This is a genomic window from Maritalea porphyrae (genome assembly GCF_027213965.1).
In the GTDB taxonomy this organism is placed as follows: domain Bacteria; phylum Pseudomonadota; class Alphaproteobacteria; order Rhizobiales; family Devosiaceae; genus Maritalea; species Maritalea porphyrae_A.
On record NZ_JAPWGX010000004.1, the window covers coordinates 112299 to 169969 of the forward strand.

The 57671-nt window shown below is 48.5% G+C and carries 55 protein-coding genes (2 of these 55 cut by a window edge); 14 read left to right on the forward strand and 41 right to left on the reverse strand.

Features of this window, described 5'->3' with window-relative positions; translation table 11 throughout:
• The 6 genes from O4H47_RS13435 to O4H47_RS13460 form a co-directional block, all read right to left on the reverse strand.
• A protein-coding gene (locus O4H47_RS13435) for a DsbA family protein (RefSeq protein WP_269394512.1) crosses the window boundary here: on the reverse strand, nt 1-16 show its start. The gene continues 728 nt to the left of window position 1, outside the view; only the first 16 of its 744 coding nucleotides appear in the window; the start codon lies at nt 14-16; its stop codon lies off the left edge, out of view.
• 11 nt (nt 17-27) lie between these two features.
• Entirely contained in the window at nt 28-504 is a 477-nt protein-coding gene (locus O4H47_RS13440; protein ID WP_269394513.1) for a c-type cytochrome, read from the reverse strand.
• A 7-nt stretch (nt 505-511) separates the two neighbouring features.
• Complete coding sequence (locus O4H47_RS13445; protein WP_269394514.1) at nt 512-1189, reverse strand: L,D-transpeptidase family protein; 678 nt, start codon at nt 1187-1189, stop codon at nt 512-514.
• Nucleotides 1190-1265: 76 nt separating this feature from the next.
• The gene (locus O4H47_RS13450) at nt 1266-1586 is read right to left on the reverse strand and encodes a hypothetical protein (RefSeq protein ID WP_269394515.1); all 321 of its coding nucleotides are present in this window, start codon (nt 1584-1586) and stop codon (nt 1266-1268) included.
• A 186-nt stretch (nt 1587-1772) separates the two neighbouring features.
• The gene (locus O4H47_RS13455) at nt 1773-3974 is read right to left on the reverse strand and encodes a heavy metal translocating P-type ATPase (protein WP_269394516.1); all 2202 of its coding nucleotides are present in this window, start codon (nt 3972-3974) and stop codon (nt 1773-1775) included.
• A 250-nt stretch (nt 3975-4224) separates the two neighbouring features.
• Nucleotides 4225-5112, reverse strand: coding sequence for a cation diffusion facilitator family transporter (locus tag O4H47_RS13460; RefSeq protein ID WP_269394517.1), 888 nt, complete (start codon nt 5110-5112; stop codon nt 4225-4227).
• Between the two features lie 257 nt (nt 5113-5369).
• Here O4H47_RS13460 and O4H47_RS13465 point away from each other — a divergent pair, with 257 nt between their 5' ends.
• On the forward strand, nt 5370-6296 hold the full coding sequence (locus O4H47_RS13465; RefSeq protein ID WP_269394518.1) for a cation diffusion facilitator family transporter: 927 nt from the start codon (nt 5370-5372) through the stop codon (nt 6294-6296).
• 93 nt (nt 6297-6389) lie between these two features.
• The gene (locus O4H47_RS13470; protein WP_269394519.1) at nt 6390-7946 is read left to right on the forward strand and encodes a GH3 family domain-containing protein; all 1557 of its coding nucleotides are present in this window, start codon (nt 6390-6392) and stop codon (nt 7944-7946) included.
• Nucleotides 7947-7974: 28 nt separating this feature from the next.
• On the opposite strand, the gene O4H47_RS13475 is transcribed toward O4H47_RS13470, so the two are convergent.
• Complete coding sequence (locus O4H47_RS13475) at nt 7975-8721, reverse strand: transglutaminase-like domain-containing protein (RefSeq protein WP_269394520.1); 747 nt, start codon at nt 8719-8721, stop codon at nt 7975-7977.
• A 222-nt stretch (nt 8722-8943) separates the two neighbouring features.
• On the opposite strand from O4H47_RS13475, the gene O4H47_RS13480 reads away from it, so the two are divergent.
• The 5 genes from O4H47_RS13480 (at nt 8944) to O4H47_RS13500 (ending at nt 16973) form a co-directional block, all read left to right on the forward strand.
• On the forward strand, nt 8944-10335 hold the full coding sequence (locus tag O4H47_RS13480) for an IS1182 family transposase (RefSeq protein ID WP_269394521.1): 1392 nt from the start codon (nt 8944-8946) through the stop codon (nt 10333-10335).
• Between the two features lie 1073 nt (nt 10336-11408).
• Complete coding sequence (locus O4H47_RS13485) at nt 11409-11774, forward strand: helix-turn-helix domain-containing protein (RefSeq protein ID WP_269394522.1); 366 nt, start codon at nt 11409-11411, stop codon at nt 11772-11774.
• Nucleotides 11771-13078, forward strand: a complete 1308-nt coding sequence (locus O4H47_RS13490) for a type II toxin-antitoxin system HipA family toxin (RefSeq protein WP_269394523.1) — start codon at nt 11771-11773, stop codon at nt 13076-13078. The genes O4H47_RS13485 and O4H47_RS13490 overlap by 4 nt, the downstream gene beginning before the upstream one ends.
• 1673 nt (nt 13079-14751) lie before the next feature.
• Complete coding sequence (locus O4H47_RS13495; protein ID WP_269394524.1) at nt 14752-15690, forward strand: tyrosine-type recombinase/integrase; 939 nt, start codon at nt 14752-14754, stop codon at nt 15688-15690.
• Nucleotides 15691-16100: 410 nt separating this feature from the next.
• Nucleotides 16101-16973 (forward strand): hypothetical protein, encoded by an 873-nt coding sequence (locus O4H47_RS13500; RefSeq protein WP_269394525.1) that lies wholly within the window; start codon nt 16101-16103, stop codon nt 16971-16973.
• Here O4H47_RS13500 and O4H47_RS13505 read toward each other — a convergent pair.
• The 4 genes from O4H47_RS13505 to O4H47_RS13520 form a co-directional block, all read right to left on the reverse strand.
• Nucleotides 16970-18370 (reverse strand): DNA cytosine methyltransferase, encoded by a 1401-nt coding sequence (locus tag O4H47_RS13505; protein WP_269394526.1) that lies wholly within the window; start codon nt 18368-18370, stop codon nt 16970-16972. The genes O4H47_RS13500 and O4H47_RS13505 overlap by 4 nt on opposite strands.
• A 238-nt stretch (nt 18371-18608) precedes the next feature.
• On the reverse strand, nt 18609-19190 hold the full coding sequence (locus O4H47_RS13510) for a hypothetical protein (protein ID WP_269394527.1): 582 nt from the start codon (nt 19188-19190) through the stop codon (nt 18609-18611).
• A 215-nt stretch (nt 19191-19405) separates the two neighbouring features.
• Nucleotides 19406-19618, reverse strand: coding sequence for a hypothetical protein (locus tag O4H47_RS13515; RefSeq protein WP_269394528.1), 213 nt, complete (start codon nt 19616-19618; stop codon nt 19406-19408).
• 65 nt (nt 19619-19683) lie between these two features.
• Nucleotides 19684-19935 (reverse strand): helix-turn-helix domain-containing protein, encoded by a 252-nt coding sequence (locus tag O4H47_RS13520; RefSeq protein ID WP_269394529.1) that lies wholly within the window; start codon nt 19933-19935, stop codon nt 19684-19686.
• Between the two features lie 90 nt (nt 19936-20025).
• On the opposite strand from O4H47_RS13520, the gene O4H47_RS13525 reads away from it, so the two are divergent.
• Nucleotides 20026-20289 carry a hypothetical protein gene (locus O4H47_RS13525; protein ID WP_269394530.1) on the forward strand — a complete coding sequence of 88 codons (264 nt, stop codon included), beginning with the start codon at nt 20026-20028 and terminating at the stop codon, nt 20287-20289.
• 502 nt (nt 20290-20791) lie between these two features.
• Here O4H47_RS13525 and O4H47_RS13530 read toward each other — a convergent pair.
• From O4H47_RS13530 to O4H47_RS13555, 6 genes are all read right to left on the reverse strand, one after another.
• Nucleotides 20792-21772, reverse strand: a complete 981-nt coding sequence (locus O4H47_RS13530; protein ID WP_269394531.1) for an AAA family ATPase — start codon at nt 21770-21772, stop codon at nt 20792-20794.
• Nucleotides 21769-22719 carry a DNA-primase RepB domain-containing protein gene (locus tag O4H47_RS13535; protein WP_269394532.1) on the reverse strand — a complete coding sequence of 317 codons (951 nt, stop codon included), beginning with the start codon at nt 22717-22719 and terminating at the stop codon, nt 21769-21771. Before O4H47_RS13535 ends, O4H47_RS13530 begins: the two co-directional genes overlap by 4 nt.
• 63 nt (nt 22720-22782) lie before the next feature.
• Entirely contained in the window at nt 22783-22989 is a 207-nt protein-coding gene (locus O4H47_RS13540; protein WP_269394533.1) for a hypothetical protein, read from the reverse strand.
• A 7-nt stretch (nt 22990-22996) separates the two neighbouring features.
• Nucleotides 22997-23224, reverse strand: coding sequence for a helix-turn-helix transcriptional regulator (locus tag O4H47_RS13545; RefSeq protein WP_269394534.1), 228 nt, complete (start codon nt 23222-23224; stop codon nt 22997-22999).
• A gap of 135 nt (nt 23225-23359) precedes the next feature.
• Entirely contained in the window at nt 23360-23791 is a 432-nt protein-coding gene (locus tag O4H47_RS13550; RefSeq protein ID WP_269394535.1) for a hypothetical protein, read from the reverse strand.
• Nucleotides 23792-23919: 128 nt separating this feature from the next.
• A complete protein-coding gene (locus tag O4H47_RS13555; RefSeq protein ID WP_269394536.1) occupies nt 23920-25128 on the reverse strand; it encodes a tyrosine-type recombinase/integrase in 1209 nt (402 codons plus the stop codon).
• Nucleotides 25129-25207: 79 nt separating this feature from the next.
• On the opposite strand from O4H47_RS13555, the gene O4H47_RS13560 reads away from it, so the two are divergent.
• On the forward strand, nt 25208-27367 hold the full coding sequence (locus O4H47_RS13560; RefSeq protein ID WP_269394537.1) for a KAP family P-loop NTPase fold protein: 2160 nt from the start codon (nt 25208-25210) through the stop codon (nt 27365-27367).
• A gap of 1146 nt (nt 27368-28513) precedes the next feature.
• Here the strand turns inward: O4H47_RS13560 and O4H47_RS13565 are convergent.
• Entirely contained in the window at nt 28514-29707 is a 1194-nt protein-coding gene (locus O4H47_RS13565; RefSeq protein ID WP_269394538.1) for an alpha-D-ribose 1-methylphosphonate 5-triphosphate diphosphatase, read from the reverse strand.
• Between O4H47_RS13565 and O4H47_RS13570 the strand changes: the two genes are divergently transcribed.
• Nucleotides 29706-30392, forward strand: coding sequence for a DUF1045 domain-containing protein (locus O4H47_RS13570; protein WP_269394539.1), 687 nt, complete (start codon nt 29706-29708; stop codon nt 30390-30392). The two genes, O4H47_RS13565 and O4H47_RS13570, sit on opposite strands and share 2 nt — an antisense overlap.
• On the opposite strand, the gene phnN is transcribed toward O4H47_RS13570, so the two are convergent.
• Genes phnN through phnG form a run of 7 tightly spaced genes read right to left on the reverse strand, consistent with a single transcriptional unit; the run spans nt 30374 to nt 35329 of the window.
• Nucleotides 30374-30916 carry a phosphonate metabolism protein/1,5-bisphosphokinase (PRPP-forming) PhnN gene (phnN, locus tag O4H47_RS13575; RefSeq protein ID WP_269394540.1) on the reverse strand — a complete coding sequence of 181 codons (543 nt, stop codon included), beginning with the start codon at nt 30914-30916 and terminating at the stop codon, nt 30374-30376. The genes O4H47_RS13570 and phnN overlap by 19 nt on opposite strands.
• A complete protein-coding gene (phnL, locus tag O4H47_RS13580; RefSeq protein WP_269394541.1) occupies nt 30913-31599 on the reverse strand; it encodes a phosphonate C-P lyase system protein PhnL in 687 nt (228 codons plus the stop codon). The genes phnN and phnL overlap by 4 nt, the downstream gene beginning before the upstream one ends.
• 1 nt (nt 31600) lies before the next feature.
• Nucleotides 31601-32371 carry a phosphonate C-P lyase system protein PhnK gene (gene phnK, locus O4H47_RS13585; RefSeq protein ID WP_269394542.1) on the reverse strand — a complete coding sequence of 257 codons (771 nt, stop codon included), beginning with the start codon at nt 32369-32371 and terminating at the stop codon, nt 31601-31603.
• Complete coding sequence (locus tag O4H47_RS13590; protein ID WP_269394543.1) at nt 32368-33234, reverse strand: alpha-D-ribose 1-methylphosphonate 5-phosphate C-P-lyase PhnJ; 867 nt, start codon at nt 33232-33234, stop codon at nt 32368-32370. The genes phnK and O4H47_RS13590 overlap by 4 nt, the downstream gene beginning before the upstream one ends.
• Nucleotides 33231-34319, reverse strand: coding sequence for a carbon-phosphorus lyase complex subunit PhnI (locus O4H47_RS13595; RefSeq protein ID WP_269394544.1), 1089 nt, complete (start codon nt 34317-34319; stop codon nt 33231-33233). The genes O4H47_RS13590 and O4H47_RS13595 overlap by 4 nt, the downstream gene beginning before the upstream one ends.
• 3 nt (nt 34320-34322) lie before the next feature.
• Nucleotides 34323-34889 (reverse strand): phosphonate C-P lyase system protein PhnH, encoded by a 567-nt coding sequence (gene phnH / locus O4H47_RS13600; protein WP_269394545.1) that lies wholly within the window; start codon nt 34887-34889, stop codon nt 34323-34325.
• Nucleotides 34889-35329: a phosphonate C-P lyase system protein PhnG gene (gene phnG / locus O4H47_RS13605; RefSeq protein WP_269394546.1), complete on the reverse strand. Its 441-nt coding sequence runs from the start codon at nt 35327-35329 to the stop codon at nt 34889-34891. Before phnG ends, phnH begins: the two co-directional genes overlap by 1 nt.
• Before the next feature lie 123 nt (nt 35330-35452).
• Between phnG and phnF the strand changes: the two genes are divergently transcribed.
• Nucleotides 35453-36169 (forward strand): phosphonate metabolism transcriptional regulator PhnF, encoded by a 717-nt coding sequence (gene phnF / locus O4H47_RS13610; RefSeq protein ID WP_269394547.1) that lies wholly within the window; start codon nt 35453-35455, stop codon nt 36167-36169.
• A gap of 17 nt (nt 36170-36186) precedes the next feature.
• Here the strand turns inward: phnF and O4H47_RS13615 are convergent, their stop codons facing one another.
• The 16 genes from O4H47_RS13615 to O4H47_RS13690 form a co-directional block, all read right to left on the reverse strand.
• The gene (locus O4H47_RS13615) at nt 36187-36804 is read right to left on the reverse strand and encodes a chloramphenicol acetyltransferase (RefSeq protein WP_269394548.1); all 618 of its coding nucleotides are present in this window, start codon (nt 36802-36804) and stop codon (nt 36187-36189) included.
• Nucleotides 36804-38120: a phosphonate ABC transporter, permease protein PhnE gene (phnE, locus tag O4H47_RS13620; protein ID WP_269394549.1), complete on the reverse strand. Its 1317-nt coding sequence runs from the start codon at nt 38118-38120 to the stop codon at nt 36804-36806. The genes O4H47_RS13615 and phnE (O4H47_RS13620) overlap by 1 nt, the downstream gene beginning before the upstream one ends.
• Nucleotides 38117-39010 (reverse strand): phosphonate ABC transporter, permease protein PhnE, encoded by an 894-nt coding sequence (gene phnE / locus O4H47_RS13625; RefSeq protein ID WP_269394550.1) that lies wholly within the window; start codon nt 39008-39010, stop codon nt 38117-38119. The genes phnE (O4H47_RS13620) and phnE (O4H47_RS13625) overlap by 4 nt, the downstream gene beginning before the upstream one ends.
• 72 nt (nt 39011-39082) lie before the next feature.
• Nucleotides 39083-39994: a phosphonate ABC transporter substrate-binding protein gene (gene phnD / locus O4H47_RS13630; RefSeq protein ID WP_269394551.1), complete on the reverse strand. Its 912-nt coding sequence runs from the start codon at nt 39992-39994 to the stop codon at nt 39083-39085.
• A 48-nt stretch (nt 39995-40042) separates the two neighbouring features.
• Complete coding sequence (gene phnC / locus O4H47_RS13635) at nt 40043-40852, reverse strand: phosphonate ABC transporter ATP-binding protein (protein ID WP_269394552.1); 810 nt, start codon at nt 40850-40852, stop codon at nt 40043-40045.
• Nucleotides 40853-41222: 370 nt separating this feature from the next.
• Entirely contained in the window at nt 41223-42983 is a 1761-nt protein-coding gene (locus tag O4H47_RS13640; RefSeq protein ID WP_269394553.1) for an ABC transporter ATP-binding protein, read from the reverse strand.
• A 38-nt stretch (nt 42984-43021) separates the two neighbouring features.
• Complete coding sequence (locus O4H47_RS13645) at nt 43022-43966, reverse strand: acetamidase/formamidase family protein (RefSeq protein ID WP_269394554.1); 945 nt, start codon at nt 43964-43966, stop codon at nt 43022-43024.
• 16 nt (nt 43967-43982) lie between these two features.
• Entirely contained in the window at nt 43983-45596 is a 1614-nt protein-coding gene (locus tag O4H47_RS13650; protein WP_269394766.1) for an ABC transporter substrate-binding protein, read from the reverse strand.
• A gap of 40 nt (nt 45597-45636) precedes the next feature.
• Nucleotides 45637-46557: an ABC transporter permease gene (locus O4H47_RS13655; RefSeq protein ID WP_269394555.1), complete on the reverse strand. Its 921-nt coding sequence runs from the start codon at nt 46555-46557 to the stop codon at nt 45637-45639.
• Nucleotides 46557-47405 (reverse strand): ABC transporter permease, encoded by an 849-nt coding sequence (locus tag O4H47_RS13660; RefSeq protein WP_269394556.1) that lies wholly within the window; start codon nt 47403-47405, stop codon nt 46557-46559. Before O4H47_RS13660 ends, O4H47_RS13655 begins: the two co-directional genes overlap by 1 nt.
• Nucleotides 47406-48005, reverse strand: coding sequence for an ANTAR domain-containing response regulator (locus tag O4H47_RS13665; RefSeq protein WP_269394557.1), 600 nt, complete (start codon nt 48003-48005; stop codon nt 47406-47408).
• Entirely contained in the window at nt 48002-49183 is a 1182-nt protein-coding gene (locus O4H47_RS13670; RefSeq protein WP_269394558.1) for a transporter substrate-binding protein, read from the reverse strand. The genes O4H47_RS13665 and O4H47_RS13670 overlap by 4 nt, the downstream gene beginning before the upstream one ends.
• A 365-nt stretch (nt 49184-49548) precedes the next feature.
• Entirely contained in the window at nt 49549-50985 is a 1437-nt protein-coding gene (locus tag O4H47_RS13675; protein WP_269394559.1) for an FCD domain-containing protein, read from the reverse strand.
• 85 nt (nt 50986-51070) lie between these two features.
• Complete coding sequence (locus O4H47_RS13680) at nt 51071-52531, reverse strand: TRAP transporter large permease (protein ID WP_269394560.1); 1461 nt, start codon at nt 52529-52531, stop codon at nt 51071-51073.
• Nucleotides 52531-53091, reverse strand: a complete 561-nt coding sequence (locus tag O4H47_RS13685; protein ID WP_269394561.1) for a TRAP transporter small permease subunit — start codon at nt 53089-53091, stop codon at nt 52531-52533. The genes O4H47_RS13680 and O4H47_RS13685 overlap by 1 nt, the downstream gene beginning before the upstream one ends.
• Before the next feature lie 62 nt (nt 53092-53153).
• Entirely contained in the window at nt 53154-54191 is a 1038-nt protein-coding gene (locus O4H47_RS13690) for a TRAP transporter substrate-binding protein (protein WP_269394562.1), read from the reverse strand.
• A 164-nt stretch (nt 54192-54355) separates the two neighbouring features.
• Here O4H47_RS13690 and O4H47_RS13695 point away from each other — a divergent pair, with 164 nt between their 5' ends.
• From O4H47_RS13695 to O4H47_RS13705, 3 genes are all read left to right on the forward strand, one after another.
• On the forward strand, nt 54356-55474 hold the full coding sequence (locus O4H47_RS13695) for a DUF4147 domain-containing protein (protein ID WP_269394563.1): 1119 nt from the start codon (nt 54356-54358) through the stop codon (nt 55472-55474).
• Between the two features lie 263 nt (nt 55475-55737).
• Nucleotides 55738-56892 (forward strand): ABC transporter substrate-binding protein, encoded by a 1155-nt coding sequence (locus O4H47_RS13700; RefSeq protein WP_269394564.1) that lies wholly within the window; start codon nt 55738-55740, stop codon nt 56890-56892.
• A 74-nt stretch (nt 56893-56966) separates the two neighbouring features.
• Nucleotides 56967-57671: the 5' portion of an ATP-binding protein gene (locus O4H47_RS13705; RefSeq protein WP_269394565.1), read on the forward strand. 1248 nt of this gene lie beyond the right edge of the window; the window shows 705 of its 1953 coding nt (coding positions 1-705); it begins with the start codon at nt 56967-56969; its stop codon lies off the right edge, out of view.

Below are 57671 nucleotides of genomic sequence, written 5' to 3' on the forward strand. Positions count from 1 at the left end.
TGGCTTTGTGAAACATAAATATTGCCTCTATTTCGATTGACTGTTCATCTGATCATGACGGGTTTGAATTTCAGCGGGCCAGGTTGACTTTATATAAGCGAGCACGGCAATGATTTCGTCGTCTTCCAAGACGCCTTCATAAACAGGCATATCTGTTTCATAGTCTGGGTTGTTTGTGAGCTTTGCGAGACCAAACTTGGTGATCGCCATGAGTAGCTCGTCGCGGTGATGCCACGTGTGCCCGGTTTCGTCATGGGGCGGCGCGGGTAAGCGACCTGAGGCCTTGCGGGTTTGCCAATTCGCTTCGCCCTTCAAATCGTCGCCATGACAGGCGGCGCAGCTTTCTTTGTAAACCTCTTGACCTTTTGCGATTACAGTCTCGTCCATATATGGAAACAGCGACCCCTCTGGTAACTCAGTTTGCGAAATACCCGGACTTGCCCAAATGACGGCCGCCAGAGCGGCCATTGCGACTGCGCTTGAAACGATAGGTTTTGTTTTCATCTTTTCCTCACACCACGACAATCGGGGTCTTATTCGGCACCCGTTGATACAGATCGATGATGTCGTGATTAAACAAACGCACACATCCGCTGGAAACCGCTTTGCCGATGCTCCAGTACTCTGGCGTGCCGTGCAAACGATAAAGCGTATCTTTGCCGTTCTGAAAAATGTAAAGCGCGCGGGCGCCTAGCGGGTTTTTAAGACCCGGTGGCATACCGCCGTTCTTGTAGCTGTATTTTTCCAGCTCAGGCTGACGCGCAATCATTTCTGTAGGAGGTGTCCAAGTGGGCCACTTTCGTTTCCATTGGATTAAGGCTCGTCCTGACCACGCAAAGCCAGCCCGGCCCAGCCCCACACCATACCGAATGGCCCTACCTTTGGGTTGCACCAAATAGAGGTAGAACGCTTTTGTATCTACCACCACTGTGCCAGGTTGTTCGTTGGTGCGATATCGCACTTCTTGTCGGTAAAATTGTGGTTCGATTTTTTGCGGATCAATTGCTGGAATTGCAAATTGCTCACGAGGTAAAGGTCCGTACATTGAGGCGGCGGCATCGGATACTTCCACAGCACTCTTCTGTGCGCTGTCACCGGAGGCACAGGCACCAAGCAACCCTGTCAGCGTAAGAGCTGAACCGGTTCGAATGAACGTCCGCCGAGACGGAGATGGGATGTCAATAGTCATAAATATAGCCACATAGATTTGCGGTAGCGTTCACGAAAAACGCAGCCATTTGAAGAAAATTGTTGAAATCTTTTGACTAGGTGGCGGGAATAGGAGGCGGACCATCCAGCGACAATACAATCGCGCGAAGGAGATTGCTGTTGTTCGTTTCAGGTATGGGTTTATAACGGCCGGAAAACATCGCTGTGGTGCTAATCATTGCAACCGAGCAATGGTTAGCACAGTGTGATTTGGCGTGATCGAGGACTTCGGATTGGCAGCAAACTTCATTGCCCTGCATTTCAGAGACAACAAATTCGTGAGTCAGCGAAGAGTCGGATTGCGCGTCAGCCGCTGCCAACACCGTCTGTGTGGACAATAACAAACAAGATACGATTATTGCAATGGGCGTGCGCATACGGTCTCTTACGGTGTTTAGTGCCTCAAATCTACCACGCTGAGGAAAACGTGAACAAATAGTAACTTAAAACTCTCAACCATTCGTTCATGCCAGCTGGTGTGTGTTCAAGCAAATTGAAGATAGCGATGGCCGCCATCGTGGTTGGGCCTTAGGAGTGCCATCGCTTTAGTGTACAATGACCAATCAGGTCCGCTTTTTTGACGGATCATATGCCAGCAGTCTCAAAGCATTTAGTGTCACCAGGACGGTTGCACCGGTATCAGCCAAAATTGCTATCCAAAGACCAGTGAGCCCGAGCACAGTTGTCACGAGAAAAATGGCTTTCAAGCCCAGAGCGATGGTAATATTCTGTCTGATATTGTGCATGCCCGCACGAGCCAATCGGATCATTGCTGGCACGTCACTTACACGGTCCCTAAGGATTGCTGCATCTGCGGTTTCAAGAGCAACATCAGTTCCTGATCCCATTGCGACACCCACAGACGCTTGCTTGAGGGCAGGAGCATCATTGATGCCATCACCAATCATCATGACACCGCCTTGGCTGTTCATTGAGCGAATATGTTCGAGCTTATTTTCAGGCAGCAGGCTTGCTCGAAAATCCATCCCTAGGCTTCCAGCGATTGCCGCAGCAGTTCGCTCATTGTCCCCGGTTAGAATAATGGACTCGATGCCAAGGGACTTAATTTGTGCAATAGCATCAATTGCATCGCTGCGCGGTTCGTCCCGCATGGCGATCAGTCCAAGTGGCCTATTCTCTCGATAGACCACGACAACAGTTTTCCCTTGCTTTTCATAAGTAGCGGCAACTGCCACAGTTTCATTATTTATCGCATTGTTAGACTGCGCAAATATTGGACTTGTTACCCACGCAGGCATTCCGTCAACGTTTGCCTGCACACCTTGCCCCATCAGCGCTTTGGCTCCACTTGTTTTTAGTGGTGCATACCCTTCCATTTCGGCTTTTCGCAAAATTGCGACAGCAAGTGGATGGCTAGAACCTGTTTCTACCCCAGCCGCGGTCTCCAAAACTTCTTTGTTGGAAACATCGCCAAGTGCAACAATGTCCGTGACCTCCGGGCGGCCATAGGTGAGTGTTCCTGTCTTATCAAACGCTATTTGGCTGATTTTAGCGGCGGCTTCAATTACTGCGCCGCCCTTGAATAGCAATCCCTTTTTGGCGCCGGATGAAAGGGCCGAAGCTATAGACGTTGGCACCGATATAACGAGTGCACACGGACAACCAATGAGTAGCAATGCCAATCCACGGTAAATCCAAGTATTCCAGTCTTCACCAAATGCTAATGGCGGAAAGAGGATGACCAATGCAGAGGCCACCACAATAGTAGGCATATACCAACGGCTAAACCGATCAATAAATCGTTCCGTTGGCGCACGGGCAGATTCCGCCTCTTCCACAAGCTGGATAATGCGCGAGATCGTATTGTCTTGCGCTGTTTTTGTGACCTGAATTCGTAGTACAGCTTCGGTGTTGATAGATCCGGCGAAAACATCATTCCCAGGAGCTTTGGCTACAGGTATGCTTTCGCCAGTGACCGGGCTTTCGTCCAACCCGCTAAATCCTTCGATAATTTTACCATCAGCTGGCACGCGGTCACCTGGTCGCACCACCACTATCTCGCCAACTTTCAGGCTTTCAGCTGAAACTTCTCTCGTTAAACCCTCAACCTCGAGTAACGCCGTTTTGGGAACAAGCTGAACAAGTGCTCTTATACCATCCCGCGCTTTATTAGCCGCTACACTTTCAAGAAGTTCGCCAACAGCAAAGAGGAACACGACAAGCGCCGCTTCCTCGGCCGCATCAATAAACAATGCTCCGGTCGCCGCAATCGTCATGAGCATTTCTATGGTAAAAAATTGACCTGTCGTCAGGGCCGCAAATGCTCTGCGCGCAACTGGTATCAACCCGATCAAGCAAGCAGCGAGGAAACCCCACTTTCCTAGCTCCGTATTGACACTTAAATTAAAAACCCAAGCCAGAATCAGCAAAATGCCGGTTCCTATTACCAGACGGCCTTTTGCTGTTTGATGCCATGTTTTTTCTACGTCAATTGGATCCGCATGAGTATGCTTTGACGTATGGTGATTACTAGCTTGATCCGGTGCTTCGGCTTCATCAAATTTCCCAGCATCCGATCTTCGCCGTTCAATGCCATACCCTAGTTTCTTTACCACATTTTCGATTTTGTCTGAACTACCTGTATCTAGGTCGAGGTCAAGCTTTAGCTTTTCTGACATAATAGAAACGTTTATTGCGCTAACGCCAGGAAGCCGTTCCACCGCATTGGTAATCTTTGAAGCGCACGAACCGCAATCCATGCCTGAAACAGTCCATTCGCAGGCTTCTATGTTTTTCGATGCCATTGGTTCTTTCCCCGGATTATTTAAGGTAGAATCACATATACAACCTCTAGTCACTCGAGGTTCAAGCCTAAAGTTTGTTTCGGGAAGACAAACTCACAACCAGTGGCTGCAAAATTGAATACCAAGGCTACCAAGCTGCATATCGCTATCAAACTCTACGTAGCGAACCATTTAGCAAGCCAGTATTTTGAAGAATTAGTTCGTAGCACCGCCACATTCTACAAAACAGGAGGGCAATGATGAGCAATCTCTAAAATACAATGGCTTCTGCTGGTTTGGCTTTGTGTTCGGGTTCAATGTGAATATGCACTGTACTTCCAACAATCTCACGTTTTAATGAAAGTTCAATCCGATCGCAGATTTCATGGGCTTGTACCACTGTCATCTCACCGGGCACTATCAGATGAAACTCGATAAAAATGCGCCGACCTGCAAGCCGTGTGCGCACATCGTGCGCTTCAATCGCTCCTTCTGCCTGAGCAGTAATAGTGTTCTGAATAAGCGCTAATTTATCTGGTGAAACGGCTTCGTCCATCAGGCCGCCAACTGACTCTCTGATAAGTTTCCAACCTGACCAGAGAATGAATATCGCCACACTGGCGGCCATCAACGAGTCGAGAAGCTGCCAGCCGGTCAAAAAAACCAACCCAACACCAACCAGTACGCCTACCGATGTAAATACATCGCCGAATAGGTGTCTACCATCTGCGACTAAAGCGGGCGACCGCCACTCCAATCCTCTACGGATCAGAACCCAAGACCAGAATCCGTTCAACACAGACGCAGTTGCTGTTAGCGCTAAACCAGTTGCAGACATGTTCAGAGGCGTAGGATTGAATGCCCCGCCGTATGCCTCTCGCAGAATGAAAAGCGCGGCAACGACAATCAAAACCCCTTCACCGACAGCTGCGAAATATTCAACTTTCGTGTGTCCAAATGGATGGTTGTCGTCAGGAGGTGCGGCGCTAATCTTTAATGCGATCACCGCCACACCAGCCGCCGCAATATTTACGATGCTCTCAATGGCATCGGAAAACAGGGCAACACTGCCTGTCAACAGATAGGCTAGATACTTTAGTCCAAGAACTACAAAAGCAATCAGAATGCTGCAATACGCCAATTTTACGGTTTTGTGCAAATGGAAGGCTCCTAGAACCACCTAGTGAATCGAGAACACAACTATGCTTCCGAGTAACCCATAAGATGCTTTGCTGCAATGACTTGAAAGCATTAGCTCGTCGTGGAAAATGGTTGGCGCCCCAGTATTTCGGCTTAAACACTTTGCCTTTCTAATTAGCCCTCTACGACGCTGGGTGAAAATTCTGAAGGGGCTTGATCCTCTAGTGGCTAGAGGGATTATGTTACCCCAAATTTGTTGTTTAGAGGAAGTAAGTCATGTCTCACGATGCCAGTCACGCCCACATTGATCCCAAGTCCGGCGACCGCCGTGTTACTATTGCCATTTGGGCAAATGCACTTCTAACAGTCGCGCAGATTGTCGGCGGTATATTTGCTGGCAGTTTGGCTTTGATTGCTGACGCGTTGCATAACTTTTCGGACATGGCCGCGCTCCTAATCGCCTTTGCCGCGCGAAAAATCTCACGAAGGCCGGCGAACAAACACATGAGTTTCGGATATGAACGGATAGAGGTAGTTGCTGCGTTGGTAAACTACACCACGCTCATTCTGGTCGGCGTGTTTTTGATTTATGAAGGCAGTATGCGCATGGTCGACCCCCCGCAAGTTCAAGGGTGGACAGTTGTGATTTTGGCATCAATTGCGCTTGGCGTTGATACGCTGACGGCTCTGCTCACCTATTCGATGCAAAAGGGTAGCGTAAATATTCGGGCTTTGTTTTTGCACAACCTTAGCGATGCACTGGCTTCCTTGGCAGTCATTGTCGCCGGTACGCTGATCATCCTTTACGACATGTGGTGGATAGACCCCGCGATAACAATCGGCATAGCGGTGTATATTCTGTATTTGTCGATAACCGAGATTGGTGGACCAATCCGAACGCTTATGCTCGCTAGCCCAACAAACATTGACAGTGACAAAATCACGGAGGCTGTCCGCGACACCGATGGAGTAATTGACGTCCATCACGTGCATTCCTGGCAGATGCAGGAAAACACTCCTGCCTTTGATTGTCACGTAATCGTTGCGGCTAGTATTTGGGAGCAAGTTGAGGATTTGAAGGTGAGGATCAAGCAACGGCTAAAACGTGAGTTTGGCATCAACCATTCGAGTCTTGAGTTCGAACACGAAGATAGAGCTTGCGAAAACGCCGAACTCTATGGGCATGGAACCATACAAGACTAACCGGCGAAGCAGGCTCATCAAACCTTTCAATGCTCGGGGCGTCGAAGGTCCGGTGGAATGTATAAAGAAATAAACATCAGAGGAGTTTAGAACGTGTCTTACAAAATCTCTGGTTGGATCGCCAACGCATTGCTAGGATACGCAGCAAGGAAGCCGAACCCGACATTTGAAAAGTGTGTCGAAACACAAAAAGAGTTGCTTCTTTCGCTTGTTGGCAAAGCAAGTCGAACGCGGTTTGGAGTTGACCACGACTTTGCTGACATTAAAGATGTCACGCAATTTCAAGCCCTGGTTCCAATGCGCGACTATTCCGAATTTTGGGAAAAATATTGGAGCAAGACATTCCCAATTCTTGATGACGTCACATGGCCGGGTCGCATCCCATATTTTGCTAAGACGTCGGGAACAACGACGGGGAAAAGCAAATTCTTGCCATGTTCACTGGACAGGGTCAGCGCTGACAATAAGGCTGGATTACAGGTTATAATTGAACATCTCCGATCAAGACCCAAAAGCAAAGCAATGTTTGGTCGCTATTTCATGTTTGCTGGGAGCCCCAATTTGGAGAATCTCGGCGACGGTATTTATGCAGGAGAACTCAGCGGTATCTCTGCCAACGAGCGACCTTTTTGGGCAGGCTCTAGTCGCTATTATCCGCCTAATGCTTTGGCACAAATCACAGACTGGAACGAAAAGGTTCGCTTGCTATCAAAAGATTGTTTAGACAAGAACATTCGGGCCATTAGTGGGTTGCCTTCTTGGTTAAAACTATTGCTTGTGCGTGTTTTCGAAAATGCGCCTGAACGCAGGCAGCAGCTTCGAGAGTTTTTTCCTGACTTGGAATTGATTGTTCACGGCGGCATGAGTTTCGATCCGTATAGAAACTTCTTCAACCAAATTAATGAACACGAGCATGTCGACTTTCGAGAGATTTATGCGGCAAGCGAAGGCTTTTTTGGTGTCTCGGACCAAATTCCAGAAGAAGGTATGCGGCTAATCTCCGACAGTGGCGTGTTTTATGAGTTTGTGCGTCTGGACGAGTTTTACTTGCCTAACCCAAGGCGGTACTGGCTGCAAAATATTCAAAATGGTGTTGACTACGCTTTGATTGTTTCGACCTGCGCAGGGCTTTGGAGTTATGTAGTTGGCGACGTCATAAAATTTACAAACAAAGACAAACTGCGTTTTAAATTCAGTGGTCGTCTTTCTCAGACGCTTTCGACATTTGGAGAGAAAGTCCTCAACGAGGAAATAGAGCAAGCTGTTTCCACAGCTGCGTCTAGCCTTGGATACAACATCGATGATTTTTGTGTCTATTCAGCCTTCGTTGATGATAAAAAATCGATTGGCCGCTACCAATTCTTTATTGAAACAGACACCACTGATAACCAAGCAATCAAGCTTTTGGCAGAGTCTATCGACGACTATTTGAAGAAAACAAATTCTGGGTATGACACAAGACGCAAAAATAACTTGGGTATTGTTGAGCCTGTCGTGAACTTGATGCGCAAAGGGACGTTCGAATTTTGGATGTCTTCCAAAGGCAAAGCCGGCGGACAGCATAAAGTACCTAGGATAATCAACATGCAGCAGTCCGCAGAGCTCCAGTCATTGGCACAAACCCGACAAACTTCGGCGTCCGGCATCTAGCTATCAAAACTATATGCCGGAAGCTCGCCTACAACACCACCTGTTCGAAGCTTTCTTCGCTTGCTGGAATAGCAGGTACGTTGCCAGTTCTTATTTTTTCGACACGTCTATTCATCCAGTGCCGAACAATTCCATTATAAAGCAGACCACGCCAACCTGTTAGCTGCTTGTGATCTGCATAAAGATCGTCCGGCGCGTCGAACACGCCAAAATCTTGGTTTATGCCGGTTTTCTGTATGAAAGTGTCTTTACCTTTCCATTCGACATCAGGGCTTTGCAGACAGTCTGTGCCTGCGCCGTATGCGCATAAGCTGTTTTGCCCGGGGAATTCTCGCTGAAGTGCATCAAGAACCAATTGATCTAAAATGAACCCCTCTAGTTTTATCCACTTTTCTTCAAAAAGCACCTCAACCCACGAGTGCAATATGTTCTCTGGCACGATGGGGTAAAACAATTCGGGAACAACGCCTCGTTGAAGGCTCTTGTGAATGGTGAAGCCACGAAACTTGCATGGTATGTCAAGGCCACGCAGAAGGGCCATCAACAAAGTCGTCTTAGTATTACACTGACCAATCCCATCACTTAGAACATGCGAAGCAGGAATATCGTCTGACGAATTGTAGCCGAACTTTATCTCATTACGCACGAAGTCATAGGCAGCACCAATTTGATCATACGGGTCCAAGTCTCTCCATCCGCGGGCATCAATAAGGTCTTGGAGAACTCTAGAGTTGAAGTCCAATATCGGTGTTTCTGTAAGATATTTCTCAGTCATTTTCCAGTCCACATCACGTTACAAAACTTTATCAACTAGCACAGCGTAATACCTCTAGCCACTAGAGGGTCAAGACCATTTTTCGAGTGCAGGCTTGCTCAATGTTCCCTTGGTCCGGGGTTCACTATCGGCAGCTTTGGGCTTATTCTGTTGAAAAACTCTTCTTGATTATGTGGCGTCTTGCTGATTCAATTTCCTTGTTGATCATGGGGAATTTGAACGATGATGGGACCGCGTAAAGAAGCACAGTCCGCGCTGTTTTATGAGTTTTGTTTAGAAGATAATGTGCCTGACGAGCACTTGTTACGCTGCATCGAGGCTATCATTGATTTGTCGAGTTTACGTCAGCACCTTGCGCCTCATTACAGTTCAACCGGACGCCCTTCGATCGATCCTGAACTGATGATCCGTATCCTGCTGATCGGCTACTTGATGGGCATTCGTTCTGAGCGACGGCTTTGTGATGAAGTGCATTTGAACCTGGCCTATCGCTGGTTTTGTAAGTTGGATTTGACCGATGAGGTTCCAGACCATTCTACCTTTTCGAAGAACCGACATGGCCGCTTTCGTGACAGCGAGCTGTTGCTGCATGTGTTTGAGAATGTCGTTGCTCAATGCATTGAGTTTGGTTTGGCTAGCGGCGAACGTTTGGCAGCCGATGCCAGCATAATTGCTGCAGACGCAAATCGCCAAAATTCTTCTCTGCAAGAAGATTGGGACCCTGAGACCATTGATCCGACATCTGCCCCACGAGCCGTTCGGGAATATCTCGAGACGCTTGATGATGCCGCTTTTGGCGCAGCCAGCCCTGTAAAACCCAAATACACTTCGCATTCAGATCCTGCAGCTCAATGGACTGGTGCACGCGGCGGGTCAGCTTATTTTGCATATTCCGCCAATTACCTTCTTGATACAGACAATGCGATCATCCTGGACGTCGATGCTACGCGGTCCATACGGCAGGCCGAGGTCAGGTCTGTTCAGATCATGATTGATCGACTGAAACGCAAGCACGATATGAAACCGGAGCGATTGATCGCTGACACGGCCTATGGAACTGGTCCTATGTTGGAATGGTTGGTTGTTGAGCGCGGAATTGCGCCACATATCCCTGTCTTTGACAAGTCAGGTCGCAAGGATGGAACGTTTGAACGGGCTGACTTCACCTTCGATGAACAAGGTGATCGTTACATCTGTCCAGCCGACAAAGAGCACAAGCAACATCTTCGAGCCTTCACTACACCAAGATCAGGTCCAAACAAAGATGCAACCCTTCGGTATCGTGCACAAAAGTCTGACTGTGATGCCTGCGCACTAAAACCAAAATGCTGCCCCAAACAAGCAGCACGTAAAGTCACAAGAACAGTCTTTGAAAACTCACGCAATGAAGCACGCCGTTTAGCTCAAACGCATCAATATGCTATCTCGCGAAAACTGAGAAAGAAAGTCGAGATGTCGTTTGCCCATCTCAAGCGAATACACGGCCTAAGCCGGCTCCGATTACGTGGGCCATGTGGTGCAAATGATGAGTTCCTCCTCGCTGCAACCGCTCAGAACCTCAAAAAACTAGCAAAATGGGCAACAAACCCAATGCCAATACGAAGCCCCGTGTAAATCGGCAGTGAACAACACTTATCTGTATTCTGAGAATGCAAAACTGAGCGAGTTTTTCAACGGAATAGGCTCAAAGCGGCGGTTGACGGCAATAAAGAATTGAGCACATTCACCTGGGGACTAAGATAGATACCCGAAGTGAAAGCACCAAAAAAAGGAAACTACAGCGCTTCTATCATTTATGGACTAGAATCGCCGTATGCACGAGATTTTCCAAAATCACTTTGTTCTGGAAATTCTATACATTTCCGCCGTTTATGCTATGTTTTCTGAGGTTTTGCCCCATTGGCTTTGACTCTTACGGTCCAGCCAATGTCCGCCAAGTAGGTGCCCTCCTAACTGGAGTGAGACATCTCTAAATAGCCAACCCAGAGCCATTTCTATTTAGCTTTGACACGGAGTGCGGTCCGATGCGCATAGGCGGTGTTTGGAATAAATTCAACTACCTATAGTTGTTGGGCGTGTGATTGGGGCTAACGGCAACTGAGTGACTTCGCATGGCCGTGTAGCGCAAAACTTGTTCTTCTGTTTTTATCAATCGTTTGACGCGTGGGAAAGCTAAAGCAGTTATTGGATTCCATCGTTTTGCAGGGCTAGCAATCGAACTGTCTGAGCCCATCTCAGACCTCAAAATTTTGATGCTTAAGTGCCGCTATGTGCGAGAAGTGGCATAGAGGAACACATTCAAGTTCTAATCCCACGCTCGTATACTAGCTATTCTAGTGCCTTACTCGGCAATTTCAAATCGAATGCTTTGCTGAGTGGCATGATTGGAACAATTTTTGGCAATAATCGAAGACTTTCCGGTCAGATAAATGCTGGCGTTTTGCTTTTCACCCAATACGAAAATGCAGATATTGGAAGACCCATTGTCTTGGGCAAACAGATTTCGTGGACTTTGGGCACAAACCGTATGGCGAGAGTATAGTTAATGCGTTACATTCACTGTATTAACATCAGTATTTGGGGTTAATGTATGAAATTTACCGCATTAACATCAAATTATCTTGAATTGCATATAATGCGTCATATATGCTTCATTATAGAGGTTCTTAGTCGTTAGTGAGTGAAATATGACGCACAAAATAGATTTTAGTCTCGCTTCAAGCGAAATGATTGAAGATGCCCTTAGCCAGAGTATTGAGGACATGCGCCTGCGAAGGAATATCACGCAAAAAAGTCTCGCAGAAGAAGCAGGTGTGTCACGCAGCACAATCACACGGCTTGCCCAAGACGGTAAAGGAATTTCTCTTAATAGCTTCATTCGAATTCTCAAAGCCCTTCAAATCGCAGACAATCTGAAAGTCCTGTTACCGGATCCATATATAAGTCCGTTGGAAGAGCTGAAAAGAGAAAGCCAACCGGAACGCCAACGGGCAAGAACCAAAATCAAAGACCAGAAAAAGTGGACATGGGATGATGAAGGAGATTCATCATGACAACAGCCAGTGTTGAACTTTGGGGTAAGCAAATCGGGGCTGTGACTTGGGATGCCAGTCGAGGGATTGGTGTCTTTCAGTATACACCTGAATTTGAAGCAAGCCGAATTGAGGTGTCACCCATACGGATGCCATGGCGTGAAGCTCCTTACGAGTTTCAGAGTCTATCGCGGGATACGTTCAAAGGATTACCGGGAATGCTTGCCGATAGCCTTCCGGATAAATTCGGGAACGCCCTTATCAATGTCTGGCTTTCAAGTCAGGGCCGAAACGAAGGGAGCTTCAATCCAGTTGAACGTCTTTGCTATACCGGAACACGCGGGATGGGAGCACTTGAATACAAACCAGCCACCATCGGCACGCCTACGAAAGCTCGAACGGTTGAAATTCACCGCCTTGTAGACCTTTCAAACCGAATTTTGAATGAACGGGAAAACCTGGCGGGTACACTAAGCGGCGGAGAAGATGACGCCCGCTATATCGAAGATATATTACGTGTGGGAACTTCTGCAGGCGGTGCCCGCGCCAAAGCCATCTTGGCATGGAACGAAACAACCGGAGAGTTTCAATCCGGACAGGTGCAACCCGGAAAAGACTTTTCGCACTGGTTGATAAAGTTCGACGGTGTAGACAAAAACAGCGACAAGGAATTGACTGACCCACAGGGTTTTGGGCGAATCGAGTATGCTTATTACCTCATGGCGAAGGCTGCAGATATTACAATGATGCCCAGCCGCCTCCACGAAGAAGGTGGGCGTGCTCACTTCATGACCAAGCGCTTTGACCGAACTGAGCGCGGCGAAAAACTGCATTACCAATCATTAGGTGCGTTGATGCACTACGATTTCAATGTTGCTGGCGCCCATTCCTACGAACAAGCCGTTCAAACCATCAAAACTCTGAAGTTACCCGCTATAGATCGTGAGCAACAAGTACGCCGAGCGCTATTCAACATCATTGCTCGCAACCAAGACGATCACGTCAAGAACATAGGGTTCGTCATGGATAAGGAAGGAGAATGGCGTCTCTCACCAGCATTTGACGTCGCGTATAGCTACAACCCCTATGGTGACTGGACTTCTAAACACCAAATGAGCCTGAATGGAAAACGAGATAATTTCGACATGAATGACTTGGTTGCCTTCGCTCAAAGCGCAGGCATAAAGGCGCGCACCACGAAAGGAATTGTCGCAGAGATTGTCGAGGTTGTAGCGTCCTGGAGCGAGTATGCAGATGAAGCAGGTGTGCTTGATGAACATGTTGATCAGATCAAGCGTGCCGTCCGGGTCTCGGCGTTTTCATGAGAACCGAGAAACGGATGCCATTTCGGCAAAACACCCTATAATCCTTCAAAAAGACCCAAGGTTAAGCGTTTCAAAATTACAGCTTATCTCAAAATGTCAGGTACCCTTGAAGCGCTTCCTGAAGACTCTGAACAAAAAACATCCGCTGTGGGTCAGAACCAGCAATTAGATAGATATTTCGATGTCGTTACTAAGTCCACTAAGCCGCCGCTTATATCTTTGTGCTTGAGACCCACTGGTACGTTGTTATGATGTAGTTGTGACCGGCGCGGAGGACCAGGCTGCAAAGGTTATATCTAAAGCGAAAGCTGCGTAGAAGGGCGTAGGCTTCCTCCTAAACAGGCGGGATCTGCCAGACGGCCGATCTCGCCATATATTGTTGTTTGGTTGACTGGCCGTCGAACTGAGTTGTTTTGTGAGATGTTTCGCTAACATCTGCATAAACGCGCTCTAACGAGCGCTGGCGCGTTCCTAGTGTGTTTTTGTGGAAAGGTGAGTGGGAAAATTTACGCTCGCCAGTGAGCGTTTAAATTGCTTGTGGAAATTGCCGGATGAGTTGATCCTAAGAATTGAAATTCTGCCCACTTTACTTCTTCTTCCTTTCTTTCTTTAAGAATAAGAAAGAAAGGAAGAAAGTATAGAAAGTGGGCAGAAATTCAACGCGCTCCGGCGAATGCGAATTGCGTATTTGATAAAGATTTCTTCCGGCAAATAGCTGGCTAGTCCGACTTGGCTGCGACTGTGAAGTCCAAATCTCCGCCAACAGGTCATTCTCCAACTTAGGCAAAAGAACTGACACCAGTTGCGTTATTGAGCAGAGAAAAGATTGATATGGGAGCAGGGGGGCGGGAGATTTGACCAACAGTGTATAAGTTGGACGCCAACTTTCAACTATCTGTCGTGCCGCCAGCTATTAGTCCGATTTTGATGACGTCACTTTAGCATCAACATTTGGAGTTGAAATCTACTTGAAGATCCAATTGCCTGACCAAGTCGGAGTTCATTTAGTTCTGGCCTTAATGGAATATGTGCGATTGCCAATACACTATCTCTCGAAGCCTGGCCTTAGTTTGACGTTCGAATTGTTAAAATGGCTCAGCAACGCGCCCAATAGTTTTTTAGTACTATCCGCTCACATGATCGCGCCCTGGTCCGTGAGAGTGATGTAATTTGTTTCAATGCGTTCTAAATTCTCTCCCAAAAAACGCTTTTGCTGTTTTTGTCAACCTGATTGCCTTAAAGCATTGAATTTGCTTAATTCTTGTCAATCATTGTTATCCAGTTTGGTTGACAAAATGGGTCATTTGGTTGACAAAAGGGCCTGTTTTGGTTGACAAATTCGGGGTTTGTCAACCGTTTGTCAACCAGTTGTCAACCAGTTGTCAACCGCGGCGCAACCCTCCTAACGATGCCCTGTTTTTATTTGGCAGCAACTTCTCTAGCTTCGCCTTCAGCTTTATCTGAAATGTAATGCGAGTGTTTAATGTGTGTAATTCAGCATTTTAGATTACATAGTCATGAAATTATTTTCTATGACTTAGTGCCACTTTTTCAGTGGTTTAAAGGTTATTTTGTACCAATTAATCAATTTGTAGAATATCTTTTCTCCCAAAAAATGCATTCCCATCAACGGTTCGTAATATTGCAGTTATCATTAACTGCTGGAGCGACTTATGTCCGCCAAAACAATTGCAGATGCTGCCGAAATTTGGATTTCTCGATGTGAACTTGATGAGTTAGAGCAATCTACTTTGAGGTCGTATAGAGGCCAACTTAAACACCACATATTACCTTTGCTTCGCGATACTGAATTGAAACTTTTATCTCGCGGAGACGTGCGCGAGTTTTTAGACGCCATGCTGGCTAAGTCAACTAGGTCGATGACTGGTAAAGTTCTTACATCGTTGCGTTCGCTTTTGTCAGAAGCGGTCGACCGAGAATGGATTGAGTACAATGTCGCCAAAGATATCAAACTCCGGAACAACAAGCGAAATGGTTATCGACGGGTTTTTCCTGAAAAGTCAGAGTTGCGCAAAATCCTGGACGTGGTTTGTGAGAAGGACAGGCCATTTTGGACGACAGCAATTTATACAGGGATGCGTTTGTCGGAACTACGTGGCCTTAGTTGGTTAAATGTGGACTTTGACAAAGGGTTGATAAATATTACACAGCGCGCCGATGAGAATTTCAAGATTGGTCGGCCGAAAAGCAAAGCTGGCGAACGCACTATCCCGATGGCGCCAAGCGTTCGTTATCATCTTCAAGCATGGAAGCTGGTGTGTCCGAAAGGCCCTTTGGATTTGGTGTTTCCAAATGGGGTAGGGAATGTCGAAAGCTCGGCAAATATCCACACGCGAAAGTGGCGACCTTTGATGAAAAAAGCTGAGCTGCTAAATGATGCAGGTAAGCCGAAATTCAACATTCATTCGTTGAGGCATGCAGCCGCATCACTATTCTTGGAACAAGGATGGCCGCTCAAAAAAGTGCAGACCATATTGGGGCACTCCAGTATCACGATGACAATGGACGTCTATGGGCATCTGATGGACGATGTCGCGAATGATGTTTCTTTGTTCGAGAAACTAGAAAACGATTTAGTCTCGGAACTTTAGTATTCTTGGCTGCTGGCGTGTAAAAATGCCGGCGGCCAACAATTCCAGCACTTTAGAGAATTGGTTATAAACATCTGAATCTAATTGATAAAAAAATAAGTAAGTGAATCATAATCCGCGTGTCGGGGGTTCAAGTCCCTCTCCCGCTACCAAATTCTCTTATATATTGCAGGTTGTTAGGTGCGAGAGCGCCTTCGCACGTTTGCGCGTGGATTGGCTTGGGTCGCGTTTGGGTTTTTTTGAGGGTGGGATGGCGACAGCATGTGGCAAGTCAAAGTTTTCCCAATTTGCCTTTCAGCTTTGCCTGAAGCCGGAATTGTTTAATTTGCTGGCCGCTTCTCTAGTTTAGTCTAGTAAACATTTTCAGTTCTCGCTAAACCTAAACACCAAGGATTTTTTGGGTGTTGTTTATGACTGCTGAGTTTCATAGAGCTTTGGCCACTAGTTCAATCGAAAAGATTGAAACGTGGAAAAATTGTTGGCCGATTTGGGAGCAAAAAATTCGACACCTAACCAACAATTTTGAGGACGCAACAAAGGTGCACCAGCTTGGTGATAATCTGCGAGAGGTGTTTTTTGCGACGAATACTGGTTCGAGGGATCAGGGAGCACTGTCTGCTGGAGGTGCAGGTTGGGAAAGCCTAGTCACTTGGTACCTCAATCTTGTCTTTTCGGGAACAAACGCAGTTGCAATGCGACAATCGAAGGCGACTGTACCTCCAACGTTACTTGACGCGACAACCATAAGTTACGGGAACAACCAGACCAACACAGAGTCTGACGTTTGTGTCATCGTATATCCACCTGACTTTGATTTTCCCAAAGAAGATGCGTCTTATCTAAAGAACTTGGATATAGAGATAGCAAGAAGAATTGCTGATGTTGAACTGGGGATCATCCAATGCAAAACGAATTGGAATGACAACGCTCAAATTCCAATGCTTTGGGATATGGTTTATAGAGCAAGTTTTGGTCCGACAACTGGTATCCATATTGGGAAAAACGGTTATGGAGTTAGAAATCTTAGAAGGTTTTCGTACTCTTTTGTAACAGTGCCTTCGCAAAAAGAGGGACGAATGCCAAACAAAGGTTCGCAGATGGCTGTTAAACGCGTTAGCAATCTTACAGGTGGTAACTATTGGGGATTAAAAACCAAGTCAGGAGTTGCACTTTCATTGGCAGAAATCTTCGATAGAAACTTCAACTCTGCTTTCGATGGCAATGTGCGTGCCAACGTTCAAATTGCGATTAAACAAAAACTTGGTTTGTTTCGCCATCTCTAAGTTGATGACTCTATAATCTTTCTGAAATGACAACCTACCGCTTCAGCCAGCCCAACAGGTACAGCATTGCCAATTTGAGTGTACTTTGGCGCTTCTCGATCATAGAGACCTTCTCTGGGATTGCCAGCACGACGTAAACCCCCAGTAGTGCGTTTGCCAGCAAACTGATACCAATCAGGAAAAAGCTGTAGTCTTGCCCATTCTCGTACGGTCAATGTACGAGGTTGAGAAAAATGAACATAGTCATCTGCTAGTGAAGTTGCGGTCATATTGGGTTCTTTGTTCCCCCAACGCTCTGGTAGGACTCTTTGGGAGAACTTCTTCGTGCGAAATTGTTCAGGAATTTCACCGCTATTTGCGATCATGTGTTTGAACTTTGCAACAACGTTTGGACTGTGCTTGCTGTACTCATGTTCGGTGAGCGGTACCGTTTTCAAGTGAAACCAAGAAGGTGGCGTGCGGAATTTCTGTTGCAATTCGTTTTGGGGAGCTTTGGGGTATTTGCTGGTAGCGAACGCACCTGAATTGTAATCACCTGTTTCAAACTTACTTAGAACTTTGCTATCCACAAGGTCTCCCAGCAGGTCAACTAAGTCTGGGTAATTGCCCGTTGGCTGAGGTAGAAAACCACACTTGACGGCATCATCTTCGTCAGCCGTTGAGTCAAGAAATTCGTTATCTGAAAGAATGTCTTTTCGTATACCGACCAGAAGTACTCTGGGTCTGTTTTGCGGCACGCCATAATCCTTGGACTTTACTAACGAAAATCGTACTTCATAACCTTCGATAGATCTAAATTCGGCTAAAACATCTGGAAATATCTTCTCGGTTCCACCTTTGGTCCAGTTTGCGTTGAGCAAACCCCTGACGTTTTCGAATAGGAAAATCCTCGGGCGCAATCTGCGTATTACATGGGCCATTCGGACAAACAAGTGATTTGAAGGTTGGGCTGTTTTGTCAACGTCGTAGGACCTACGAATGCCAATTCCAGAATAACCCTGACAAGGCGGACCACCGGCAAGCACGTCGATGTTTGAGCCAGCGCCAGCACTTTGGCTAATTGAGGTTTCAAAATTAAGACCTAGTTCTGGGAGAGAAGATAAATCTGATACCAACTGTTCAAGGCGTTCGCCCTGAAGGTCGTTTGCGTCGTTGCATCTCAGAGCTTCGTTTGCAGAGAAGTGAAGCCCTCCAAGTTTATGCTGTCTATTCTTGAGGTACGACGCCATCGCATCGGTGTTGAGCTCGTTGACAAACACTGGGACAAATTTGGCGTTCTCAAAGCCTAACGAAAGACCACCACAGCCAGCAAACATGTCAACCATGTACATAGTGCGAGGCGCACCTAGCTTTGTAACTGATTGCTCGGAAATTGTTGGTTCTGCAAAATCTAACATTGGCTACTCTGTTTTCATGATTTGTCGTTTGCTCGAGCATATAGAACAAAATGTGAACAATTTTGTCAATAACGCCCTACCTTGCCACTTTATCCCAGAAGCTGTCAGCTTGTTTCGTCAGAATTTAGTACTTCACAGATTTCCATCTTCGCACCTGATCCATTCACCCATCGCCAATGCGTGTGCGGTTCATGCACTGAAATTCGGTCATTTCGTTTGGAGCAATAGTGAGACAATCTCACACTTGGCGGTCCTTGATTGTTTCTCTCCAATCACGACGGTCCTTCAAGTCTTTTATCCATTCTTTTAGTTCATTAGTGGTGATTGGACACACAGGCAATACTGCTGGAGGCCAATCCTCTGCGAATTCGCTGCGCGCCCGCATTTCATCTGTATTCGAGGCACAATGATCGAGTAGCTGTTGGAGAGCTTTAAAAGCGACTGCCGGGTGTGCGGAGTACACAGTAAATGACTCCCCCTCTGATGGGCGTGGAACGTACCGATAAGCATGCAATGAGTGGGCTTGGTCCATTTCCATGATTGCATCAGCAACGTCTCGGTTGGTGCGCAGTCCATGGCCCACTGCTAGGAGCAATAACGCGTTTAGAGAGTGACGAATTGATGGACTTTTTAGCTCTTTTTCCAGTACGCCCTTGCTTTCGAGAAATGCCTTGAGCGCCAACTCCGCAGACATAGCAAAGAGGTGATTTAGGGGCTCCCAGAACGCATTTGCGTTTGGAGAGTTTTTCCAAAGCACCCTTGCTGCATCAAGATAGCGGATTGCCATGGCCGTAGCGATTCTGTGGGCGTTTTTTGCCATCTAGTGTCCTATGGGGTGGGCTCTCGTGATACCGAGAGGAGCAAAAAGCTAATACTAAGTTTGTTGTTGAATTCATGCAAGTCAGGCTGAACCACCTGCTAGCTCGTAAAGATGAAGTCTGCCATTTGCTCAGAGATGTTCGCTCCTCAGTTAACTGGAAATCTGTCGAGCTTTTTTGTAGATAGGCTGTCAGTTGGAACAGGTTCAGCGCCTGTTTAAGCCTTTGCGGAATTTGATTGCACAACCGCGCGCGCTTCCTTTTCCGCATCTGACCCCTTCACCCATTGCCAAGGTGTCCGTGGCTTATGCGCAGCCAGAGCTGGATATTTCTTTTTGTCGCGTGCTGCTGTGCGTAAATTCTCACGTGCTTCGCTTGGGTCGATTTTGAGTTCTTCGCAGATTTGCTTGAGCGTGATGATTTCAGTCATGATCGTCTCCGTGTTTTGAAGATCAATCGATAAGACAGACCATCTCACCTTGTCAGGGATAAATTCTATTTGGATATGGAGATTACTGAAAGCGCGTTGGCGAACATTGTACTGGGCTCAATGCCAAGCGCTTCGGCTAACGCTACAAACTCGACCAAGTCAATTCTGCGCTCGTTGCCTTCGATCTTTGCAACATACGACTGTGGCTTACCTAGTCTGTCGGCAACATCTTGCTGCGTCATACCAGCACTTTTACGCGTGGCAAGCAGCATAGTTGTCAGCCGTTTGTATTGGTCAGAGTGAATTGATCTGGGCACACATATTCCTGTCGTTGTGTGCGACAAATAATCCGATTTTGGAATTATCCCATTTTGGGTTATTGTAAAGTTGTTTTTTGAGTTATTGCCATGGACAATACTATCAACTTGCTTCTCACCTTTCTGATACTAATAGCGACCATTGCGCTGTTCGAGCTCTACGCATATTTCGTTGCGCCTTACCTGTTGCCACAGGAAACGATAAATTTGATTATCGAAGACCTGATCCTACAACACGGTGACAAAGCGCTCGATGCCGCGATTGCGCGTGAGGATTGGGCGAAGCAGGACACTGATACATTCGAACAGGGCAAGTGGCATAGGGTCAGGCGTGAGCTTGAGAAGCGTCTGTAACTAACCGGCACTCTACACAGACATAAGCACGCGTGGCCGCGTAACGTTGAGCCAGCACTGACTCTCGGCACATAAAACATGATGTGATCGCATAATTGCTCCCCTTCACGCTCTTGGCTCAATCATGAGCGTCCTGCGCACGAAATAGAGCGCCTAATCACCCCAATATTCACCCACATGACACCCAGCAAGAATGTCCACAGGTGATGGTGTTGATGGAGACATTGATTGGATTGAGTAAATTGAACCGATAATGGGACTGATGCGCTGATCAATTATCAGCGTGTCGGTCTGGCGACCTATACAAGTAGCCACAGGAAGGTATGGGGGAGGTGTTTTTTTATTTGCGCCCTCCATATGCACGGAATGGCAGGATTATAGACTCCCAAGGGTTTTCCTCTGTAGCCGATTGGTGTTTTGCTGACTATCGATCACTTCGATCACATCATCACAATTGGCGTTAAAAGTGATTTAGTGATCGAAGTGATCGCATATGTGCGATTTATGGCAAAATGTATTTCCCACGTTCAAGCTTTTTGACTTCGCCGTCAGTCGTCATGCTGGTCAGCAATTGGCGAATATTATCCTGTGGCTGACTGAGCGCATCAGCGATCGCTTTTGGCCCCATTGGTTCATCCTCGTTTTGTAGTAATTCAATTATCGCCTTACGCTCACTCGAAATTCTGACTTCATCACTGTCGCCCAGTATTCGCCAGAGCCCGTTTTCGAGTTCTAGAGCAATGTCGATGTCTTCCATTTCCCGTCCACGCCCATAAAGGGTTGTGCCATGACTGCTACGATCAAGCACAAGGACAGTATCGACGGACCCAGTTAATCCTGTGGTTCCTGATACCTTGTCCAAAGGGTCATCGCCGTGCATTTTGCGCAAATGGTGCACGACGAGGATAGCGATGCCATATTCGCCAGCGAGTTTTTGCAAGGGCGATAGAGCGGCATAGTCTGCGTCATAGCCATTATCGCTGCGGCCATTCGGTCTGACGCAAACTAGAGTATCAACTATTACAAGGCTTGGTTGATGCTCGATTATCCAATTTTCGAGTTGCTCACGCCCACCCTGATCTAATTTGTTCATTTGGGTCGTGAAATGAAAGTTGGTCGGCCAGTTGGTTTGATCACCATAAACGTGACGCATGCGTCTCTGGAGGCGTCGCTGGTTATCTTCAAGGGCGCAGTAAAGCGTTGTGCCTTTTTTGCAGGGACGCTCACCTAGCGCTTCACTTCCAACGGCAATTGACATCGCCAAATCCAATGCCATCCAAGATTTGCCCATTTTAGGTTTGCCTGCAAGCAAAGTAAGACCTTCGGTGATCAACCCCTCGACGAAAAAATCGAGGGGAGGAAAGTTCATTGATTGTAGGTCGTTTGCCGTAAACGTTTGCAGCAAATTTGCTGGCTTGGGAGGTGGATTTTTTCTCTTGGCAAACCGAGCAATGCGCGGCTTTGATTTCAATGGCTGGCTCATTTTGGATGCTCCAGCTTTGAAATAATGCGCCAAATCTCAGCATCCAATCTATCAAGATGGTAGCCATGTTTTTCAGTAAAATATGGGCAGTTCCACATGATCGACGCGATTTCATCGGTGGACGCGCCGACTTCCCAAAGGTTGGCAACAATGAGGTGAATACAGGATGAGCGATTTTGTTCCTTTACCCTTGGGTGCCGAATTAGAGTGCGCGCTTTGGCATGCAATTTCTGCTTAAATTTCTTGAACACTTCGTCAGGGTCATGTGCGTCAGGGTTGACGTACTCACCCGTTTTCATCGCAAGAGCGATTTCTGGTAACGGTGGGCGATCCATAATCCGTTCCCAATTGCGTGTTTGAAGCGTAACAAATGGCTCATTATATTCTGGCTTGTGGTTCACTGAACCGGGCACACGCAGCATTTTGGTGATCGTCCAGCCGCTGTCGCCACCGTGCAATTCGGCAAGCGATTTTGAGTAGCCTTCTGCTTCTTGGACTGAGTGCCAGCCATCCCAGAGCCATAGGCCTTGATAACGACGAGGTGAGGTTTCCCACAAAAGGCTTGGTTGTGGACGATAATTGCGTGGATCGCTTTCATCGATGTCGCACCAGCCAAAACGAGAAGGGCGCGCAAACTCTTTTTTTCTGCGATCCTTGGAAAACGGGTTAGGGCAGAAATAAAGATTGAAATCCCAACGTGAATGTTTTTTGAAGAACCTGTTTAGTCCTACAACTATGTTGTCGCTGTGTACGACATATTCGCGCCAGTTCTTTTCATCAGGCGTACTTGTTGCAAGAAAAAAGCAACTATCGGCTGGTGCTCCTTTCCATATGTTTCCAATAAATCCAACCATGCTTTCGAGCATGTTGAAATCGTCTTCATAGTCCTTGAAGGCATAAGGGTTCCCTTTTCGTGGACGTGCTTTATGGCTCACGCGTTTACGCATGTTGAGTATCCTTTCAATATGTTTGATGGGTGTGGTGGGGTGCATCCCCCACCAGTTATTTGTTCAGCAGTCGCAGTCTGGTTGTGACGGTTTGATGCCAGTTAGAATTTCCAGCCACCTGTCGATTTGATCTGCTTCCCATGTGAGCGGTCCAACACGCCGAGGAAACTTATTGGCGTCCTCTAGTGTTTTGAGATGCTCAGGTGTGTTTTGAATGCCAAGTTCAAGCAAACATTTGGGGCAATAGCCGCGTTTCACAATGATCTTCATGGCGCTATCAGCTCGCGTCTGCATAGTGCCAGTTTGCGCGTTCTTCTGCGCGATCAACCAGCCATTGTTCGACTTCGTTCAAAAGCCATGCCACGCTTGTGCCAGCCATTCTGATCCGGCGTGGAAAGCGTCCTAATGCCTCCCACCGTAGCAACGTGCTATTACTAACCGTGATGCCAAACCGTTTCAGGTCTGATCGTGTTGCAAGGGCCTGTTGGCCATTCTTCAGTTTCATTTGTCTTTCCTTCTTCAAGAGTAAGTTTGAATGAAGGAGCGCTCCGACAAGAAACAGCATGTTGGATTTTGTTCAAGAATGCGAGACAATGAAATGAGGAACTCAGGCGAGTTTGATTTGGGTTCTTCTGTAGGGTTAAACGAAGTCGCTAATCTTGTTGTCGAGAAACTCAAAATATCCTGTGGTTTCTTGAAAGACTGCCCTAACATAGTCCTGTGTGCGACCAATCATCATGCCCTTTATGTCATCCCAGTTGCCTCGGGACATCTTGATATTGGGGAAGTGTTTGCGCGCCGTGTCGATGGCCACAAATACGATGTAGGACCGAATTTCATTGGTATGTGATATTTTGCCTGCCGTTTCGCCGTCGATCTCCTGTTGGAGCCATGAAGCTAAGCTTTCAGTGCGTGTCCTTAGTTCGGTAAGCTCATTCAAAACGTCGCTACTGAATTCGACAGGGCTTTCACCATAGTCTTCCCAGTGATGAAAGTGCGGCTTGTTCTCTTCGACGAGCGAACTTTCCAATCGTTGGATGGGCCGCAGAATGTTTGTGTTTAGCCATTTCATTCGTTGGGTGAGTGACGCATCGAAAGGCGCGTATTTCTTGAATGCATTGGGGCTAGTCGAAATACCTCGGTTTATTTTGAGGCATTCGCTTTTGAGTTCATCCCAAAACGCAGGAAAGCATTCGTCATTTAAGACGCCAAGGATGTTGCCAATTTCTTGTCTGCAGGTTTCGCCAAAGAGCTGGTCAATGTCTCGATTTTGTTCGCCCATAATTCTAATGCTTCAAGTTTTTCATCTAAGTATAGGTGGCGATTATAGACGGCTGCGACGCCGGAGACGATACCTGATTTGTGATTGAGGATGGCCTCAATGATGTGAGGGGCAAAGCGCAATTCAGCCATGCCTGTGGCCATTGTGCGCCTTAGATCGTGAAAGCGCCAATCAGGTGCATCTAAGCCCACATGAACATCAAGGCGTTGCTTGAGGCGGCCAAAGCCAGAAATGGGTGAGGTGCCTGTTGTGGTGAACACGAGATCGCTGTTTAGAAAACGTGGGATTGAATTTAGAACTGAAAGTGCAAGCTTGGGTAAAGGTACGAAATGGGCTGTTCCGTTTTTTGCACGAGACGAGGGTAGGGTCCATAAACCCTTTTCGAGGTCCAGCTCAGACCAACGCATGCCAGCCACTTCACCACGACGTTGGCCCAATAGAGTTAGGATGTGGACAAATTGGGTGAAAGGATAACCTTCCTCAATTGCACCAGTCCAGCAGCCACAGACCTCATCATCAGTTAGTACACGCTCACGTGGTACTTCCTTTGTGGGTGGTTTCAAACTGGCGATAGGTGAAACACCGATATAGCCACGATCAACAGCCCAGTTCATCAGCTTCTTAACTGCAGCCAATGCGCGATTGGCACGAGTAGGGGTGCCACTGGCAACAATGCGATCCAATACCTGATGCACATCACGACGATTGATTTGATCGATTGGGCGTGAATTCAAAGTACTGAACTTACGCAATACTGACTGGGTGCCTTTCCAATCCTTGTTTCGTGGCTTGGCATATAGTTCGATGAACTGTTCGATCACTTCCTGAAGCGTTGGTACGGAGCGCTCAGGTGAGCCAGTACCGTTGTTTTCGAATTCACCGAGGGATATGTCGCGCAATATGCCTTGGGCCTTCTGACGCGCTTCTGCGAGCGACATCATAGGATATTCACCAATTTTAATGCGACGTGATCGGCCTTCGATGCGAGAATTCAGGTAAAATACCTTTTTGCCAACGCTCGACACCCTGACCATAAATCCAGCCAGTAACATATCACGCACTTCATAGCGTTTACCCACGGCAGCAGGTAGCGCATCAATTGTTTTTGTGGTTAGCTTCTTTCTCATGCCCACAAATTAAGACACAAAATATCCGCGTGTCAGGGTATGGTTTGGGATATATTTTAAGGCTTTGGATGCACCAGATATGAAGAATTACTTCAATGACAGTCCTATCGAGAACACAGAAGATGATCGTTACGGTGTTTCGCCATTTGCGCTTGCACTGGCAAAAAGTATCTTGAACATAGAGAAGCCTCTGGGAACCACAATTGCGTTACATGGACCTTGGGGGTCTGGAAAAAGTAGCGCGGTCAATCTCATTCGGTCTGCATTGGATGAGAAAAAAGATGAAGGATTTGTAGTTACAGAATTCAAATGTTGGTGGTACACAGGAGAGGAGGCATTAGCGCTTGCCTTCCTCCAAAATTTGAATGCAATTCTAAGCGACACGCTGAAGGATAAAGTCAAGAATTTGGTTCCCAAGTTGGGACGTGGCCTGCTACAAGCAGGCCCAATTGTTGGTTCTGCAATTGCGCTCACGCCAGCTGGGCCACTTGGACTACTTGTTGGTGGAACCTTTGACTTTGCAAAACGATTTTTTCCAGAGGGTGATACACTCGAAAGTACCTTTCAAAAGCTTGCTTCAATTCTTGAAGGAGAAGATCGTCGTTTTCTTATTATCATTGATGATATTGACCGTCTTAATCCCGAAGAAGCGCTGGCCATATTTAGACTGGTTAAGTCGGTAGGTCGCCTTCCAAATGTCATATACCTCTTGGTGTTTGATCGGGCGCTTGCTGAGGCAGCTGTTCGCGAAAAATATCCATCAGAAGGCCCTCACTTTTTAGAAAAAATAATTCAAGCTGGTTTTGAGCTACCCTCTCCTCTTCAAACAGACCTAAATGAAGCTATATTAGCATCTGTCTCCGAGATTTGTGGTCAGCCTGAAGACGATCAGGTGGTTCGCTTTATGAACCTCTTTTATGATGTCGTAGCTCCGTACATTACGTCACCAAGACATGTGGCCAGGTTTCAAAATGCTATTAGCGTAACGTGGCCGGCAATAGCGAATGAAGTTAACGTAGCTGACTTTGTCGCGCTTGAAGTTCTTCGGCTATACGAACCTGACCTCTTTGGGACCATTCGTCTTCACAAGAACCAAGTGTGTGGCACACGGCAAGATCGGGGAGGGGAGCAAGATGGTAATTCACGTTTTGACGCATTCTTGATTGGAATTCCTAAAGAACGTCATGAACTTGTGAAGACAGCACTACGTAGGCTCTTTCCCAGCATGGAGGATATGGGATACGGGGGTGAATGGGTCAACGAGTGGAGTTCTGAGCGTCGCGTTTGTGTCGAAACTCACTTCGACTCCTACTTTCGGTTGTCGTTGAGCGACGAGGCTCTTTCGTCTCAGAAAGTTGCTGAAATAATCAATCAAGCAGACAAACGGGATTTCATTCAGAGCAACCTTCGAGAAGCGGCACAAATTGTGCGTAAGGGGGGCGCATCAATGGTGCCAGTATATCTTGATGAGCTGACCACCCACGGTAAACGAATTGAGAAGTCGAAGGTCGAAGAACTCATCAGTGCGCTTTTCGAAATTCACGATGAAATTGACCTAGAGAATGATGCTGAGAAAGGCATGATGGCGATGGCAAACACAAGCCTTCGCTACCATTGGCTAATTCGACGTTTGACACGGGATCGTTTTTCACTTGATGAACGGACAGAAGTATACTTGAAAGCTACTGAAAAAGCTTCTCTTGGATGGCTTGTGGATTTCGTATCTTCTGCAAAGGGCGATTATCAACCTCGCGACAATAAACCCCCAACCCGCGAAGAGGATTGTTTGGTTAGTGAAGACGCTTTGGGCGAATTGACTGAGCGAGCATTGAATGCGATCCGTGCAGCTGCAGCTAATGGAACGCTAATAGACCACCGTGACCTGCTTTACATACTTTATCGATGGGCAGATCTCATGGACAATGACGCTTCAGAGGTGCGAGCTTGGACAGACGCCCAATTGGAAAACAAGGACGCACTTGTAGTTTTGGCGAGAGCGATGACTGGCAAGTCATGGACAAGTGGTATGGGAGGATTTGGTGCGCTCGGAGATCGAGTTGCAAAAGTTTCAACAACTGCGCAAATTAGTGATGATACCGTTATTTTGGATACTGCTGCATTTCGCGCAGCTTTAGAGCAAAATATGGAAACAAATGGTCTTGATACTGACGCTAAACAGGACGTTCAAAAATTCCTTGATGCTTGGGACCGTAAGCTCAATGGTGATGATGACTGGTGAGAGCACAGGCTGGGTTTATTCTGGGATGCAAAAGCGCTGAGCTTGAATGGAGTGGATTGTCGAGGCTTGAAATTGAATGAGCTGCTATTCTTAAATAGCTTCAATCGGTTGATGCAACGACTTGAGCAGGAGAGGGGTAGTCTGCTCTAGAAACTAGCCCGCATCATAATCCGCGTGTCGGGGGTTCAAGTCCCTCTCCCGCTACCAAAATTTCTTCTACATTGCAGGTTGTTAGGTGCGAGAAGGTCTGCGGGTTTTTGCGTATGGATCGCCTTGGGTCGCGTTTGGGTGTTTTTAGGTGAACTTCGATGCGAAGGTAGCGAGCCTATCAACAGAAACGCTCACATTGTCGGACTAGTTGTGTTCTTTTCGCCAATTTGGCCAACTCACATTGATAAGTTGCGCGATGCATGCAGTCTTGATTGGTATTTGGAGTTTGCTTGAACTGTATTGCTTCATGGTCTGCTTGCTTGGCCCAATGTTTCCACTTCACTCATCTGCCGTTGCTTCAGTGGTCGGGATTCCATTTGTCTACTCGCTCAACAGCAGTCATCTGGAAAAACTCAGAAAGCGCTGTGGGTTAAATTCCTTTATCCCATTCAGTGTACGTTACCGGGCCGGAAAAAATATGAATTCATCGCTTTCGTCATCAGGTGGGGAATAGGGAAATCTCCCTTTAAGAGACGTGAACCGAGCGGCAACTGTCTTAGGAAACGCCATACCGCCTTGCTCAGGTACTTGGTGATGAGGCGGTCTCTAAACTCGCGCCAATCCTTATCGGACCTATCATGGTTTTTTTTGATTGGCCCTTTTAGGATTACACGACAAAGGCGAGATACATCAGTTGCATTTCCAATGCCTCACGCGTTCGCGAAGATACACGTTCACCCCACAAGTAGTTTCTAGCGCCCAAAATCACTTCACCCCGTCTGCTAGCAGCAGATTGAGCGCTGAACGGCCCTGCGTTGATCCGCATTTGTTGGCTGCATAAGGAATAGCCTCTTGAACAATGGGAAGCTTTGTTGAGTCCAAATACCCTGAACACGGACAAATTTCGCGCTGCAATCTCCCTGAAGAGTTGCGACGCGAAACATTGCGAAATAGATTATTCAAATAAAATCATTTGCAGATGCAAGTTTCATTTTGTTAGCCAACTTGCACACCGCCACGCCAAACACCGCTTATAATTGGTATATGTTTGTGTTTCCTTACGCGGACCAAGTCGCCGTAGCATCCCACTTCAATTTTGCCGCGGTCTATCAGATGGGTTGCATCCGCTGGACTTTGCGTAACTGTTTTGATCGCACGTGGTAGGTCGTCCCAAATATCAGCCAGCTTAAAAGCAGAGTTAAGTAATGCCGACGGCACATAGTCCGACGAAACAATGTCGAGCAAATCATGCTTTGCCAACTCCGCTGCTGCCACATTGCCAGAGTGAGACCCCCCACGTAGGAGGTTTGGTGCACCCATAATGATTTGAATGCCCTGGTCTCGGCAGGCCTGCGCCGCCTCTAATGTGGTTGGAAACTCAGCGAGGTTGATACCGATGCTCTTGGACTTTTTCACCTGCCCGGTGGTGGTGTCGTCATGGCTGGCCAAGGTTGCGCCAAATAGTTTTGCATGATCGATCGTCGCGCGCTCATGCCGGTCGCGGTTGCGATCGCCGCGTTCCTTTTGCTCTAGAATGTGTTCGGCAAATTGTTCATCCGTATAGCCATACTTACCAACGATGTAGTCTTTCAGTTTGCTGACATCGCGGAACTGTCTTTGTCCCGGTGTATGGTCCATCAGACTGACCAGACGCACCCGATCGTCTGGTCCAAATTCAGACAATTCCTCAACAAGTGTATCAGAACAGACCTCGGCCCGAAGGTGCAACATGTGACGAATACGCAAGATGCCTTCGTCGCGCAGCTCTAGGACTTCGCTTGCGACCTGGCGCGCATATTTGCCGTAATTGGTTTTTGAATCTGTAAGGGATCCTACCCGCAGCGCATCGAACACCGTTGTGATGCCGGCAGACGCGAGTTCGCCGTCATGTGCCAAGATTGCGGTTTTGTGGGGAAATGGCACGCCGGGCCTTGGCTCAATATGCCGCTCAAGATTGTCCGTGTGCAACTCCACAAGACCTGGGATTACAAAGTCACCCCGAAAATCAATCGCACCGGACCGCACTGCGCCGCCTTCGTTGATCGCAACTATGATACCGTCTTCGATTTCAATGGAGCCAAGCACAACTTGATCGTTGAGAACAATTTTTGCGTTTGCAACTTCAATGTCGCCTGACATATGAGCGTCATACTTTTCTGGCAGTTGCTGGGAGAGTGCAGGAGAGTTCATGTCAAAGTTCCGACGTTTTGCGATTTACTATCTTCCAAGTGGCGATCCACTGGCTGAGTTTGGTGCCCAATGGTTGGGCTGGGATGCGGTTCGCGCTGAGAAACAGGCAACACGTTTCGATGGTTTGCCGCACTTTCATGTCGATGATGTGACAGCCACCCCAAGAAAATATGGTTTCCACGCCACATTGAAACCGCCATTTCGATTGGCCGAAGACAAGTGCCTTGAGCAATTGCAAATTGCTTGCGAGGAGTTTGGCGAAACCCAAGCACCTGTCTTGATGGATGGTCTGTCGATCCGCACGATCGGTCGCTTTTTGGCCTATGTGCCGGTTGGCGATGTTGTTGCGCTCAACGCTTTTGCTGCAGCTTGCGTGCAAGAATTCGATCCGTTTCGCGCAGCTGCACCACAAGCGGAACTGGAAAGACGTCGCGCCGCTGGCCTGTCGCCAAGGCAAGAAGAGTTGCTGCAACAATGGGGATATCCATATGTTCTTGACGAGTTTCGTTTTCATATGACCTTGTCCGGCAAACTTGACGCTGAATTGTTGCCTGCAGTTGAGGCATTCCTTACAGAGCATGCGCCGGATATGGCCAAACCGTTCGTGATCAACAAATTTGCGTTGATGGGCGAACGCGAAGACGGGAATTTCGAGCTGATCAAGCATTACGCATTGACCGGGTAGAGCGCGTGCAAAGCGGCATCGACCGCCTCTTTTAACGTGCTGTTGTTGCAAATCGAGATCGGATCAACCTCTTGGGGGAGCGGGAAATTGAGCCGCGTTAGCCGCTTCTCTATTTCCGCCTCACTTTCACGACCACGCTGTTGCAAACGGTTTCTCACAGTTTCTGCGCTTGCAGTAATGTTCAGGACTATAAAATGATCAAACTTGTCCTGTGCTTCCACGAGCACAGAACGCGAGAGATTGACCAGCAGATCTTGGCCATTCTTCACATCATCAACAACTGAGCGCGGAACGCCGTATCTTAGGTCATGCGCGCGCCAATGAAGACAGAAAGCGTCGTCGCGCACCATTTCTTCAAACGCGATATCAGACACCGGATCGTAATCTTCCCCGCCAAGCTCTGGCGCGCGGGTAATACATCGCTTGACGAGCGAAAGTTCGGGCCGGGCGTCGGCAAGCGCATACATTATGCTATCTTTGCCAACGCCAGATGGCCCAACAACACCGATCAGCTGACCACTCATGCAGCCTCACCTCTCGGCGTGAACTCAGCAACATCAATGAACTTGTCGCAAACCCGATTGCGTGCAGCTTCGTCATGGAAAATGCCGATGATCGCAGTACCGCGTTCTTTGGCATCTTCGATTAATTCCAAAACTACTTCGCGGTTCGCGCCATCCAGACTGGCAGTTGGCTCGTCCAACAACAGTGCCGGATAATGATGCACGAAGCCGCGTGCCACGTTTACCCGCTGTTGCTCGCCACCAGAAAAAGTTGTGGGAGACAAAGTCCAAAGTCGCTCAGGCAGGTTTACGCGTTGCAGCATTTGCGCGGCGCGATCCCGTGCCTCATCAAGATCAACGCCGATTTGCAAGAGGGGCTCTGCGACCACGTCGATCGTTGGTACGCGTGGAACAACTCGTAAAAATTGGCTGACATAGCCAAGCGCGTTTCGGCGTAGGTCAAGGATTTCGCGTGGTTCAGCGATGGCGACATCCACTTGTGCAACCTTGATTGATCCAGAAGCCGCTAGGTAGTTGCCATAGATCATGCGCATCAAGGTGGACTTGCCGGCGCCTGACACGCCAGTTAAAGCAACACACTCACCAGGCGACACAGACACGTTAGCGTTCTCAAGCACAAGAATTTCAGCACTGTTTTGATTGTGCAAGGTGAATGTCTTTGAGAGGTTCGATATTTCGATCATATTACACCTGCAAAACAGAGCTAACGAGCAATTGGGAATAGGCATGCTGTGGATCGTCAAGCACTTGGTCGGTTAGACCGTTTTCCACAACTTGCCCGTCTTTCATCACCATCAAACGGTCGGCAAGTAAGCGCACAACCGCTAAATCGTGAGTTACGATAATGGCTGACAGGCCCATGTCGCGTACAAGACCGCGCAGCAGGTCGAGCAAACGCGCTTGCACGCTGACGTCGAGCCCTCCGGTGGGTTCGTCCATAAAGACGAGCCTTGGACTGGTCACAAGATTACGCGCAATCTGCAAGCGCTGCTGCATGCCGCCAGAAAAGGTAGTTGGTCGATCATCAATGCGGTTCTCACTAATCTCTACACGAGAAAGCCAGTCTACCGCTTTGCCCCTGATATCGGCATAATTGCGACTGCCAACAGCCATCAACCGTTCGCCCACATTACCGCCCGCGCTAACATTCATGCGCAAGCCCTCACGTGCATGCTGATGCACGAAAGCCCAATCTGTGCGCGAAAGCATTCGGCGTTCGGGTTCTGACATGTGCAGCGTATCTTTAGGACCGTCAACGCGCGTATCGAAAACAACTTCACCTTTATCCGGGGCCAAATGCCCCGCCATGCAGTTAAGAAGGGTCGACTTGCCCGAGCCACTTTCACCAACGATGCCCATCACTTCGCCTGGATAGAGGTCAAAGGAGACGTCCGAGCACCCAATATTGGTGCCATAGTCTTTGGAAAGCGATTTGACGCTTAGAAGAGGTATCATGCTGCGTCTCCTGACACTTGTACGCCAGTATGCCCTTCGGCAACACGTCGCTCGCAATAATCGGTGTCTGAGCAGACGAACATACGGCCGCCATCGTCATTGATAATGACTTCGTCTAGATAGCTGTCACTAGCACCACAAATTGAACAACAATGTGGGGCCCTGGAGGGATCAAATGGATGATCTTCAAAGTCCAAGCTTACCACTTTTGTATATGGCGGCAAGGCGTAGATACGTTGTTCACGACCCGCACCGAACAGTTGAATTGCTGACATTTCCATTTTTGGATTGTCAAATTTTGGAATTGGGGAGGGATCCATAACATATCGATCTTCCACCTTTACCGGATAGGCATATGAGGTCGCGATCCGGCCGTTCTTGGAAATATCCTCATAGAGCTTCACATGCATCAAGCCGTATTCTTCTAGCGCATGCATTTTGCGCGTCTCAGTTTCGCGCGGCTCAAGAAAGCGCAACGGCTCGGGTATAGGTACCTGATAGACAAGGATTTGATCGTCTCCCAACTCATCTTCTGGAATGCGGTGGCGTGTTTGGATTACGCTTGCTGCCTTTGTATTTGTTGTGGTTTTTACATCCGCGGTCTTTTCAAAGAATTTGCGAATGGAGACCGCATTGGTGGTATCGTCTGCACCTTGGTCGATCACCTTAAACACATCATCGGGCGTAAGGGTTGCTGCGCTGACTTGCACGCCACCCGTACCCCAGCCGTAAGGCATTGGCATTTCACGGCTGGCAAAGGGCACTTGATAGCCGGGAATGGCCAATCCTTTGAGGATAGCGCGTCGGATCATGCGTTTTGTTTGTTCGTCCAAATAAGCGAAATTGTAGGCTTGCTCGCTCATTCTGCCGCCTCCATTTTTTGGGATTCAAATGCTGTTTTGCGCAGATTGCGAACCAATTCCAATTCAGCCTGGAAATCCACATAGTGCGGCAATTTAATGTGCTCAAGGAAGCCCGTGGCTTGAATGTTGTCGCTGTGATAAAGCACGAACTCAGCGTCTTGCACCGGCGCGCCCAGATCATCTTCACCAAGTTCTTCCCAACGCAATGCGCGATCTACAAGAGCCATGGAAATGGCTTTGCGCTCGGTTTGGCCGAACACCAATCCGTAACCGCGTGTAAACTGTGCGGGTTCTGTCTTTGACCCTTGAAACTGGTTCACAGTCTCACATTCGGTGACCGTGATTTCGCCAATCTCGATTGCGAAGCCAAGCTCTGGCACATCAATTTCCACCGCAACAGCGCCAATGCGCAACTCTCCCACAAAAGCGTGGTTGCGGGCATATCCACGTTGGCTGGAGTAAGCCATGCCAAGCGTGAAGCCTTCGTCGGCGCGCGTAAGTGCTTGTAGGCGAAGCGCGCGGTCGGCTGGCAATTCCAACGGCTCTCGGGTTAGGTCTGGCGGGGTTGCGTCGCTGCGCGTTTCCTGCTGGATCAAGCCTTCATTGTTCAAGAACTCGGCCACATGTGGAACGTTCTCCTGATTTGCCTGTTTGTTCGGCGCGTCCGGGATCTCGCCGTCAGCGGCAAGTTTGAAATCGAGCAATCTGTGTGTGTAATCAAACGTTGGCCCGAGAACTTGTCCGCCTGGCAAATCTTTAAACGTCGCAGAAATCCGACGATCACACGCCATTTTGCTGGTCTCAATCGGCTCCGAATAGCCAAATCGGGGCAAGGTTGTGCGATATGCACGGATGAGGAAGATGGCCTCGATCAAATCGCCGCGCGATTGCTTAATGGCCAGTGCCGCAAGGTCGGGATCGTAAAGCGATCCCTCTGCCATGACGCGGTTAATGGCCAAGGACAATTGTTCGCGGATTTGATCCACGCTCAATTCTGGCACTTTTTTGTCGCCACGTCGCTCTTCGGCCAACCAAGCATGGGCATTATCAATGGCACGTTCGCCGCCTTTAACTGCAACATACATGAGTTATGCAACCTTTGTGGTACGGGGTAGGGCAGCGATTTTGCTGCCTGAGGTAAACATGAAATCTAGCCCCAGTGGGAACATGGTGCTGTTCGACTGAAATAAGGCGACGTCGCCAGGCAAACCGAAACAAGTGGTGTCTTTAATACCCGGTCCTGAAAGGACAGAACCCTTTTCGGATAATTCATCCATTTCAACAATTAGCGTCGTTGAACGATCAGGGTATTCCGCCGTGCCAACAGGAAACCCGTCTATTGGAAGCAGGTCCTTAAGTCGCCCTACCGCAAACTGAGCACTTTCGCGTGTAGAAATCGGCGCGCCAATATGGAAAGAAATCCAATCCTTTATGGCTTGATTATCAAACTCACCAGCCAAATATATCGGCGTGTCTGCGTCACATAGGGTGAGCAAAGCCGTACTTGCGGCTGCAGATAATGGAGCAGGTGCGCTTGCACCTGTTATATCAGCAACCGTGCCTGGCTTTGCCATCGCGTTCATGAGCGCTCGAAAAGCGTATGCGGCGTCAATTTCTCGGTTTGAAAAACCACCATCAAGAGAGGAATTCTGCACTAGTCTTCTCCCCGCGCCATCGTAAAGAACTCAACTTTTGTTGAGGCTGCTTTCTCGGCACGATTTTTCTTCTTTTCAAATTCAGCTGTTCTAAGGGGCAACAAGATCTGCTGTGAAATGTCGCTCGCTGCATCTGTCTGCAACAGAGCATCGGCAAGGGCTGCGGATTGTGCCGCATCTTTGTCGCGACCCTGCACGTAGCCATGGCCAACTTCGCCATTTGGCAAGCGCAAAGAACAGCGGGTGACTGTCATTTCGCCCAGATTAAACGGTGCGCCCACTGCGCCGGCGCGCCCCCGCAGCATCACGCTTCCAATTTCTGGTTTGCGCAGCCATTCGAATTCGCTGGCAAGATTTGCATTTGCTAAAAGAGCGGCAACTTTGCCCTGTGGCGCACGGGCAAAAAGCCCCATCCACTCTTTTCTGTCCTCTTGATTCATCCCTAGTTTCTTTCGCGTCTAGACAAATTGTCAGAATACTATACAACTATACACATTATGGTTGACTGCGTCTTTTTGCGCAACTTTAGAATTGTGAATTTTTGGTGACACGGGGCAAGTTGGATGACTCAAACACCGCTCTGGCAGTCGATTGCAGACGCAATTCGACAGTCGATTTCGAACGGCGAATATGTTGAAGGGCAGAAGCTGCCGACCGAAGCAGCCTATGCAAAAAGGTTCGGCGTCAATCGCCATACGATCAGACACGCCATGTCGCATTTGTTAGAAGATGGCGTGGTGCACAGCCGTCGGGGTGCCGGTTATTTTGTGTTGGCGCCGCCGCTCGATTATCCGATTGGGGAGCGGGTGCGGTTCCACAATAATTTGATTGCTGCAGGGCACACACCTAAGCGGGAAGTCCTTTCGATTGAAACCAGAAAAGCAACACGCGCGGACATGGGTCGTTTGAAGGTAAATGAGGGCGATCTGATTTGTGTGTGTCACGGACGTAGTTTTTCAGATGGGGCCCCCTTGTTGATTGCCGAGAGCCATTTCCCATTGGTGCGTCTAGTGGGGATTGACAAAGCGCTCATGGTTCAAGGCTCGATAACAGTCGCGCTAAGAGAATGCGGTGTAGAAGACTATGTTCGACACTCCACGCGCGTGAGCGCATCGTTGGCGAACGCAACACAAGCAGCCCAGTTGCGGGTACGTGAAGGTGCGCCTTTGCTCTACACGACCTCCATCAACGTGGACACAACCGGATTTCCCGTTGAATATGGCCAAGCCTGGTTTGCCAGTGAGCGGGTCACAATTACCTTGGATCATGCAAACAGCTAGGGCGATGCTTGGTGCCGCTAGCCACCATATTTTTCCAAGAATTCCAAGGCGGGTAGCTTTCTGAAATCATCAAGCGAGGCACGTATCTTCTCGTGGGACCAGTCCCACCATGCTAAGGCCATCAACCGCTCGGAGATGTCTTTGGGCTGCCGCTCCCGTAATGGCTTTGCAGGCACGCCGGCAACTATCATGTAGGGAGGAACATCTTTGGTCACCAAAGCCCCAGCCGCAACGACTGCGCCATGACCTATGGTGATCTCTGGCTTTACCATTGCGCCATGCCCGATCCAAGTGTCGTGCCCGATATGGGCCGTGCGCGATGCGCGGTGCGCGAAGAAATCTGCATCCCGCTCTGCGTCGTCCCAATAGTCGTTTGAGCGATACATGAAATGATGCAGCGATGCACCATTGAGCGGGTGGTCAGTGGCGCCGATGCGGCTCGAAGACGCAATATTTGCGAATTTGCCGATCACTGCATTCGCCATATCCGCATATCGGTCACAGTACGAATAGTCCCCCATGTCGACATTGACCAATCGTGATCCGCGCCCAATCGAAACATAGTCGCCAAAACTACTGTCAACGATTGTGCAGTTTTCTTCCATATGGGGCAGATGAGGCTTAAGCTTTGCCATCAACTTTCACCTCCCTTGATTAGCTGGCGTCGCAACAAACCAGACGCCCAGTCCATGAACATCACCATGATGATGATTAAAATGATGTAGTAGCCAACTTCCTCCCAATCCTTCTGGGTTTGGATCGCCTGCGTCAGCATGAGACCAATACCGCCGCCCGTGATTGCACCGATGATGGTCGCGCTGCGTGTATTTGACTCAAAGAAATAGAGAACTTGGCTCAACAGCACCGGCACAACTTGCGGTATAACGCCAAATCGATAACCTTGTATCGGGTTCGCGCCGGTCGAGGAAACGCCTTGGATCTGCTTGTCATCCACATTTTCTAGCGCTTCAGAGAAGATCTTGCCAAACGTGCCGGTGTCTGTGATCAGAATTGCCAAAGCACCGGTTAGCGGTCCCGGACCGAAAGCGCGACTAAGCACAATGGTCCAAATGAGGGCATCGACGCCGCGCAAGAAATCAAACACACGTCGGATCGCCATGCGTAACGCCCTAAATGGCGTAAACTTCTTTGCTGCAAGGAAAGCAAGCGGTAAAGTTATGATCGCGGCGCCGAACGTGCCAAGAAATGCCATTAGAATAGTTTCGCTGATCGCCCAAAGGACGTCGCTGTGTCGCCACATCGGGTTGCCCCAAAAATCTGACCAAGCACCCGCAATATTGTGCCGCGCTTCATCTAATCGTGGACCAAAGACAATATCTGCAATCGACTTGCCGTAGTAAGGGCTGTCCAGTGTGAAAAAGAAAAGCTCCCAGCCGGGGAAGTATCGGAAAATCTCAGTCTTTGAACGTGTAATTGTTACCCGACCATTGGAGGTTTTTAGGGCAACGCGACGGTCACTTGCGTTAATCCAATCAGGAACGTTTTCACCAAGATTTGTATCGACAGTTTTGCCATTGAATTTTGCTTCAAACGTCCCGTAACCAGGAATTATATAGTCCATCGCATTATCCGGCAGGAAGCGCACAACATGCCCATCCCCCAGATCAACACTGATAATCTCCCTACCAGAAACCCATTCAGGTCGAGTGCCTTCTGGATAACGCCCCTTGCGTTCACCCTCGATAGCGTAGTCGATTTCGCCAGAACGATGAGATTTGGTTACGTGAACTTTATGGCTCCAGCTGTCCGACGCAAAAGTAATCGCGTTATCGAGCCGAGCGCGTTCTGCAAGGCCAATGATGTCAAAAGAAAATGCAATGTAAACGAAGTAGACCAAAGCTGCGATTGGTACGGCAATCGCGACGAATTTTTTGCGTTCAATTAATGTGACCGCCTGGCTCTGAATTGTTTGCACATTTATATCGGTCATGCTGATTTCCCTTCAGCGAGCTGATTGCGGTAGCGACTAGACAATTGATCAAAGAAGATGATGGTGGCGAACAAGAGAATGAATATGGCCGCCGCTTCGTCGAACAGACCGGGCCCCCATGACATGGCGTTTCGCAGTTCGTAGCCAAGGCCTCCTGCACCGACAAAACCAAGAATAGCTGAAGCGCGGATGTTGATTTCGAACCGCAGCAAACTGTAGCTGAGAAAGTTTGGCGCGACTTGTGGAAGGACGCCCAATAAAACACGCTGCGTCCAGTTCGCACCGACAGAACTCAGCCCTTCAACAGGCTTTAGATCGACATTCTCCGCGACTTCCGAAAAGAGCTTACCAATCGCGCCTGCGGTGTGTATGGCAATAGCAATTACGGCGGGAACTGGACCGCCTCCAAGGACAAAAATCAGCAGTAGCGCGATTACAATTTCGGGAACGGCGCGCATAATATCGGTGGTACGGCGCACGAATGGAATTGCCCACGGAAAGTAAGCGAGCCCCCTAGTGCCGTGCATTGCTAAAAGGAAGCCTGCCACAACGCCAACCAAAGTTGACACTGCCGCGATATTGATTGTTTCAATGAGCGCGGGCAAAAATTTGAACAAATAACCGGGCAACTCAGCCCGTTGCTCCCACGCTTCGCTCAACACATCGGCAGGATAATCACCAACATTTTTAAGTCCGTCCCAAAAACCGCCAGCGTTTCGTGAATCGGCGACCATAAAACCGGACACCATCATCAGAACAAAGATCAGCAAAACGATGCCGCCGTAAAGTCGCTTTCGCTGTACCATCGCCATGTAGCTATCTTGGACAATCTTTGTGTCCGTTTGTGGCGGGCGTTTTGGATTTGGTTCTTGGGAGTTCGGATTAGACATTTGCCAGTTCCTGATATGAAAATCGGGGCTCTTAAGAAGAGCCCCGACATTGTCTAAAATAAGCTTGCGGTTTTAGCCGCCGATTTTTGCTTTACGAGCTTCGATTACGGAGATGTACGCGTCATGGGTGATCGCGTCGAAACCAAGTGTCTCACCAGCAGCGACACCATAGGCGCAGTCTTGGTCTTTCGCGTGAAGACCATCAACCAAAGCAGTCATTTTTGCTTTTACGTCTGCTGGAAGTGACTTGCGAAGAACAACAGGACCTTCAGGGATCACATTTGACTTCCAGATCTGAACAAGTTCGTTCATGTCAACAAGGCCAGCATCCACAGCTTTGCGTAGAGCGCCTGAATTATAGCCATCTTCCCATGCGCCCTGTGCATCAGCCCAAGTCACACCGCCGTCAATGTCGCCATTGAATACAGCTACGATTGTTTGTTCGTGACCGCCTGTGAATTTCACCTCGCCGAAATAGTCGCCAGATTCCATCGTAGAACCAGTTGCTTGTGGAATTTCGATTGAAGGGATCAAATAGCCACTTGTTGAGTTAGGGTCACCAAAACCGAAAACCTTGCCTTTAAGGTCTTCAAGTTTTTCAACGCCAGCGTCTTTGCGCGCAAAACCAATTGAGTGATAGCCGTAAGAACCATCAAGGTTGATCTTGACCAAAACTGGCTCGACAGCTTCTGGGTCTTGCAAGTAAACAGCCGCGTATGAAGACGCGCCCAACCATGCCATATCCAATGTGCCGCCAAGCAGGCCCTGAATAACGCCATTATAGTCAGCAGGCGCGAACAATTTTGTTGGAACGCCAAGTTCGTTAGCAGCATATTCTTGCAAGCAGCTATAGCTGTTCATGCGGTCTTGCGCATTTTCACCACCAAGGATGCCAATGCGAAATTCGGTGATTGAGTCAGATGCCACAGCACCGGTCGTCAAAGCAGAAAAAGCCAAAAGGGCTGCAGTAAATGTGGATTTCATGGTTCTCTCCATTGTGAACGTGGCAGCGCCAGCGTTTCATATTTTTGGTCACGCGACAGCGGCGACCATTTCGGTGCGATCAAGCACACCGATCTCGGTTGAAGTTGCTTCTTCAGAAAAGTCGTCACCCGCGTCGTAGATTTCTCGAGCGGCTTCCGTTGTTAGTTCTTCTGGAGGACCGTCAAAAACGATCACCCCATCACGCATACCGATAACGCGGTCACAATATCGGCGTGCCGTATCGAGTGTGTGCAGATTGGCTATAACCAAACGACCATCTTCCTCATGGATACGCCGCAGTGCATCCATGACAATTTGTGCATTCATTGGGTCAAGGCTTGCAATCGGCTCATCAGCCAGAATTATTTTTGGATCTTGCATTAGCGCTCGCGCAATTGCGACCCGTTGCTGCTGCCCACCAGAGAGCGCTTCAGCGCGCTTGGGCGCATGCTCGGCAATGCCCAGCCTGTCCAAGATCTCCACTGCTCGATGGATATCTTCTGTTGGATATAGGTTGAAAAGAGTTGTCAGTGTCGAGCGCTTGTTCAAGGTGCCATGCAGGACGTTTGAAACAACATCCATTCTGGGCACGAGATTGAATTGTTGGAATATCATCGCGCATTCTGATTGCCAACGACGACGGTCGTTGCGCTTTAGTTTTGAAATGCAGGAGTTTTCAAATTGTATTTCACCGCTGGTGACGTCAGTCAGCCGATTGATTGTGCGCAATAGCGTGGACTTGCCAGCACCCGAACGTCCGATGATGCCAATAAATGCTGGCTCGTCGATTTGGAAACTAACATTGTTTACAGCTGCTTTGTCTCCGAATTTCTTCGTGACACCTGAAATGCTTAGCATATTGCCCCCTTTGATCAGGGGCAGACACTATTGATGTCAGATTTCAACTTCTTGACAAATAGATGATTGTTTTATGACGGTGGAAAAATTGTCTCGTTCGATAGCGACCGACAATGAAATTGACAAAAGATATGTGTTGTTGATTGGTAGCGTAAAACTAGGAAATCATTTGGTGCTAGGCTTCAATTGGGTTGCATTTGTAGTGGGCTTGAATGCAGCGCCCTGAGTGGGTCTCGTTTGAATTCGTCGGCCAAAAAGCATTTCCCCGCTGCCGCGTGCTGCATTTTTGGTTTCATCGCGAATTGGACAGCAAGTGCCTCATGTGCGCGCTGGTGCCAGCTTAATTCGAGGGTTGGATCTATTCTTGGCGCTAAATGGCGACAAAGTGGTTTTGTTCAACTTCAACCAGTTTCAGTAATGTTGGCTTGAATGAAAGCTCGTGTACGGGCGAGGGTATTTCCAGTCCACTGATCAAGCTTCGTTTCTTCCGCTTTTTAGGGTCTGGAATTGGTACCGCAGCTAACAGCGATTTTGTATAAGCATGTTGTGGGTTTTCAAACACTTTGTCGCGCGCACCAATTTCAACAATTTGCCCCATATACATCACGCCCACGCGGTGACTGACTTTTTCCACGACAGCCATATCGTGGGAGATAAACACATAGGACAGCCCCAACTCGTCTTGCAGTTCTGCTAGCAAATCCAACACTTGCGCTTGCACGGTGACATCAAGCGCAGAGACACTCTCATCAGCTACAATTACTCTAGGGTTCAGTGCCAACGCCCGCGCAATGCAGACACGCTGTCGTTGACCGCCAGAAAACTCATGCGGATAGCGGGTTAGATGGATTGGGTCCAACCCAACCCGTTCAAACAGTTGAGCTGTCTTCTCTTTTTGTTCAATGTCATTGCCAATTTTGTGAATAACGAGTGGTTCTTGCACCAATTCACCAACTGTTTTTCTCGGATTGAGCGAGGCATAGGGATCTTGGAAAATCATTTGAATTTTCCGACGAGCCGCGAGCTGATTTCGCTTGTGCGAAATGCGTAGGTCTTCGCCCTCCACGTATATGCGTCCTTGCCAATCGACCAAATTGAGCAATGCGCGCCCCGTCGTGGATTTTCCGCATCCACTTTCTCCAACGAGCGAAAGTGTTTCGCCCGCCTGCAATTGGAAGCTGACTTTTTCAACTGCATGCACCCGTTTTATGGTGCGTTGCAATAGTCCACCCGCGATATCAAAACGCACCGTTAGGTCTTGAACATCAAGAACGGGAATTGTGGTTTGGCCAACCTTTGCGGTTGGTGTGGGTTCTATCCCCGCCATGGATCCTAATTTTGGGAGGTCAGATATGAGCTTTTGTGTATAGCTTGCTTTTGGGGCGTGAAAAATGGAGTTTACGTCGCCCATTTCAACCATTTCTCCCTGATTGACTACCAAGACACGGTCGGCCATTTCAGCAACGACGCCCATATCGTGGGTTATCAAAATCAGACCTGTATCAAACTCGCGCTGCAATTCTTTCATCAGCGTTAGCACCTGCGCTTGAATGGTGACATCAAGCGCAGTTGTTGGTTCATCAGCAATCAAGACTTTTGGGCTGCACAAAAGCGACATCGCAATCATAACCCGTTGCCGCATGCCCCCGGACAGTTCATGCGGATATTGATCAAGTCGTTTCTTGGCCTCTGAAAGCCGCACCGCTTCCAGCATCTCCAATGCATGTTTGTTGGCGGCAGCGCCCTGCATTGATTTGTGGAAGCGCAGCACCTCGCGCAGCTGATCGCCAATGGTCATAACGGGGTTAAGGGATGTCATGGGTTCTTGGAATATCATGGCGATATCATTGCCACGAATATGTTGCATCTGCTGTTCTGGCAGTTGCAACAAATCGGTGCCGTCCAAAATGGCCTTGCCGCTTGAGACGCGAGCAGATGTTTTTGGTAAAAGCCCCATAATTGCCAAAGAGGATATGGACTTGCCTGAGCCAGACTCGCCTGCGATGCACAATGTTTCTTGGGCATTCACATGGTAGGCAAAGTTGCGCACGACTGATTTTTCACCAGCATCCGTTTTAACAGATATTGATAAGTCTTGGACATCCAGTATGGGCGACTTGTGCTGGCTCATATGCCTGTTCACCTTTCAAGCGGTTATGCCGCTTTTGCTTATTCAAATACAATGCGTGGAAAATAGAACGACACGACCCAATTGGGCTGATCCACAATTTCTGAAATGCGCAAGTCACCACAAACTGAGCACAGCATGTAGGCGTCGACAGCATTCATATTGTGTTGTTTGCAAAGCAAATCGATCATGCCGCTTAAGGCATCTCGAGCACCTTGCATCAAGCTTTCGCCAATGCCTGTGGTTACTTCATATCCCTTTTGGTCCAAATGGTTTGTAACAGGACCGGGGGTGGTAAAGCGGGGCATTTTAAGATCGGCGTTTTTGACCAAGTCCAATGTGACGATGGCATTCATGCGGCTTTCTATTGCGGTGCCGCAGACTTCGCCATCACCTTGCGCGGCGTGGGTATCGCCAATTGAAAATAAGCCGCCTGCAACCTCGACAGGCAAATAGAGTTCGGTACCCGCAGCGAGGTCGCGAATGTCAAGATTGCCACCCATGCGTCTTGGGGGCACAACCGAATGTAGCCCTGTGGCCGCTGGCGCTAACCCGATTGTGCCGGGGAAAGGCTTTAGCGGCACCCGGCCACCGGCGCCATAAGCTGAGGTGCCCAATTTGTCTTTGTCATAGTGCCAAAGATGCAGGGCAGGTTCTTTGAACTGATCTGCAAGCAAGCCAAAGCCTGGAATATTTGCGGTCCAACCAAAACCAGAAGGGCCAAACCCTTCAATGCTGACTTTTACGGCGTCGCCTGGTTCGGCGCCATCGATATAGATTGGGCCCGAAACAGGATTGATTTTTTCAAAGTCTAACTTTGCAATATCATCAGTTTTGCTATCGGGCGTTATTTGACCGCCTGATGAATCTATGCATTCAAATTCTAGAGTTGTTCCCGGCTTAACCGTTTCAACTGGGACAATTGAATTGTCCCAGCCGAAATGATGGTGATGCCGATGGATTGTATAATCCGGTGCATTACACATATTGTTTTCCCTGTGCCTATTCAGAGATGTGAACGTGATCATAGTGCACTGGAATATGCACAGGATCGACGAAGATGCCTTCTGGACCATCCAAGCGGCTTGACCGAATAGTGAAACGCTGCTCGTTGAATATGGGCACCCAAGCGGCTTCATCTTGGATATCGGTGAAGATTTTCTTCCACGCTTCAATCCGTGCCTCAGCTTGAGATGGGTCGGCCATCGCATCAGCTGCAATCGCGCGTTTGTCGATTTCAGCATTACAATACCAAGACCAGTTCCAGCCGCCCGGCACTGCGCCGCCACAGCCCAAAATCGGTCCGTAGAAGTTAGATGGATCGGGGAAGTCGGCAATCCATGCCATACCGCCAGACCAAATCATTGGGGCTTGGTCTTTTTCGCCACCGGCCGCAATCACATTGGCTTGGGCCAGTGATTTGATTTCAGCTTTTATGCCGATATTGGCCAAATCTTGTTGAATGGCTTGGGCGATACGTGGCTGAGGATCAGTGTTTGCAACATATAGTTCTGTTGTAAAACCGTCGGCAAGACCAGCTTCTGAGAGCAGCGCCTTTGCGGCATCTGGGTCAAATTTGAAGCCTTCATAGTCTTTGTCATAACCAGGCATTAGTGGCGGCAAAGGTTGGTTTGCTGGCACTGCACGGCCATTGATGATGCGGATGATGCGATCTTTGTTCACAGCCATATTGACGGCTTGGCGAACTTTGAGGTTATCAAAAGGCGCCATTTGCGTGTTGAGCGTGATGTAGCCAGTATGTAGTTGGCTGCCTTCAACAATGTTGCTTTCCAAATCTGGGTTGCCCATGACTTCAAGGAATTTTGCAGGTGGGATACCATCACCAGCAATATCGATTTCGCCACGTTCCAAGCGGAGCAATGCCACGATTGGCTCTTGACCAACTTCAAAAGTGATTTGGTCGAGTTTTGGCAAACCTTGGATGTGGTAATCTGGGTTGCGCTCAAAAACAACATGTTGGCCCAATGTCCAATCGGTCATTTTGTAAGCACCAGTACCCACTGGGTGTTTGCCAAAATCTGCGCCGTGCTCTTCGACAACTTCTTTTGGCACCACATGCGCGAAGTTGAGCGCCATCACGTGCAAGAAGGTGGCATCTGGACGTGAAAGGCTAATCTTTACGGTCAGGTCATCGACCGCTTCGACGCCTGAAAGACCGTCTGCCTCGCCAGCTGATGCGGCATCAAAACCGACAATGGCAGCAAAAAAACCAGCACCGGGGCTTTGTGTTGTCGGGTTCACCACCCGATCCAGCGTATATTTAACATCGGCTGCGGTCATTTCGCGACCATTGTGGAATTTGACGCCTGGCTTAAGTTTGAACGTATAGGTCATTCCATCGTCGGAAATGGAATAGCTAGTGGCAAGGTCTGGCACTAGGTCCGTGGTGCCGGGCGCATAATCCATTAGTCCGTCAAAAAGGCTTTTGATCATGGACCAGTTTTGCCAGTCATAGCCGATGGCTGGATCGAGCGTGGACACATCGTCTTTGTAAGAGACAGTGATGGAGCCGCCCGTGTGGTTGTCGGCAAAGGCCGTGGTGCCCCCGAGCAGTAACGCGCAAGCTGCAACGCCGGCAAATAGACTATTCTTCAGTTTCATATTTTCCTCCCAAGGAATTGATTGAAGTTGTTGATCATTTGAGTTTGATCCGAGGATCGACAAATGGGGCAACCAAGTCTGCCACCAGATTGCCAAGCACAATGGCGCACGCCGACACCAAGGTGACGCCCATGATGATGGGAATATCGATGCGCTGAATGGCTTGCCATGCAAGTTGGCCAATGCCCGGCCAACCAAAAACACTCTCCACGACGACAATGCCGCTCATGAAAAAGCCGATATCAATGCCGATCATTGCAATGATGGGCAAAAGGGCATTGGGTAGCGCATGGCGAAAAATCACCCGCACGCTTGGCATGCCTTTGGCTTTGGCTGTGCGGATATAGTCTTGGGTGAGCACATCAATAAGCGACGAGCGCATCATTCTTGAGTACCAGCCCGCGCCCAAAACGCCCAGGGTGAGCGAGGGTAAAACAAGGTGGGCGAAGGTGCCGTAGCCGCCAATTGGGAACCATTGCAATTGCACTGCAAATACATAGAGCAGCAGAATGCCGACCACAAATTGGGGCGCTGAAACGCCTATAAAGGAGAGCACCATCAAGACTTTGTCGAGCCAGCTATCGCGTTTAATTGCCGCAACCACACCAATCAGGACGCCGAAAACAAGTTCGGTAAAGATGGCCGACACCATCAGCAAAAGGCTGGCGGGCAGCCGTGCTGCAATCAGCTCGCCGACTTCAGATTTCTGCAAATAAGAACGTCCAAAGTCCCCTTGCAACAAGCTGGTGAGATATCGCCAATATTGTTCATAAAACGGAAGGTTGAGGCCCAGTTGAACCCTAATGTTCTCAACTGTTTGCGCGGTCGCGCTGCGTCCGGCAATTTGACGTGCCGGATCCGCGGGTACCAAATAGAGCAGGGTAAAAGTGATAAAGCTTACGCCCAACAAGATTAGCGCCGCTTGCAAAACACGTCTGAACAGATAAGCGTACATCAGCTTTTGCCCTTCAAAGTTGGGTCCAAAATGTCCCGCAGGGCGTCTCCGATAAGATTAAAGCCAAGGGCGAGCAGAACGATTGCGCCGCCGGGAACAAACACCAGCCAAGGCGCGGATGTGAAATAGGTTTGGTTTTCAAAAATGATGTTGCCCCAACTTGGAATGGGTGGCTGAACGCCAATGCCCAGATAGCTTAGAGTGGCTTCAAGCAGCACGGTTGTTGCTATCCCCAATGTGGACCACACCAACAATGTGGGCACCATATGGGGCAGTATGTGATGGAACAAAATTCGGGGTGAACTGGCGCCGATTGAGCGTTCTGCGACAATGAAATCGCGCTCGGAAAGCGAAACGGTTTGGGCAAAAATCACCCGAGCCACTTGCACCCAATTCACCATCGCAATGACCAGCGCAACGATCCACAGGCTTGGTTTGAAAATGGCCGCTAAAACAATGGCCAACAAAAGCGCGGGAAACGCCATCATCAGGTCTGTAAACCGCATAAGAATGGTCCCGATCCACCCTCTGAAAAAACCAGCAACGATGCCAACGAAAGCCCCCAGTGATACCGCAACGCCATTGGCGACAATGCCGATAATTAAAGAGGTCTGTGCGCCATAGACCAGGCGCGAAAACAGGTCTCGTCCCAGCAAATCAGTGCCAAGCCAAAATTGCGCGTTTGGCGGCAAAGGTGCGCCTTCAATGGTCAATCCGTCGAACATTTGCGCTTCTGGCGCGAAGGGGGTGAGCCAAGGTGCAAAAAGGGCAAATATCGCCGTGATAGATACAATCAGGAACCCAAAAAGCGCGAGTGGGCGGGCCAAAAGTTGCTTGAGAACAGACATTTAGTTTTTTACTCGTGTTTGTCCGCGCGGATTGGACGGTCTAAAAAAATCAGATTCACACAAATCCTCCACCGACTGGCGCCGTTGCATCGCCTCGGATCGGATGAAAGCATAGGCGGCGTCTTCATCAAGGCTGTGCGATTGCATAACCGATAGAATTGCGCGGACCACTTTCGGTCGAAGACGGGCTTTGGTTTTCAACTTAGCTATTTCGTGAGCCAGCATTTGCTGTTGGGTGAAATTGGAAACTGCAATAACCAGGGTGGAAAATACGCCACCGGAGCCAATTGGTTTAAGCAAATGAGCCGACACCCCTTGGCGTAATGCCCATTCCAGACGCCCCGGAGCTTCAGAGCCAAGCAGGGCAACCATAGGCACGGGTGCATGACCTTCCGGCCAAGGGAAAAGTCCATCAAAGCCGTTATCGCCATCGAAAAAGACTACATCAGCGTCTGATAGTTGGACGAGTTTGGGCCAAACTTGTTCGCAATCCATGCCTAGACGTGAGAGTTGCCGCACAAGCCGGTCAACATTCTCACTCTGCCGGTGTACTATGAGCGCGCGCCAACCTCTAAAATTGGGGGTGATGATGGTGTTCATTTTACCACCTTTAGATGCTGCACTTTAGATGCACCGTTTGCAGAAATTGCCCTGGCAAAATCAAGGGCATCAAAATCAACAAAATACGGATCGGCGGCAACAAGTTCGTCAGCTGCAGCGACAATTTCAAAGCCGTTTTCACCATCAAAACGGCCGACCCCCGGCCGCAATGCAGCGTGGTTGGTCAGGTTGTCAATCTTGAGGGGTCCTAATGGGGTTTGGAAGTGTCGCGCCAGCAAATTTGGGCGTACATCTGCGATTTTGTCGGAGCCCGTGTCCCGTATTGCGGCTGCCAGCATTTTGATGGCCGTGTAATTTGACACCAAATAATTTGAACAGCGACGGTTTTGACCATATCGTGCGCGAACGGCGCCGATCATTTCTTTGTTTTCCGCGTTTGATTGGTTCTCAAAATAAACAGCAGTCGTTAGATGCCCAGTGAGCGCTTGCACCCCAATGCTGTCGATTTCACATTCTGCAATATTGCAGCTCACAATTGGCGTGTTTTCAGGCAAAAATGCCGATTTCCTTTGGCCCAATTTGTGGTAGGCGTCAAAGAACGCATAACTAGAATTGCCAATGAGGTTATTCAGAACGAAATCTGGGCGCTTCGCTTCAATTTCTTCGATCAGGTGTTCAATATCTTCGGACCCCAACGGAATGAATCGATCACCGATCACCGAGCCATTACAGGCCGTTATCAATTCACGCGCTACCCGGCTGGTTTCCCATCCCCAAATATAGTTTGAGCCCGCAATATAGGCGTTCGCTCCGAACCTTGGGATCACATGTTCAAACAATGGCACCATATGCAGGCTTGGGGTGGAACCGATATAGATTACGTTCTCGCAGCTTTCAAAGCCTTCATAAGGGCAGCAGTACCAGAGCAGTGCATCGTGCTTTTCAACTACCGGTATGACCTCTTTGCGTGATGACGACGTGACAGTGCCGATTACTTGGCGGCAGCCCAATTCGCCCATCATTTCTTCAGCGAATTTGTGAAACAGAGAGAGGCTATCCCCTGGATCTCGGATGACTGGTTTAAGCTGAAAGTCAAAGCTTGGGTCCGCGTTCACTTCTTCTAACGCCATTAAGGCACCGTCTAACGCATCTATTCCGATGCGCTTGTCAGTACCTGAAACTGAAAACAAAAGCCCTATTGGAATATTGACTGTCATCCATGCCCCCAAACGAAAAAACCCCACAATCAAACGCAGCGATTTGCTGAGCTTGATGATGGGGCGACGTTGCCTAATTATGATGTTGGTTAGACGTTAATCTAGCAATTGAATTGTGTCAATGGGTTGGACCAAAACGGATTGGTTCAATTATTGTTCTTAAATTTCAATGTGTTGGTGTTTTTTTCGAATGCATGATCTCTGTATTTGAATCTGCCCCATGCGGTAGCTTCATTCAATCCAAAGCCTCATTTTCGCTTTGTTTTGACGCGTTCGACCATTACGTGCGCGTTCAGGAAGTGCCTTTGTGTCAATGCCGTAAACCTAGAACATTTGAGTGCCGTCATACATAAAAGCGGCTGTTGCTAGATGTGCTGTCGTAGTTCCGCTATTTGCTCAAAATGGGTGCGTCTTTCAAATTCAGTCAGGCTTGTGAGTACATACTCCAAGTGCGAGCGCATAACTTGTGTCGCAAGCGTTGGGTTTTTCGTCGAAATGGCGTTTGCGATTTCAACGTGTTGTAAGTGTATCCGCATGTTGTCGCCCTGCCTTACCCTATGTTTGCTGAGCCAATGTTGGGTGACTTTGGTCAGTATTGGGGCAAAACCCTCATAAAGCGCGGAAAGACAAGACCTTTCTGCAGAATGCGCCAGCAGCTTATGAAAAGCGCTGTCGAGTCTTGCGAACTCTTTGTAATCGGTATTGCAGACCTCTCCCATTTTGTTCACGATCTCTTCGATTTTAGAAAGCTGTTGAGGGGTGGCATTTCTTGCCGCTGATGCAACGATTTCACATTCGATCGAAATTCGGAAATCGAACACGCTTTCAATTGCATAGGGTTGGGCGAGGATGCTTTCGACCAGTGAATCAAATGGCAGTTTGGGCGTAAAAGAGACCAGCCTGATTTGGCCCTGAGCGTCAGCCGCAAGCACATCCAGAGCCTTCAATTCCACAATTGCATGCTGCAAGGAATCCTCAGATATTTTGAGCTGTTCTGCAAGCGACCGCGATGGATGAAGCGCTTCGCCAATTGCAACATCGCCGTTAGAAATATACTCGCGTAATGCCAAAACCGATTCCGCACTCGCATTGGCGATTTCAACAGAGCCAGTTGTGGGCAAGGCAACCGAATGATCGAAATTATGCAGGCGATGATCATCAAAAAAATGCAAGTTTATATTTGTGTTTTGTGACCCGTTGACGCTCAGCCTGCTGAGTTGGTCGACCCAGACCTCCTTGTTGTTGGCACCAAGGTTCTCTAGCAAACTAACCAACAATGGTTCCGCGGAAACCAAGCAGGCAGCCATCGCCTGCATGCAGCAGAAGTTGTAGCTCGCTTCGGACAATCTGATGGAGAGTTCCTTCAATGCTGCAAACCGCTTTTTGACCTTGTTGCTTTTGATTGTGTCAATGGCGAGTTGTACTGCCTCTTCAATTCGCTGATTGTCCAACTCTGTTGGCCTGGAGACGATAAACCGGCGAAGATCGTACAAGAGGAACCACCACAACCGTAAAAGCTCAAGCGGGTTTTCGGTGCCGGCATCGCTCAATTTTGCCACCAAATCATCAGCAATGGAAACCGATACCTGATGGGTGGATTTGGTCTTCTTGATGAGTTTTTTTGCACGCAACCGTGAAAGAGCTGTCCGCACCGCCGCACGTGAAACGTTAAACTCTTCTGCGAGTTTCCTTTCAGATGGCATCAGGTCGTCAGGTCGAAACACACCAGCAAGAATTAGGAATTCCAACCGATCTTCAACAATTTCGCCGATACTGGGAAACGACAGAGAAGGAAATGTCATGAGAAACCACCTCGGTCACATTGTTTTTTCGCGCTGACGCGTGATCGGATTGACATAGCTAGAACTGGCAAATGATTCAATTCAGTTACCCTAGCATGACCCTTGGCAACCACAAGGCAATTTCTGGAAAGAGCATGACCATGATTAGACCCAAAAGTTGTAACAGGACGAATGGAATTATGCCTTTGTAAATGTGTTGGATTTTCACCTGTGGCGGGGCGACCGCTTTTAGATAAAATAGGGCAAATCCAAATGGTGGTGTTAGAAAACTTGTTTGCAGATTTATCGCCATCAAAATTGCAAACCAATAAACCACATCTACTTTGGCCAGATGATCGCCGAAGTCTAAACCAGCGATAATGGGCGCGAAAACGGGTAGTACAATCAGGGTGATTTCGATCCAGTCAAAGAAAAACCCCAAGACAAATACAAGTCCCATCAAAGCGAACAACACGCCCCAAGAATCTAATCCCAAGCTATCAAACAGGTGTACGACGACTTCTTCACCGCCGATTTGACGGAAAACGAAGGCAAACAGGGTAGCGCCAATGAAAATTCCAAAAATCATGGCGTTGGTTAGCGCGGAACGCATGACCACATCATAAAGGGTAAAGCCAAATTGCTTTATGCGTTGCCCTAGTGTTGTTTCTGTCTTGTTGGCATCGGGGTTTTCTTTTTCAAATTCAATGGGCTTTATGCCAAGTGCAGGCAGGATAACGATGTTGACGACAGACAATAAAACGGCACCGAATGCGCCTACGCTTGCCGCTTCTGTTGGGGTGGCTAAGCCTCCTAGAATTGATCCAAGGACAATAAAAATCAGCACAACCGGTGGCACAAAAGAGCGGAAAACCATGGCTATCAATGCGGTTTTGGTTTTTGGGCCGACTTTTGCATCTAGTTTCGGCGCAAGCTCGGGTTTCAGCCAGCAGGCAATGATAATGTAGATGACATAAAAGCTAGCCAGCATCAGACCAGGAAAAAGCGCTGCAACAAATAAGTTTCCAACGGACTTTGAGAGCAGATCTGCCATGATGACGAGCATGATCGAGGGGGGAATAAGAATGCCTAAGGTTCCCGACGCGGCGACTGCTCCGGACGAGAGGGAGGGCGAATAGCCCTTTTCCATCATAACGGGCAGTGCGAGCAGCGACATCATAATGACTGAGGCGCCGATTATGCCGGTTGTTGCCGCAAGGATGGTCCCCATAATGACCACTGAGAGCGCTAGCCCACCTGGAACGCGCCGTAACAAAACTTGCAAACAGTTCAAAAGGTCCTTTGCAACACCAGACTTTTCCAACATCGTACCCATAAAAATAAACATGGGAATTGCAGTCAGTATCAGGTTTTCAGAGATCGCCCCGTGAATGCGCACGGGAATTGCATTGAATTGCTGCCAATCGAACAGCCAAGGATCGATTTGAATGGCGATCAGTGCGAACGCTAAGCCCACACCGGCAAGAATAAAGGCAACAGGAAAACCAGAGAACAGAAGCAGCGCCAGTGCTGCAAACATCAAAAGCGGTAAAATATCGACGATCATTATTCGTGTCCCCCGCCAATAACGGCTTGCTCTTCGGCTTCATTGAGATTGCCCAACAATCCGTCGATACATTTGAGAAGTTGCGAAAGACCAGCGAAGAAGAGGGAACAAAACATAACTAATAACATGCCTTTAAGGAGCCACACATTGCTAAGGCCAACTGTTGATGATGAGATTTCATTTGTGGCAAAAGAACGCACCACATAAGGCAAGCTGTAGATGAAACCAAAAACTGAAAACGGCATCAGCAAAAACAGTAAGCCAGCCATTTCAACAAAATATTTGACGCGTGTTGGCAGCGTGTCACGCACCAAATCAATGCGCACGTGCGCCTGCTTGACCAATGCAAATCCTAGAAAAGTGGCGAACAAAACGGTGTGGGCCCAAAACTCAGATTCTTGCAGCATGGTGGAGTTCAATCCGGCGAATTTCGGTATTCCGAAATATCTAGTCAACACGTCATAGACAGTTATTAGGACGAGCGCCGTCATTGCCAGCGCACCAAAGTGAGCCACAAGCCAAAGCAGCCTGTCGATCGTTCTCGTAATTGTTTTCAGCATGAAACTCTCTGGGACAAAAATGGGCCGACCGCTTGTGCAGTCGGCCCAAAGTTTGGAGGGAACTATTTCAAGTAGGCGTTTGATTTCCAAACGTTGTATTCTGAACGGAACTCCTGAAGCGCTGACCAAGCTTCTGCGAAGGTTGCAGATTCTTTTTGCAGCTCTTCTGCCACCACCGCCCAGTTTTCTTCAAACACGGCCAATTGTTCATCACTCCACTGGCGAATGTTCACACCGTGATCATTTTGCAGACGGGTCAGTGCAGCACCATTGATGGCCTCACCTTCGGCCAACATGTTGGTAAAGGACGCGCGGCAGGCAGTGCGAATTGCAAGGCGCTGACCATCACTCATACCGTTCCAGATATCTAGATTGATGATGAAGTCCTGCAATGTTGACTGCTGGTGCCAGCCTGGGAAGTAGTTGTATTTTGCCAACTGATAAAAACCTGCGTTTTCATCCACGGCGGGCATAGAGTATTCAGTTGCATCAATTGTGCCCCGTTCTAGAGCGGGATAAATGTCGCCGCCCGGCAACAGTTGAGTATCAACACCGAGTTTTTGCATGACACGCGCGCCAAGGCCGAAGAAACGCATTTTCATGCCTTTCAACTCATCCAGGTTATTGATTTCTTTGCGGAACCAGCCGGCTGTTTCAGGGGGGGAAACACCACAGATTTCTGAATGAACGTTGAACTTGCTGTAAAGCTTCTCATTCAGCATTTCCGATCCACCACCATAGAACATCCATGCGGCATATTCGCTGGCACGAGGTCCAAATGGCACAGCGGAAAACAATGCGAAAGCGATGTCATTTTTTGTGTGATAGCCGGGATTTGCCCAGCCCGCATCGATGGTGCCCGAACCCACAGCGTCCAGAATCTCAAATGCGGGAACCAATGCGCCCGGTTCATAGAATTTCACTTGGACATCGCCACCGGTGATGGCGGTTACCGTTTTTGCAAAATCAACGCCAGAAGTGCCCAGCAACGGTTGTGAGGATGGGAATGATGAACCCATCTTCAGCTTCACTGGTTCTGCGATGGCTGTGCCGGTTAGACAAATAGCAGACATTGCTGCTGCAATTACGAGATTTTTCATAGTACCTCCCATGTTAACAATGGTTCGTCATTTAGACCAAATAATGCATTGTGTAAATAATTATTTGCTATTTTGGTATTTTAATTATGCCAAATTTGACATTTTTAGCTTGAATGGACTGCTTGATTAGGCTACTTGCTGGCAAAAATGCAAAGGTTCCTGAGATGCAACAGACGTTAAAACAGCTTTTCAATGTGGGGGTTCAGGCCGTTCTGGGTGAACCTTGTGTTTTTGATGCGTTGGTGCAGTCCAAGATTTGCAACCCTGTTTCAATTTTATCGGTTGGAAAGGCTGCTGCATCGATGTTGGAAGGGGCGATGGCAGCACTTCCAAATTTTGAAAATGCTTTGATGGTTACAAAATATGGGCATGGTTCCAGCCAATTTGCTGATCCCCGTATTGAGGCATTGGAGGCTGCTCATCCGATCCCGGATGGGGCCAGTCTTCACGCCGGGCAACGAGTGTTTGATTGGGTTTGTTCTCGCCCACAAGAATCTACCCTTCTATTTTTGTTGTCCGGCGGAGCGTCGTCGCTTGTCGAATTGTTAAAGCCAGAATTTACCGAGAAAGATTTGCAAGCTCTCAATCGCAATGCGTTGGCAAGTGGAGAAGATATTCTAACGATCAATCAAGACCGCACAGCGATATCAGCAATCAAAGGCGGGCAGCTCTTGCCTCACTTTCCAGGTAGGGAGGTTGAGCTTTTGTATATTTCCGACGTCCAAGGTGATGCGCTAGATACCATTGGTTCAGGTATTGGATCTTGCGCGTTGAACCCTCGTTTTGATTTTCACTCGCGAATTGTTGGATCAAACCAAATTGCGCGCGCTGCTGTTGAGGCTGAAGCGAAACGTCTTGGCCTTCGGGTTATTGAGAACGTTGAGAATCTTTATGCAGATGTGGGTGATTTGGCGCTGAAGTTAGCCAATCGAATAGAAACAGGTCCATGTGGTCTTTATATCTGGGGCGGCGAAAGCACCGTTCGGCTCCCTTCGAACCCTGGAATTGGGGGACGAAACCAATGCCTTGCTTTAAGATTTGCGCAGGCCATTGCTGACCAAAGCAATGTACAAGGGCTTTTTGCAGGCACTGATGGGACAGATGGCCCAACCAAATATGCGGGCGCGCTTGTCGATTGCGAAACATTCCGCTCGGCACCCGGCGGCGATAGTGCGATCAGGCAAGCAAATTCTGGCGCGTTCCTTGATGCCGTGGGCTCAACTCTTCATACAGGGCCGACCGGCACCAACGTGATGGACTTGGGGCTTGTCTTAAAATCATAGAGCAAATGACTGCGCAAAGAGACCATTTTGATCTGGAAATTGCGCCTTCCCGCAGATTTGACAATAAGACGTTTGGAAATGCAGGGGACAATTTGTTCTTAAAGTGGAAACGTGAATTCAGATTGTCTTCACAATGCCTTTCGATATAAAAAGCAAGAATGGCCATTGTTCGTTTTCTCCGCTTAGCTCTGATAATGTGCATCACGTTGGCGTTGAGCTCCGCTGCGTACACGCAGGGTAATTCTATAACGCAAGACCGCACTTTGCGTATCCTAACGTCGATGTCCGAACGGGTTTTTGCTCCCTATGTTCAGCGGTTCGAAGCACTGAATCCACACACAAAAGTCTTGGTTCTGAACAAAAACACCAACCACGCTTTGGGTGAAATATCTCTAGGCAACAAGCGCGGGTTTGATCTTTTTTGGGCGTCGTCACCAGAAGCATTTGACATGCTGGAGACTTTTGACCACCTCGCGCCGATTGAAGGTGAAACACATCATGCCTTTGCCCTGTCGTCGTTGGGTTGGAGCTGGCGCAAAGGCAACATGGATGTGCCGCCACAAAGCTGGAATGATTTGTTGGACGAGAAATATGAAGGGAGGATAGGAATTGCGCGTCCTTCACGATCGGGAACGACACATCTTTTGTTGGAGCAATTTTTGCAAGATAGAGGGTGGGAAGAGGGATGGGAGTATTTGCTCGCGCTAAGTTCAAATTTTGCGACGATCACGTCGCGCAGTTTTGGGGTGATCGATGGTTTAAAATCCGGCCGGTTCGACATTGGGCTAAGTATTGATTTTCTTGCCATCTCCGAGCCTGATATTGCGTTTCGATATGGCCGCCCTGTCATGCTTGTTCCAGCAAGAATAGCCAAACTGCGCAACGGCGCTGCGCCAGCGCTTGCCGACGAATTTGTGGCGTTTGTTCTTTCGCGTGAGGGCCAGCAAATCTTGCTCTCGCCGGATTTGAACCGTATACCGATTGACAAAGAACTGCGGCAAACGTTGAGCTATTCTTCTTATCCTTCACTTGAAGCGGCGCTCAAGCTTAGCTGGGCAAGTTATGATCCAAATACTGCTGCGAGGCGATATTGGATGGTCAATGAGATTTTTGATCAGTTCGTTACCAATCAATTTAGCCGTCGGCGCACCGTCTGGCACAAAATTCGAAGCCTAGAGAAGCGTTTGAAACTAGACAAAAAAAGCATTCAAAGTTTAAACAGGGCAAAGTCTTTCCTGTTGACGATGCCGATCAGCGAACACCAGATCGCAACAATGCAACCAAGTCCAATGCCCGGTCCGGGTGCACGATATGCGCCCAATACTGCGGAACAAAAAGTGTTCCAGCAAAACTGGCAACGCCAAGCTGACGAGCTGCTGGCACAAGCTGAAAATGAGCTACGGAACATTGGCCAATGACCGGCTGGTCTAACCCTACAATCAGGTCAAAACTGGTCCAATGGTTTCCGAGTGCTTTCAGTGTTTGGGGGCGCTTGTTTGCATCTTTCGTTCTGATTTCTGCGATTATGTTCGTAATTGCGGCGTCAACTGTTGTGCAGTTCACCCAGCTTGGCGACGATTTGACTGACATCGTGCAAAATCAAATGCCTGAAATTGTGCAGGTAAATGAGATCGCTGCAAGCGTTACTGAGTTGGCGGCCATGGCAACGCTGCTTGGTGAACCTCATTTGCGTGCAGACCAGCCTGAGTTTCAATCGCGGCTCAATCTGGCGATTTCTGTGCTTGCGGAAAAAATCAAAATTGCTTCAGAAACGGGTTTGGTCAGTGCTCAGAGCGAAATCGAAGGGCATATCAATTTGTTGTTAAGCCAGTCGGACAATCAGTTCTTGCTGGAAAAGGCGATGATCGGACGGGCCGAAGAAATCCGATGGCTGCAAGCCGATTTTCAGGGTGAGATCTCACCGCTCTTGCTCGATATCTCCTTCAATATCGAGAATGCCATTTCACAATTGGCCGAGGCACAAGGGGAGAGCTGGTTTCAAGCAGAATTCGAATTGTTGAGAAGTGAGAGTTTCAAGCGAGACTTGGTGCAAGACGCTGGCCGTGAAGGAGCATTTGCAATCACAGCGATGCTGCAAGCGACCAATGTGCAGAATATTGAAAGCCTTGATCAGTTCGCTGATATTTCAGCTGAAAGCCTTGATCGTGCATCCCGATATCTTGGTGAACTGGGTGAT

Bases quoted from the DNA above. Each gene is read 5' to 3' on its own strand.
- O4H47_RS13680 (WP_269394560.1), bottom strand. From the start codon at position 52,531: ATGATCGTCGATATTTTACCGCTTTTGATGTTTGCAGCACTGGCGCTG.
- O4H47_RS13490 (WP_269394523.1), top strand. From the start codon at position 11,771: ATGACAACAGCCAGTGTTGAACTTTGGGGTAAGCAAATCGGGGCTGTG.
- phnE (WP_269394550.1), bottom strand. From the start codon at position 39,010: ATGTCTAATCCGAACTCCCAAGAACCAAATCCAAAACGCCCGCCACAA.
- phnN (WP_269394540.1), bottom strand. From the start codon at position 30,916: ATGAGTGGTCAGCTGATCGGTGTTGTTGGGCCATCTGGCGTTGGCAAA.
- O4H47_RS13550 (WP_269394535.1), bottom strand. From the start codon at position 23,791: ATGAAATGGCTAAACACAAACATTCTGCGGCCCATCCAACGATTGGAA.
- O4H47_RS13660 (WP_269394556.1), bottom strand. From the start codon at position 47,405: ATGTCTGTTCTCAAGCAACTTTTGGCCCGCCCACTCGCGCTTTTTGGG.
- O4H47_RS13525 (WP_269394530.1), top strand. From the start codon at position 20,026: ATGGACAATACTATCAACTTGCTTCTCACCTTTCTGATACTAATAGCG.
- O4H47_RS13675 (WP_269394559.1), bottom strand. From the start codon at position 50,985: ATGACATTTCCTTCTCTGTCGTTTCCCAGTATCGGCGAAATTGTTGAA.
- phnC (WP_269394552.1), bottom strand. From the start codon at position 40,852: ATGCTAAGCATTTCAGGTGTCACGAAGAAATTCGGAGACAAAGCAGCT.
- O4H47_RS13505 (WP_269394526.1), bottom strand. From the start codon at position 18,370: ATGTTAGATTTTGCAGAACCAACAATTTCCGAGCAATCAGTTACAAAG.
- O4H47_RS13565 (WP_269394538.1), bottom strand. From the start codon at position 29,707: ATGAACTCTCCTGCACTCTCCCAGCAACTGCCAGAAAAGTATGACGCT.
- phnG (WP_269394546.1), bottom strand. From the start codon at position 35,329: ATGAATCAAGAGGACAGAAAAGAGTGGATGGGGCTTTTTGCCCGTGCG.
- O4H47_RS13615 (WP_269394548.1), bottom strand. From the start codon at position 36,804: ATGGCAAAGCTTAAGCCTCATCTGCCCCATATGGAAGAAAACTGCACA.
- O4H47_RS13515 (WP_269394528.1), bottom strand. From the start codon at position 19,618: ATGACTGAAATCATCACGCTCAAGCAAATCTGCGAAGAACTCAAAATC.
- O4H47_RS13555 (WP_269394536.1), bottom strand. From the start codon at position 25,128: ATGAGAAAGAAGCTAACCACAAAAACAATTGATGCGCTACCTGCTGCC.
- phnE (WP_269394549.1), bottom strand. From the start codon at position 38,120: ATGACCGATATAAATGTGCAAACAATTCAGAGCCAGGCGGTCACATTA.
- O4H47_RS13495 (WP_269394524.1), top strand. From the start codon at position 14,752: ATGTCCGCCAAAACAATTGCAGATGCTGCCGAAATTTGGATTTCTCGA.
- O4H47_RS13450 (WP_269394515.1), bottom strand. From the start codon at position 1,586: ATGCGCACGCCCATTGCAATAATCGTATCTTGTTTGTTATTGTCCACA.
- O4H47_RS13570 (WP_269394539.1), top strand. From the start codon at position 29,706: ATGTCAAAGTTCCGACGTTTTGCGATTTACTATCTTCCAAGTGGCGAT.
- O4H47_RS13655 (WP_269394555.1), bottom strand. From the start codon at position 46,557: ATGTACGCTTATCTGTTCAGACGTGTTTTGCAAGCGGCGCTAATCTTG.
- O4H47_RS13590 (WP_269394543.1), bottom strand. From the start codon at position 33,234: ATGAGCGAGCAAGCCTACAATTTCGCTTATTTGGACGAACAAACAAAA.
- O4H47_RS13640 (WP_269394553.1), bottom strand. From the start codon at position 42,983: ATGAGCCAGCACAAGTCGCCCATACTGGATGTCCAAGACTTATCAATA.
- O4H47_RS13695 (WP_269394563.1), top strand. From the start codon at position 54,356: ATGCAACAGACGTTAAAACAGCTTTTCAATGTGGGGGTTCAGGCCGTT.
- phnF (WP_269394547.1), top strand. From the start codon at position 35,453: ATGACTCAAACACCGCTCTGGCAGTCGATTGCAGACGCAATTCGACAG.
- O4H47_RS13475 (WP_269394520.1), bottom strand. From the start codon at position 8,721: ATGACTGAGAAATATCTTACAGAAACACCGATATTGGACTTCAACTCT.
- O4H47_RS13500 (WP_269394525.1), top strand. From the start codon at position 16,101: ATGACTGCTGAGTTTCATAGAGCTTTGGCCACTAGTTCAATCGAAAAG.
- O4H47_RS13465 (WP_269394518.1), top strand. From the start codon at position 5,370: ATGTCTCACGATGCCAGTCACGCCCACATTGATCCCAAGTCCGGCGAC.
- O4H47_RS13685 (WP_269394561.1), bottom strand. From the start codon at position 53,091: ATGCTGAAAACAATTACGAGAACGATCGACAGGCTGCTTTGGCTTGTG.
- O4H47_RS13670 (WP_269394558.1), bottom strand. From the start codon at position 49,183: ATGACAGTCAATATTCCAATAGGGCTTTTGTTTTCAGTTTCAGGTACT.
- phnD (WP_269394551.1), bottom strand. From the start codon at position 39,994: ATGAAATCCACATTTACTGCAGCCCTTTTGGCTTTTTCTGCTTTGACG.
- O4H47_RS13560 (WP_269394537.1), top strand. From the start codon at position 25,208: ATGAAGAATTACTTCAATGACAGTCCTATCGAGAACACAGAAGATGAT.
- O4H47_RS13480 (WP_269394521.1), top strand. From the start codon at position 8,944: ATGATGGGACCGCGTAAAGAAGCACAGTCCGCGCTGTTTTATGAGTTT.
- phnL (WP_269394541.1), bottom strand. From the start codon at position 31,599: ATGATCGAAATATCGAACCTCTCAAAGACATTCACCTTGCACAATCAA.
- O4H47_RS13690 (WP_269394562.1), bottom strand. From the start codon at position 54,191: ATGAAAAATCTCGTAATTGCAGCAGCAATGTCTGCTATTTGTCTAACC.
- O4H47_RS13440 (WP_269394513.1), bottom strand. From the start codon at position 504: ATGAAAACAAAACCTATCGTTTCAAGCGCAGTCGCAATGGCCGCTCTG.
- O4H47_RS13455 (WP_269394516.1), bottom strand. From the start codon at position 3,974: ATGGCATCGAAAAACATAGAAGCCTGCGAATGGACTGTTTCAGGCATG.
- O4H47_RS13545 (WP_269394534.1), bottom strand. From the start codon at position 23,224: ATGAAACTGAAGAATGGCCAACAGGCCCTTGCAACACGATCAGACCTG.
- O4H47_RS13510 (WP_269394527.1), bottom strand. From the start codon at position 19,190: ATGGCAAAAAACGCCCACAGAATCGCTACGGCCATGGCAATCCGCTAT.
- O4H47_RS13665 (WP_269394557.1), bottom strand. From the start codon at position 48,005: ATGAACACCATCATCACCCCCAATTTTAGAGGTTGGCGCGCGCTCATA.
- phnK (WP_269394542.1), bottom strand. From the start codon at position 32,371: ATGATACCTCTTCTAAGCGTCAAATCGCTTTCCAAAGACTATGGCACC.
- O4H47_RS13645 (WP_269394554.1), bottom strand. From the start codon at position 43,966: ATGTGTAATGCACCGGATTATACAATCCATCGGCATCACCATCATTTC.
- O4H47_RS13595 (WP_269394544.1), bottom strand. From the start codon at position 34,319: ATGTATGTTGCAGTTAAAGGCGGCGAACGTGCCATTGATAATGCCCAT.
- O4H47_RS13535 (WP_269394532.1), bottom strand. From the start codon at position 22,719: ATGCGTAAACGCGTGAGCCATAAAGCACGTCCACGAAAAGGGAACCCT.
- O4H47_RS13530 (WP_269394531.1), bottom strand. From the start codon at position 21,772: ATGAGCCAGCCATTGAAATCAAAGCCGCGCATTGCTCGGTTTGCCAAG.
- O4H47_RS13540 (WP_269394533.1), bottom strand. From the start codon at position 22,989: ATGAAGATCATTGTGAAACGCGGCTATTGCCCCAAATGTTTGCTTGAA.
- O4H47_RS13445 (WP_269394514.1), bottom strand. From the start codon at position 1,189: ATGACTATTGACATCCCATCTCCGTCTCGGCGGACGTTCATTCGAACC.
- O4H47_RS13485 (WP_269394522.1), top strand. From the start codon at position 11,409: ATGACGCACAAAATAGATTTTAGTCTCGCTTCAAGCGAAATGATTGAA.